The organism is Dactylosporangium siamense (assembly GCF_016862795.1).
GTDB lineage: Bacteria > Actinomycetota > Actinomycetes > Mycobacteriales > Micromonosporaceae > Dactylosporangium > Dactylosporangium siamense.
Genome location: NZ_BONQ01000073.1, coordinates 1 through 54,426 on the forward strand (window position 1 = coordinate 1; position 54,426 = coordinate 54,426).

55 protein-coding genes and 1 riboswitch are annotated in these 54,426 nt (G+C 70.2%); of the genes, 29 read left to right on the forward strand and 26 right to left on the reverse strand.

Annotation, left to right across the window (positions count from 1 at the left end; translation table 11 throughout):
- The first annotated feature begins 140 nt into the window (after window positions 1–140).
- Window positions 141–1,133, forward strand: a complete 993-nt coding sequence (locus Dsi01nite_RS23345) for a cobalamin B12-binding domain-containing protein (protein WP_203848366.1) — start codon at window positions 141–143, stop codon at window positions 1,131–1,133.
- An 8-nt stretch (window positions 1,134–1,141) separates the two neighbouring features.
- Here Dsi01nite_RS23345 and Dsi01nite_RS23350 read toward each other — a convergent pair whose 3' ends face one another.
- Complete coding sequence (locus Dsi01nite_RS23350) at window positions 1,142–1,534, reverse strand: ATP-binding protein (protein ID WP_203848367.1); 393 nt, start codon at window positions 1,532–1,534, stop codon at window positions 1,142–1,144.
- Window positions 1,535–1,667: 133 nt separating this feature from the next.
- Here Dsi01nite_RS23350 and Dsi01nite_RS23355 point away from each other — a divergent pair, with 133 nt between their 5' ends.
- The gene (locus Dsi01nite_RS23355; RefSeq protein WP_203848368.1) at window positions 1,668–2,048 is read left to right on the forward strand and encodes a TraR/DksA family transcriptional regulator; all 381 of its coding nucleotides are present in this window, start codon (window positions 1,668–1,670) and stop codon (window positions 2,046–2,048) included.
- A gap of 3 nt (window positions 2,049–2,051) precedes the next feature.
- Here the strand turns inward: Dsi01nite_RS23355 and Dsi01nite_RS23360 are convergent, their stop codons facing one another.
- Complete coding sequence (locus Dsi01nite_RS23360) at window positions 2,052–2,279, reverse strand: hypothetical protein (protein ID WP_203848369.1); 228 nt, start codon at window positions 2,277–2,279, stop codon at window positions 2,052–2,054.
- A gap of 88 nt (window positions 2,280–2,367) precedes the next feature.
- Here Dsi01nite_RS23360 and Dsi01nite_RS23365 point away from each other — a divergent pair, with 88 nt between their 5' ends.
- The 5 genes from Dsi01nite_RS23365 (at window position 2,368) to Dsi01nite_RS23385 (ending at window position 7,627) form a co-directional block, all read left to right on the forward strand.
- A complete protein-coding gene (locus Dsi01nite_RS23365; RefSeq protein WP_203848370.1) occupies window positions 2,368–5,022 on the forward strand; it encodes a hybrid sensor histidine kinase/response regulator in 2,655 nt (884 codons plus the stop codon).
- Window positions 5,019–5,396 carry a response regulator gene (locus Dsi01nite_RS23370; protein WP_203848371.1) on the forward strand — a complete coding sequence of 126 codons (378 nt, stop codon included), beginning with the start codon at window positions 5,019–5,021 and terminating at the stop codon, window positions 5,394–5,396. Before Dsi01nite_RS23365 ends, Dsi01nite_RS23370 begins: the two co-directional genes overlap by 4 nt.
- A 103-nt stretch (window positions 5,397–5,499) precedes the next feature.
- Window positions 5,500–7,134, forward strand: coding sequence for a sodium:solute symporter family protein (locus Dsi01nite_RS23375; RefSeq protein ID WP_203848372.1), 1,635 nt, complete (start codon window positions 5,500–5,502; stop codon window positions 7,132–7,134).
- Window positions 7,135–7,152: 18 nt separating this feature from the next.
- Window positions 7,153–7,434 carry a hypothetical protein gene (locus tag Dsi01nite_RS23380; RefSeq protein WP_203848373.1) on the forward strand — a complete coding sequence of 94 codons (282 nt, stop codon included), beginning with the start codon at window positions 7,153–7,155 and terminating at the stop codon, window positions 7,432–7,434.
- Window positions 7,435–7,477: 43 nt separating this feature from the next.
- Window positions 7,478–7,627, forward strand: coding sequence for a hypothetical protein (locus tag Dsi01nite_RS23385; protein WP_203848374.1), 150 nt, complete (start codon window positions 7,478–7,480; stop codon window positions 7,625–7,627).
- On the opposite strand, the gene Dsi01nite_RS23390 is transcribed toward Dsi01nite_RS23385, so the two are convergent.
- Complete coding sequence (locus tag Dsi01nite_RS23390; protein WP_203848375.1) at window positions 7,624–7,938, reverse strand: hypothetical protein; 315 nt, start codon at window positions 7,936–7,938, stop codon at window positions 7,624–7,626. The genes Dsi01nite_RS23385 and Dsi01nite_RS23390 overlap by 4 nt on opposite strands.
- A 3-nt stretch (window positions 7,939–7,941) precedes the next feature.
- Here Dsi01nite_RS23390 and Dsi01nite_RS23395 point away from each other — a divergent pair, with 3 nt between their 5' ends.
- Genes Dsi01nite_RS23395 through Dsi01nite_RS23405 form a run of 3 tightly spaced genes read left to right on the forward strand, consistent with a single transcriptional unit; the run spans window position 7,942 to window position 11,128 of the window.
- Window positions 7,942–8,949, forward strand: a complete 1,008-nt coding sequence (locus tag Dsi01nite_RS23395) for a hypothetical protein (RefSeq protein ID WP_203848376.1) — start codon at window positions 7,942–7,944, stop codon at window positions 8,947–8,949.
- A gap of 17 nt (window positions 8,950–8,966) precedes the next feature.
- Window positions 8,967–9,662, forward strand: a complete 696-nt coding sequence (locus Dsi01nite_RS23400) for a response regulator transcription factor (protein ID WP_203848377.1) — start codon at window positions 8,967–8,969, stop codon at window positions 9,660–9,662.
- Complete coding sequence (locus tag Dsi01nite_RS23405) at window positions 9,659–11,128, forward strand: sensor histidine kinase (protein ID WP_203848378.1); 1,470 nt, start codon at window positions 9,659–9,661, stop codon at window positions 11,126–11,128. The genes Dsi01nite_RS23400 and Dsi01nite_RS23405 overlap by 4 nt, the downstream gene beginning before the upstream one ends.
- Before the next feature lie 61 nt (window positions 11,129–11,189).
- Here Dsi01nite_RS23405 and Dsi01nite_RS23410 read toward each other — a convergent pair whose 3' ends face one another.
- Window positions 11,190–13,997, reverse strand: a complete 2,808-nt coding sequence (locus Dsi01nite_RS23410) for a carbohydrate-binding protein (protein ID WP_203848379.1) — start codon at window positions 13,995–13,997, stop codon at window positions 11,190–11,192.
- 259 nt (window positions 13,998–14,256) lie between these two features.
- On the opposite strand from Dsi01nite_RS23410, the gene Dsi01nite_RS23415 reads away from it, so the two are divergent.
- Complete coding sequence (locus Dsi01nite_RS23415) at window positions 14,257–14,739, forward strand: alpha/beta fold hydrolase (protein WP_203848380.1); 483 nt, start codon at window positions 14,257–14,259, stop codon at window positions 14,737–14,739.
- Here the strand turns inward: Dsi01nite_RS23415 and Dsi01nite_RS23420 are convergent.
- The 6 genes from Dsi01nite_RS23420 to Dsi01nite_RS23445 all read right to left on the reverse strand — a co-directional run bounded on the left by Dsi01nite_RS23420 (window position 14,727) and on the right by Dsi01nite_RS23445 (window position 19,202).
- A complete protein-coding gene (locus Dsi01nite_RS23420; RefSeq protein WP_203848381.1) occupies window positions 14,727–15,821 on the reverse strand; it encodes a WD40 repeat domain-containing protein in 1,095 nt (364 codons plus the stop codon). The genes Dsi01nite_RS23415 and Dsi01nite_RS23420 overlap by 13 nt on opposite strands.
- The gene (locus tag Dsi01nite_RS23425; protein ID WP_203848382.1) at window positions 15,818–16,327 is read right to left on the reverse strand and encodes a SigE family RNA polymerase sigma factor; all 510 of its coding nucleotides are present in this window, start codon (window positions 16,325–16,327) and stop codon (window positions 15,818–15,820) included. The genes Dsi01nite_RS23420 and Dsi01nite_RS23425 overlap by 4 nt, the downstream gene beginning before the upstream one ends.
- Before the next feature lie 12 nt (window positions 16,328–16,339).
- Window positions 16,340–17,251 (reverse strand): hypothetical protein, encoded by a 912-nt coding sequence (locus Dsi01nite_RS23430; RefSeq protein ID WP_203848383.1) that lies wholly within the window; start codon window positions 17,249–17,251, stop codon window positions 16,340–16,342.
- Between the two features lie 155 nt (window positions 17,252–17,406).
- Window positions 17,407–17,877 (reverse strand): Rieske (2Fe-2S) protein, encoded by a 471-nt coding sequence (locus Dsi01nite_RS23435; RefSeq protein WP_203848384.1) that lies wholly within the window; start codon window positions 17,875–17,877, stop codon window positions 17,407–17,409.
- A 16-nt stretch (window positions 17,878–17,893) separates the two neighbouring features.
- A complete protein-coding gene (locus Dsi01nite_RS23440) occupies window positions 17,894–18,472 on the reverse strand; it encodes a DUF6529 family protein (protein WP_239136118.1) in 579 nt (192 codons plus the stop codon).
- 16 nt (window positions 18,473–18,488) lie between these two features.
- Window positions 18,489–19,202 carry a hypothetical protein gene (locus Dsi01nite_RS23445; protein WP_203848385.1) on the reverse strand — a complete coding sequence of 238 codons (714 nt, stop codon included), beginning with the start codon at window positions 19,200–19,202 and terminating at the stop codon, window positions 18,489–18,491.
- Between the two features lie 144 nt (window positions 19,203–19,346).
- Between Dsi01nite_RS23445 and Dsi01nite_RS58725 the strand changes: the two genes are divergently transcribed.
- The 8 genes from Dsi01nite_RS58725 to Dsi01nite_RS23485 all read left to right on the forward strand — a co-directional run bounded on the left by Dsi01nite_RS58725 (window position 19,347) and on the right by Dsi01nite_RS23485 (window position 28,682).
- Window positions 19,347–21,254: an adenylate/guanylate cyclase domain-containing protein gene (locus Dsi01nite_RS58725; RefSeq protein ID WP_308442091.1), complete on the forward strand. Its 1,908-nt coding sequence runs from the start codon at window positions 19,347–19,349 to the stop codon at window positions 21,252–21,254.
- Window positions 21,251–21,907, forward strand: a complete 657-nt coding sequence (locus tag Dsi01nite_RS23455; RefSeq protein ID WP_203848386.1) for a Crp/Fnr family transcriptional regulator — start codon at window positions 21,251–21,253, stop codon at window positions 21,905–21,907. Before Dsi01nite_RS58725 ends, Dsi01nite_RS23455 begins: the two co-directional genes overlap by 4 nt.
- 300 nt (window positions 21,908–22,207) lie before the next feature.
- Window positions 22,208–24,451, forward strand: a complete 2,244-nt coding sequence (locus tag Dsi01nite_RS23460) for an immune inhibitor A domain-containing protein (protein WP_308442092.1) — start codon at window positions 22,208–22,210, stop codon at window positions 24,449–24,451.
- A gap of 51 nt (window positions 24,452–24,502) precedes the next feature.
- A complete protein-coding gene (locus tag Dsi01nite_RS23465) occupies window positions 24,503–24,934 on the forward strand; it encodes a hypothetical protein (protein ID WP_203848388.1) in 432 nt (143 codons plus the stop codon).
- 37 nt (window positions 24,935–24,971) lie between these two features.
- Window positions 24,972–25,493, forward strand: a complete 522-nt coding sequence (locus tag Dsi01nite_RS23470) for a peroxiredoxin (protein ID WP_203848389.1) — start codon at window positions 24,972–24,974, stop codon at window positions 25,491–25,493.
- Window positions 25,490–26,044, forward strand: a complete 555-nt coding sequence (locus tag Dsi01nite_RS23475; RefSeq protein WP_203848390.1) for a DsbA family protein — start codon at window positions 25,490–25,492, stop codon at window positions 26,042–26,044. Before Dsi01nite_RS23470 ends, Dsi01nite_RS23475 begins: the two co-directional genes overlap by 4 nt.
- A gap of 447 nt (window positions 26,045–26,491) precedes the next feature.
- Window positions 26,492–27,118 carry a GOLPH3/VPS74 family protein gene (locus tag Dsi01nite_RS23480; protein WP_203848391.1) on the forward strand — a complete coding sequence of 209 codons (627 nt, stop codon included), beginning with the start codon at window positions 26,492–26,494 and terminating at the stop codon, window positions 27,116–27,118.
- A 46-nt stretch (window positions 27,119–27,164) separates the two neighbouring features.
- Window positions 27,165–28,682: an APC family permease gene (locus tag Dsi01nite_RS23485; RefSeq protein WP_373318818.1), complete on the forward strand. Its 1,518-nt coding sequence runs from the start codon at window positions 27,165–27,167 to the stop codon at window positions 28,680–28,682.
- Between the two features lie 84 nt (window positions 28,683–28,766).
- Here the strand turns inward: Dsi01nite_RS23485 and Dsi01nite_RS23490 are convergent, their stop codons facing one another.
- The 3 genes from Dsi01nite_RS23490 to Dsi01nite_RS23500 form a co-directional block, all read right to left on the reverse strand.
- Complete coding sequence (locus Dsi01nite_RS23490) at window positions 28,767–28,961, reverse strand: hypothetical protein (protein WP_203848393.1); 195 nt, start codon at window positions 28,959–28,961, stop codon at window positions 28,767–28,769.
- Complete coding sequence (locus tag Dsi01nite_RS23495; protein WP_203848394.1) at window positions 28,958–30,040, reverse strand: LacI family DNA-binding transcriptional regulator; 1,083 nt, start codon at window positions 30,038–30,040, stop codon at window positions 28,958–28,960. Before Dsi01nite_RS23495 ends, Dsi01nite_RS23490 begins: the two co-directional genes overlap by 4 nt.
- A gap of 140 nt (window positions 30,041–30,180) precedes the next feature.
- Window positions 30,181–31,290 (reverse strand): MBL fold metallo-hydrolase, encoded by a 1,110-nt coding sequence (locus tag Dsi01nite_RS23500; RefSeq protein WP_203848395.1) that lies wholly within the window; start codon window positions 31,288–31,290, stop codon window positions 30,181–30,183.
- Between the two features lie 300 nt (window positions 31,291–31,590).
- Between Dsi01nite_RS23500 and Dsi01nite_RS23505 the strand changes: the two genes are divergently transcribed.
- Window positions 31,591–32,967, forward strand: a complete 1,377-nt coding sequence (locus tag Dsi01nite_RS23505) for a helix-hairpin-helix domain-containing protein (RefSeq protein WP_203848396.1) — start codon at window positions 31,591–31,593, stop codon at window positions 32,965–32,967.
- Window positions 32,967–34,019: an OmpA family protein gene (locus tag Dsi01nite_RS23510; protein ID WP_203848397.1), complete on the forward strand. Its 1,053-nt coding sequence runs from the start codon at window positions 32,967–32,969 to the stop codon at window positions 34,017–34,019. Before Dsi01nite_RS23505 ends, Dsi01nite_RS23510 begins: the two co-directional genes overlap by 1 nt.
- A 97-nt stretch (window positions 34,020–34,116) precedes the next feature.
- Here the strand turns inward: Dsi01nite_RS23510 and Dsi01nite_RS23515 are convergent, their stop codons facing one another.
- Window positions 34,117–35,718 (reverse strand): alpha/beta hydrolase, encoded by a 1,602-nt coding sequence (locus Dsi01nite_RS23515; protein ID WP_239136119.1) that lies wholly within the window; start codon window positions 35,716–35,718, stop codon window positions 34,117–34,119.
- 151 nt (window positions 35,719–35,869) lie between these two features.
- Here Dsi01nite_RS23515 and Dsi01nite_RS23520 point away from each other — a divergent pair, with 151 nt between their 5' ends.
- Both Dsi01nite_RS23520 and Dsi01nite_RS23525 read left to right on the forward strand, forming a co-directional pair.
- Window positions 35,870–36,667, forward strand: a complete 798-nt coding sequence (locus Dsi01nite_RS23520; protein ID WP_239136120.1) for an RNA ligase family protein — start codon at window positions 35,870–35,872, stop codon at window positions 36,665–36,667.
- Complete coding sequence (locus tag Dsi01nite_RS23525; RefSeq protein WP_203848398.1) at window positions 36,664–37,794, forward strand: AAA family ATPase; 1,131 nt, start codon at window positions 36,664–36,666, stop codon at window positions 37,792–37,794. Before Dsi01nite_RS23520 ends, Dsi01nite_RS23525 begins: the two co-directional genes overlap by 4 nt.
- On the opposite strand, the gene Dsi01nite_RS23530 is transcribed toward Dsi01nite_RS23525, so the two are convergent.
- The 3 genes from Dsi01nite_RS23530 to Dsi01nite_RS23540 form a co-directional block, all read right to left on the reverse strand.
- Window positions 37,784–38,527: a hypothetical protein gene (locus tag Dsi01nite_RS23530; protein ID WP_203848399.1), complete on the reverse strand. Its 744-nt coding sequence runs from the start codon at window positions 38,525–38,527 to the stop codon at window positions 37,784–37,786. The two genes, Dsi01nite_RS23525 and Dsi01nite_RS23530, sit on opposite strands and share 11 nt — an antisense overlap.
- 81 nt (window positions 38,528–38,608) lie before the next feature.
- Window positions 38,609–38,884: a hypothetical protein gene (locus tag Dsi01nite_RS23535; protein WP_203848400.1), complete on the reverse strand. Its 276-nt coding sequence runs from the start codon at window positions 38,882–38,884 to the stop codon at window positions 38,609–38,611.
- Window positions 38,885–38,913: 29 nt separating this feature from the next.
- Complete coding sequence (locus Dsi01nite_RS23540) at window positions 38,914–39,195, reverse strand: hypothetical protein (protein ID WP_203848401.1); 282 nt, start codon at window positions 39,193–39,195, stop codon at window positions 38,914–38,916.
- A gap of 145 nt (window positions 39,196–39,340) precedes the next feature.
- Here Dsi01nite_RS23540 and Dsi01nite_RS23545 point away from each other — a divergent pair, with 145 nt between their 5' ends.
- Window positions 39,341–40,378, forward strand: a complete 1,038-nt coding sequence (locus Dsi01nite_RS23545) for an App1 family protein phosphatidate phosphatase (RefSeq protein ID WP_203848402.1) — start codon at window positions 39,341–39,343, stop codon at window positions 40,376–40,378.
- On the opposite strand, the gene Dsi01nite_RS23550 is transcribed toward Dsi01nite_RS23545, so the two are convergent.
- Window positions 40,375–41,319 carry a DHH family phosphoesterase gene (locus tag Dsi01nite_RS23550; RefSeq protein WP_203848403.1) on the reverse strand — a complete coding sequence of 315 codons (945 nt, stop codon included), beginning with the start codon at window positions 41,317–41,319 and terminating at the stop codon, window positions 40,375–40,377. The genes Dsi01nite_RS23545 and Dsi01nite_RS23550 overlap by 4 nt on opposite strands.
- A 76-nt stretch (window positions 41,320–41,395) precedes the next feature.
- Window positions 41,396–42,412 (reverse strand): coiled-coil domain-containing protein, encoded by a 1,017-nt coding sequence (locus Dsi01nite_RS23555; protein WP_203848404.1) that lies wholly within the window; start codon window positions 42,410–42,412, stop codon window positions 41,396–41,398.
- A gap of 9 nt (window positions 42,413–42,421) precedes the next feature.
- Window positions 42,422–42,557, reverse strand: a riboswitch (cyclic di-AMP (ydaO/yuaA leader).
- Window positions 42,558–42,988: 431 nt separating this feature from the next.
- Here Dsi01nite_RS23555 and Dsi01nite_RS23560 point away from each other — a divergent pair.
- Window positions 42,989–44,101, forward strand: coding sequence for a glycoside hydrolase family 19 protein (locus Dsi01nite_RS23560; RefSeq protein WP_203848405.1), 1,113 nt, complete (start codon window positions 42,989–42,991; stop codon window positions 44,099–44,101).
- A 78-nt stretch (window positions 44,102–44,179) separates the two neighbouring features.
- On the opposite strand, the gene Dsi01nite_RS23565 is transcribed toward Dsi01nite_RS23560, so the two are convergent.
- The 3 genes from Dsi01nite_RS23565 to Dsi01nite_RS23575 form a co-directional block, all read right to left on the reverse strand.
- Window positions 44,180–45,463, reverse strand: coding sequence for a reverse transcriptase family protein (locus tag Dsi01nite_RS23565; protein WP_203848406.1), 1,284 nt, complete (start codon window positions 45,461–45,463; stop codon window positions 44,180–44,182).
- Between the two features lie 78 nt (window positions 45,464–45,541).
- Window positions 45,542–46,867: an NAD(P)/FAD-dependent oxidoreductase gene (locus Dsi01nite_RS23570; protein ID WP_203848407.1), complete on the reverse strand. Its 1,326-nt coding sequence runs from the start codon at window positions 46,865–46,867 to the stop codon at window positions 45,542–45,544.
- 96 nt (window positions 46,868–46,963) lie between these two features.
- The gene (locus Dsi01nite_RS23575) at window positions 46,964–47,470 is read right to left on the reverse strand and encodes a mycothiol transferase (RefSeq protein WP_203848408.1); all 507 of its coding nucleotides are present in this window, start codon (window positions 47,468–47,470) and stop codon (window positions 46,964–46,966) included.
- A 125-nt stretch (window positions 47,471–47,595) separates the two neighbouring features.
- Here Dsi01nite_RS23575 and Dsi01nite_RS23580 point away from each other — a divergent pair, with 125 nt between their 5' ends.
- Complete coding sequence (locus Dsi01nite_RS23580) at window positions 47,596–47,952, forward strand: hypothetical protein (protein WP_203848409.1); 357 nt, start codon at window positions 47,596–47,598, stop codon at window positions 47,950–47,952.
- A gap of 39 nt (window positions 47,953–47,991) precedes the next feature.
- On the opposite strand, the gene Dsi01nite_RS58390 is transcribed toward Dsi01nite_RS23580, so the two are convergent.
- On the reverse strand, window positions 47,992–48,846 hold the full coding sequence (locus tag Dsi01nite_RS58390; RefSeq protein ID WP_203848410.1) for a hypothetical protein: 855 nt from the start codon (window positions 48,844–48,846) through the stop codon (window positions 47,992–47,994).
- A 48-nt stretch (window positions 48,847–48,894) separates the two neighbouring features.
- Here Dsi01nite_RS58390 and Dsi01nite_RS23590 point away from each other — a divergent pair, with 48 nt between their 5' ends.
- On the forward strand, window positions 48,895–49,329 hold the full coding sequence (locus tag Dsi01nite_RS23590) for a GNAT family N-acetyltransferase (RefSeq protein WP_203848411.1): 435 nt from the start codon (window positions 48,895–48,897) through the stop codon (window positions 49,327–49,329).
- Window positions 49,330–49,413: 84 nt separating this feature from the next.
- Here the strand turns inward: Dsi01nite_RS23590 and Dsi01nite_RS23595 are convergent, their stop codons facing one another.
- The 3 genes from Dsi01nite_RS23595 to Dsi01nite_RS23605 form a co-directional block, all read right to left on the reverse strand.
- Window positions 49,414–50,106 carry a hypothetical protein gene (locus Dsi01nite_RS23595; RefSeq protein WP_203848412.1) on the reverse strand — a complete coding sequence of 231 codons (693 nt, stop codon included), beginning with the start codon at window positions 50,104–50,106 and terminating at the stop codon, window positions 49,414–49,416.
- Window positions 50,107–50,248: 142 nt separating this feature from the next.
- On the reverse strand, window positions 50,249–51,772 hold the full coding sequence (locus Dsi01nite_RS23600) for a type VII secretion protein EccE (RefSeq protein ID WP_203848413.1): 1,524 nt from the start codon (window positions 51,770–51,772) through the stop codon (window positions 50,249–50,251).
- Window positions 51,773–51,808: 36 nt separating this feature from the next.
- Window positions 51,809–53,476 carry a right-handed parallel beta-helix repeat-containing protein gene (locus Dsi01nite_RS23605; RefSeq protein ID WP_203848414.1) on the reverse strand — a complete coding sequence of 556 codons (1,668 nt, stop codon included), beginning with the start codon at window positions 53,474–53,476 and terminating at the stop codon, window positions 51,809–51,811.
- A 167-nt stretch (window positions 53,477–53,643) separates the two neighbouring features.
- Between Dsi01nite_RS23605 and Dsi01nite_RS23610 the strand changes: the two genes are divergently transcribed.
- Entirely contained in the window at window positions 53,644–53,961 is a 318-nt protein-coding gene (locus Dsi01nite_RS23610; RefSeq protein WP_203848415.1) for a WXG100 family type VII secretion target, read from the forward strand.
- Between the two features lie 30 nt (window positions 53,962–53,991).
- A complete protein-coding gene (locus Dsi01nite_RS23615) occupies window positions 53,992–54,297 on the forward strand; it encodes a WXG100 family type VII secretion target (RefSeq protein WP_203848416.1) in 306 nt (101 codons plus the stop codon).
- Window positions 54,298–54,426: the final 129 nt, after the last annotated feature.

Here is a 54,426-nt window from a genome sequence, read left to right on the forward strand (position 1 = left end):
CTCGGGCCGGTCATCTGGGGATCAGCAATGGGTCATGCGCCCGGAGCGGAGTGAGGACGTATGACCGGCCAGCGGAGCGTCTCGGGCCGGTCATCGGGGGTTCAGTGTTGGGGCAGGCGCCCGGAACGAAGTGAGGACGCATGACCGGGCTCGCCTTCTGGCCGTACTTCGACCTCCTCCAGCGCCGCGACGCGGCCGGTGCCGTGCAGTACGCGCTGGCCCTGGTCGACGGCGGCGCCGATCCCGTCGACGTCCTGCTCGACGTCGTCGCGCCGGCGCAGGAGCAGGTCGGGCTGCGCTGGGCGGAGGGCGCTTGGACGGTCGCGCACGAGCATGCCGCGACCGCGACCAGCGAGTCCGTCGCGATCGCGGTCGGCGCCCGGATCCCCGCCCCCGCCACGCCGGTCGGGCACGTGATCCTGGCCTGCGCGGAGCGCGAGTGGCACGGACTGCCGGCCCGCCTGGTCGGCTACGGCCTGCAGGCCGCCGGTTGGCGCACCACCTTCCTGGGCGCTTCGACGTCGCCGCTGCAGTTCGCCCGGTTTCTCGACGACGTCGACGCGGACGCGGTCGCGATCAGCTGCTCCGTCGCGGCGTCGCTACCGGCCGCCCGGCGCCTGATCGGCGCCGCCCGGGAGGCCGGCCTGCCGGTCCTGGTCGGCGGCGGCGCGTTCGGCCCGGACGACACCCGGGCCAGGGCGCTGGGCGCGTCCGGCTGGGCCGGGGACGCCCGCACCGCGGCGACCGTGCTCACCGGCCTCGTCGCCGCCGCGAGCGACCTGACCTGGACCGTTGACCGGGCCCGCCACGCCGGCGCCGACGAGCACGCGGAGATGGTGATCCGCTTCGCCGAGTTTCGCGCCGCCGCCCGCCGCCACTGGCTGGACGCCCCCGGCGACCCGGCCGACGAGGCAGGTCTGGCCCGCGACGCGGTCGACCACGCGCTGCACTCCCTGTCCGCGGCGCTGCTCACGGACGATCCCCGGCTCCTGCGCGAGGCGGACGACTGGCTCACCGCGCTGTTCGCCGCCCGGGGCGAGCCGGCCACCAGCGTGCCGTCGCTGTGGCGCTCCCTGCACCGGACCGTCGGCGAACCGCTCCCCGAGGCGGCGAGGCACCTCAAGGCGCTCTGAGGCGCTGGTCAGGCCAGCTCGGCCCAGACCACCTTGCCGGTCGGGAGGGGGCGGACACCCCAGGCGCGGGCCAGCCGCGACACGATGAACATGCCCCGGCCGGAGAGGCTGGTCTCGTTGTCGATCTCGGCGATCCGGGGCAGCGCGGTGCTGCCGTCGCCGACCTCGATGAGCACCGCGCCCTCGGTGCGGCGCAGGCGCAGGGCCGCCGGCGGGGTGCCATGGCGCAGGGCGTTGGCGACGAGCTCGTGGCCGACCATCACCGCGGACCTGGTGAGGTGGGTGAGGCCCCAGGCGGTCAGCGTGCGGGTGATGACGGCCCTGGCCTGCCGGACCGCACCGGCTGGCACCTCGACGGTGACCTCGGAGGTGTCGGGCTCGGCGGTGAACACGTATCCCATGGTGCCCGTTCGTGCCCTGGTTGAACAGTGACAGCACCGCCAGAGTCGGGGATGAGTCAGGTTTGCGCACCCTTCGTGGTGGGCAAACCGGAAGCCAATCGCACGCGACTCAGCACCACTTCAGGGGGCCAGGATGCTCGTTCAACCAGAAATGTCGGTTGCCGGTGGTGCGCAGCGCTTCGCGGACCTTCGTTCGGCGCTGAGCGCGCGGCACCAGGAACTCGCCGCCGAGCACGCCGATGCGGTTGCCGAGATGACCCTCGCGGGCGTGGTCGACGCCGGTGACGACGTCGCCGACCTGGGCACCAAGGCGTTCAGCCGGGATCAGGAGTTTGCGCTCGCGCTGTCGATCCGGGCCAGAATGGACCAGGTGGAGCGGGCGCTGGAGCGGCTCGACGAGGGCACCTACGGCCGGTGCGAGCGCTGCTCCGAGGACATCCCGGTCGCGCGGCTGACCGCGTTTCCGTCGGTCACGCTGTGCGTGCGCTGCAAGAGCCTCAGCGAGCGCCGCTAGCGCTCAGCGGGCGCCGCTCGCGCTCAACCGTTCGACAACGCCCAATGCCCGATGGGCGGCACTCTGCAGGTGCGGCAGGTAGTCCGCGGCCGCCGGGTTGTCGCCGAGGTCTTCGGCCAGGAACGCCACATAGTTGAGGATCGCGCCCAGAGCGTTGGAAAGGTCATGGGTGCCGTCGGCGACCTCCGCCCGGAGCAGGGCGAGCTCGTCGGCCGGTTCCGTCGCGCCCATCCGTCCCCCTGGCTAGAGTGAGTCCCGTCCAACTGTTACGGGGCGTAGTCGGATGATAACTCTAGTCACAGCACTGCTGGTAACCGCGGTGTTCCTGCGCGCGCTCGGGGGGTATCTCGCCACCCGGGATCCGATGCAACGGGCCATCACGCTGATCTTCCTGCCGCCGGTGGCGGTGTGCGTCAACGCGTTGGTGCGCCAGATCCTCGGCGCACCGCTCCCGACCGCGGTGAGCGCCAGCACGACCGCGCTGCTCATGCTGCAGCCGTACCTGACGCTGCGGCTCACCGCCCGGCTGCGGCACGTGCCGACCTGGCTCGACCGCACCCTGCTGATCTCGCTGGTGGCGAGCATCGTCGCCGTCGCCGCGGCGCCGCGCCCGCTGAACGTCGGCTACCTGCTGCTGGCCTCCGGCACGTTCACCGTGACCGAGGTGATCGCCGGCACCTACCTGCTGATCGGTGCGCAGCGGCGGTCCGGTGCGGCCAGGGCCAGGCTGCGCCTCGCCGCCGTGGCCACCTATGCGTTCGTGGCGATGATGTTGATGCTGTACACCGGCGCGGCGCTGTCGCCGAGCACCAGGAGCTGGCTCGCGCCGGCCGGGCGGGTCGTCGCGCTCGTGTCCGCGGTCGGCTACCTGATCGCGTTCATGCCGCCCGCCTGGCTGCGCCGGGTGATGTCGGCCACCGTCTGGTACGAAGCGACCGAAGACCTCCAGCGGCTGCCGTCGGCCGTCAGCACCGCCCAGGTGTGGCGCCGGTTCGTCCAGGTGGTGCACGAGACGACCGGCACCGACGCGGTCGTCCTGGTGCGCACGGCGCGCGGGGGCCGGTTGGAGCAGGTCGCGGCCGTCTGCCGGTCCGGTGCCAGCCTGCCGCACGACCCGATGCCGGAGCTGACGGACAAGGACCTCGCGCTGCTGCTCGCCGCCCGGCAACCGGTCACGGCCGGCTCGACCCGCCGGCCCGCACCGGCGCTCGCCACGTACTACGCGCAGGCGACCGGCGCCCGGCTCGTCACCGCGCTGGAGCTGTCCCTGTCCGCGGACGAGTGCGGCGCCGTGCTGCTGATGGACCGGTACCAGGCCCTGTTCACGACCGACGACCTGCGCCTGACGGCGGTGCTCGGCGGCCAGGCGCAGGCCCTCGCGGAGCGCAGCACGACCCTCGCCGAGCAGCGCCGGCTGAGCGAGCAGCTGGCCGAGTCCGTCGACGCGCTCACCCACGCCAGCCAGGCCAAGAGCGATTTCCTCGCCGGGATGAGCCACGAGCTGCGGACCCCGTTGAACGCGATCATCGGGTTCAGCGACCTGATGCGGGCCGAGCACCCCGACGGCGACCGGCGCACCGTGCCCGCCGACTGGGTCGACCACATCCACAACAGCGGCCGGCACCTGCTCGGCCTGATCAACGACATCCTCGACCTGGCCAAGGTCGAGGCGGGCCGGTTGGAGCTCAACCCGGAGCCGCTCGCCCTCGACGTCGCGGTCCATGAGGTGATCACCGGGCTGCGGCCGCTCACCGACCGCAAGGGCCTCGAGGTGGTGATCGACGTGCCGCAGGTGGCCGTCCGCGCCGACCCGCTGCGCTTCCGGCAGATCCTGGACAACCTGCTGTCCAACGCGATCAAGTTCACGCCCGAGGGTGGCCGGATCGCGTTGAGCGCCGCCGGCGAGGCCGGCGAGGTCGCGCTGTCCGTGGCGGACAGCGGGGTCGGTATCGCCGCGGAGGACCACGCCCGGGTGTTCGAGGAGTTCCAGCAGGTCGGCAGCGCCGCGCAGCGGCAGGCCGGCACCGGGCTGGGGCTCGCGCTGACCCGGCGGCTGGTCGAGGCGCACGGCGGCTCGATCGTCCTGCAGTCCGAGCTCGGCGAGGGCAGCCGGTTCACCGTGCGGCTGCCGGACGCGACCGCCGAGATGCCCGCCGCCGCGCCCACCGCACTCCCCGTGACGGGACCGGTCGGCGCCGCCCGCGGCCGGGTGCTGATCATCGACGACGACGCCCGCGCCGCCGAGCTGCTCATGACCTACCTCGCCGCGGCCGGCTACCAGGTGCGCGTCGCGCCGGGCGGGGAGGAGGGCCTGGCGGCCGCGCGGGCCTGGGTGCCCGACGCGATCCTGCTCGACGTCGTCATGCCCGGCCTCGACGGCTGGGACGTGATCCGGGAGCTGAAGCACGAGGATCCGCTGCGCGGGATCCCGGTCTTCTTCGCCACGATCATCGACGACCGGAAGGCCGGCATGTCGCTCGGCGCCACGGACTTCTTCGTCAAGCCCGTCGACCACGACCTGCTGCTGGCGCAGCTGGCCCGGCACGTCGTGCCGGCGGGCAACGACGCCGCCTCGGTGCTCGTGGTCGACCGCGACGACCAGACCCGGCGGGTGGTCGAGCAGCACCTCCGCGACGGCGGCATCGACGTGGTCGCCTGCGACGACGGGCCGGAGGGGCTGCGACTGTCCCGCGACCGCCGCTTCGACCTGATCATCTGCGACCTGCAGATGGCCGACGTCGACGGCTTCGCCCTGCTCGCCGGGCTGGAGGGCGACCCGGCGACCCGGGGGATCCCGGTGCTGGCGCTGACCGAGCCCGACCTGTCCGACGCCGACCGGGTCCGCCTGACCGGCAAGGTCATCGGCACCATGCCCCGCAGCGCCGCCGCGTCCGACGGCGTCCGCGAGTGGGTCGACCTGGCCGCGGTGGCCAGCACACTGTCCGACGCGCGGGGGAACGGGGCACAACAATGAGCAAGGTGCTGCTGGTGGAGGACGAGGAGCTCAACCGCGTCCTGGTCCGGGCGATCCTGGCCCGCGCCACCGACGACGTGATCCGCGAGGTCGAGCTGGTCGAGGCCGGCAGCCTGCAGCGGGCCCGGGACGCGCTCACGGAGAGCCCGGTCGACGTGATCCTCCTGGACGTGAACCTGCCCGACGGCAACGGGCTCAGCCTCGCCGCGGACCTCAGCACGCAGCCCGACCGGCCACAGGTCATCGCCCTGACCGCGAGCGTGCTGCCGCACGAACGGGCCGCCGCGATGAGCGCGGGGTGCGACGCCTTCCTCGACAAGCCGTACGGCGCCCAGGACCTATTGAAGATTCTCGCTAGGCATCTCGCCCTTTAGCTGCGTTTGAGCGTCACCTACCGGTGGGTAGGTGAGATGACGCTCACTCGTCGTCAAAGGGGAGGAACGGGTGCAGACTCTCGCCGAAGGTCTACGCCTACAGATGGACGCGCTGGACTACGTCCTCCTGTCGCTCTACTTCATCACCGTCCTGGGGGTGGGTCTCGCCGCCCGCCGGTCCATCAAGAACAGCGCCGACTTCTTCCTGTCCGGGCGCTCGCTGCCGGCCTGGGTCACCGGTCTCGCCTTCATCTCCGCCAACCTTGGCGCGCTGGAGATCCTGGGCATGGCCGCCAACGGTGCCAAGTACGGCATCATGACGGTCCACTACTACTGGATCGGCGCCGTGCCGGCCATGGTGTTCCTCGGCATCGTCATGATGCCCTTCTACTACGGGTCCAAGGTCAGAAGCGTCCCGGAGTACATGCGGCGCCGCTTCAACCGGCCCGCCCACCTGCTCAACGCGCTGTCGTTCGCGGTCGCCCAGGTCCTCATCGCCGGCGTGAACCTGTACGCCCTCGCGCTGATCATGCAGGCGCTGCTCGGCTGGCCGCTGTGGACCGCGATCGTGGTGGGGGCGGCGATCGTCCTGGCGTACATCACCCTCGGCGGTCTTTCCAGCGCCATCTACAACGAAGTCCTGCAGTTCTTCGTGATCATCGCCGGTCTGCTGCCGATCGCGATCATCGGCCTGGTCAAGGTCGGCGGGATCGACGGGCTGTTCGCCGCGGTCCGCGACACGAAGCTCGGCGAGGCCGGCCTGCACACCTGGGCCGACACCGGCGGCAGCGACAATCCGCTCGGCGCGCCCTGGTGGGGCATCGTGTTCGGCCTCGGGTTCGTGCTGTCGTTCGGCTACTGGACGACGAACTTCGCCGAGGTCCAGCGCGGTCTGTCGGCCCGCAACATGAGCGCCGCCCGCCGCACGCCGATCATCGCGGCCTACCCGAAGCTGGTCATCCCGTTCGTCACCGTCATCCCCGGCCTGGTCGCCCTGGTCACGGTCAAGGGGCTCGGCGCCGACAAGGGCGACCTGCAGTACAACAACGCGATCCCGCTGCTCATGCGCGAGTTCCTGCCCAACGGGGTGCTCGGCATCGCCGTGACCGGTCTGCTGGCGTCGTTCATGGCGGGCATGGCGGCCAACGTCTCCGGGTTCAACACCGTCTTCACGTACGACCTCTGGCAGGAGTACGTGAAGAAGGACCGGCCCGACGGCTATTACCTGCGCATCGGCCGCTGGATCACGGTCGTCGGCGTCATCATCGGCATCGGCACCGCGTTCATCGCCGCCGGCTACAGCAACATCATGGACTACATCCAGGCGCTGTTCTCGCTGTTCAACGCCCCGCTGTTCGGGGCGTTCATCATCGGCATGTTCTGGAAGCGGATGACCGCCTGGGCGGGCTTCTGGGGTCTGCTCAGCGGCACGCTCGCGGCGTTCATCGTCTACGCGGGCTACAAGTGGTGGGGCTGGTTCACGTTCGGCTCCGACCTCGACGAGTCGTTCTGGGGCGCCGGCATCGCGTTCGTGACGGTTGCGATCGTCTCCGTCGTCGTCACGCTCTTCACCACCAGCAAGACCGACGAGGAGCTCAGCGGTCTGGTGTACGGCATCGGCCGGCACGACCTGTCCGCCGATGCCGTCGCCGGTGACCAGGCCTGGTACCGCTCACCGCTCCTGCTCGGCGCCGGCGCGCTGATCCTGGCCTTCGCGTTCTACCTGCCGTTCCTGTAGTGGAGAGGGTGTCTGCACATGTCTGACCCGACGAAAGCGGAGACCGCCAGGGCGGCCCGGTTGTTCGACGTCCGTCGCGTGATCGGTGGGCTCTTCACCGTCTACGGCGTGATCGTCACGATCCTCGGCATCTTCGACTCGCCGGCGGAGATCGAGAAGGCCGCGGGGGTCCGGATCAACCTCTGGACCGGCCTGGGGATGCTCGCCCTCGGGCTGCTGTTCCTGCTCTGGCAGTGGTGGCGGCCGGCCGAACCGCCGACGCCGAGCGACATCCCGCCGGCGGACGAGATTCGGGAGTAACAGCCAGTACCGGGTTCCGACGCGGCGGTGCACACTGCGCGGCATGAAGATCGTGCTTGCCGACGCCGCGCCGGAACCCGGGTTCCTCGCCGGCACCGCCATCGTCGTCGCGCTCGTCTGCGTGGCGTTCGTCGCCGCCCTGACCGTGCTCATCGTCTGGCTGGTCCGCCGGACGAAGAACACCAGGTACTAGAGCACCAGCAGCCCGATGAGCACCGACGCGGCGTTCGCCCCGAGACTCGTCACCAGCAGCAGCGCCGGGTCGCGGCGGCAGGCCAGCAGCAGGACCGCCGCCTCGACGACCACGACCGCGGCCTCCGCACCCCAGAACCGTCCGGCGCTCGGACGAGGGGCGAGAAACCACCACAGGACCGGGTGGGTCAGCAGGTTGACCACGACCCCGAGCAGCACCGCCCGCCCGGGCTTCGCCAGGCGCAATGCCGAGAGCGCCAGTGCGTACAACGGCACCTCGACGGCGATGGTCAGCAGCAGCGCCGGGATCACCGCATGAAGGTAACGCTGCCGTTCCTGTTCGCGGCCGCCGCCGCACTGGCCGTCGCGCTCGGCGCGCCCCTCGCCACGACCGTGCTCGGGCTGATCGCGTTCGGGGTGCTGCACAACGTCCTGGAGTTGCGATACGTCACCGGGCGGTTCGCGCCGGTGCTGAACGGCCGGTTCCTGGCCGTCCTGCTCGGGCTGATCAGCGCGATCGTGCTCTGCCGGATCGCGGCGATGTTCGTCGGTCAGCCCGCCCGCAACGCCGAGATCCTGGTCGGCTACGCGGTCCTCGCCGCCGGATGTGCGCACGCATTGCGCGGCTGGCTTCTCGGGGTGGCGGGTTCGGTGCTGGCCGTCGCCGCCGGTGTTTCACTCTCCTGGCCCGGCTACCACTTCGTGGTCCTCGCGCACCTGCACAACGTGGTGCCGCTGTTCTTCCTGTGGGAGTGGGCCGCCGCGCTGCCGCCGGTGACCCGGCGCTGGTTCCGGTCGATCCAGGTCGGCTGGGTCTTCGTGGTGCCGGCCGCCATCCTGCTCGGCGCCTTCGACGTGTCCGGAGTGTCCGCGTCAACCGTGGCGGCCTTCGCCGGCGACCCCGCGAAGATCATGGCGCTCAGCGCGCCGCCCGCGTCCTCCGTGGCGGTCGGTGCCCGGTTCCTGGTGGTGTTCGCGTTCCTGCAGACCATGCACTACTTCGTGTGGGTCTGGTTTTTGCCGCGGTACGCCCCTGACGCCGCTCGGGCGTTCGAGGCACGGGTCCCGTGGCTGCGCGGATCCCGGGCCTGGGCCCTGGGTGCGGGCCTGGGCGCCGTGCTGGGGCTGCTCTTCGTCATCGACTACGCATCGGGGCGAGCGCTCTACAGTGCATTCGCCTCATATCACGCGTATCTGGAGTTTCCGGTGTTGCTGGCGATGCTGCTCGGAGCGGGTGCAGCGCGTTCACAGCTGGTTTTCAGGGAAACCGCAACCGGCGGTCAGCAAACGGCGGCAGTCTCGACGTTGACAGGGGAAATCTGACGAACTTGGAGTGAATCATGACGCGGCTGCTTGTGGTCGACGACGAGCCGGACATCGTCGAGCTGCTGTCCGCGAGCCTGAAGTATCACGGCTACGACGTGGCCAGCGCCACGAGCGGCCGGCAGGCGATGGAGGAGGCCCGCCGCTTCCGCCCCGACATGATCCTGCTCGACGTCATGATGCCCGAGCTCGACGGCTTCGAGGTGCTGCGCAAGCTGCGCGGCGAGGGCACCCGCGTGCCCGTGCTGTTCCTGACCGCCCGCGACGCCACCGAGGACAAGATCAAAGGCCTGACCCTCGGCGGCGACGACTACGTCACCAAGCCGTTCAGCCTCTCGGAGATCCTCGCCCGGATCCAGGCCGTGCTGCGCCGCGCCGCCGACCCGGCCGGCGGCGCCGCGGCCCCGTCGTCGCGGCTGACCTTCGCCGACATCGAGCTCGACGAGGACACCCACGAGGTGTTCAAGGCGGGCCAGGAGGTCCAGCTGTCGCCCACGGAGTTCAAGCTGCTGCGGTACTTCATGACCAACCCGGGCCGGGTGCTGTCCAAGGCGCAGATCCTCGACCACGTGTGGCAGTACGACTTCGGCGGCGACGCCGGCGTCGTCGAGTCCTACGTGTCCTACCTGCGCAAGAAGATCGACACGTCGGAGCCGCGCCTGCTGCAGACGCTGCGCGGGGTCGGCTACTCGCTGCGGTTGCCACGGACATGAGGGCCTGGCCGCTCCGCGTCAAGCTGGTCGCGCTCATGCTGGTGCTGCTGACCGCCGCGCTCGTCCTGACCGGCGGCATCAGCCTCTACAGCACCCGCGACTTCGCCATTCAGCGCGTCGACGACCAGCTGCGAAACAGCGCGGGCCCGGCGCTGAACGACTGCATCGGCAGCGGCTACGGCGACGGCCGCAACAAGGGCACCCCGGCGTTGCGCAGCGCCTACTGGGTCGGCTGCGAAAATGTCGATGGCACCATCGAGCAGGAGGTCTTCAAGGCCGGCCCGAACAACGCGCCTCAGGGCGCTCCGAAGCTACCGGCCACCACGATCACCGGCCTCGCCAGCGAGGGCGAAGTCACCCCCCGCGGGGAGATCCTGCTGACCGTCCCGTCCGCCGGTGGCGTCGGTCACGACTGGCGCGTGCTCGTGAAGCGGCAGTCCAGCGGCCCGGTCCAGGGCTGGGTCGTGGTCGGGTTCAGCCTTGACGAGGTCGACGACACCGTCAAGCAGCAGCTCTGGGTGACCGTCGGCGTCGGGGGCGGGGTGCTGCTGGTGCTCGCCGTGGTCGCCTACCTGCTGGTGCGCTCCAGCCTCCGGCCGCTCGTCGAGGTCGAGCAGACCGCCGAGGCCATCGCCGCCGGGGACCTGACGCGGCGCGTCCCGGAGGCGGATCCGCGGACCGAGGTCGGGGGGCTGTCGATGGCGCTCAACACGATGCTGGGGCAGATCGAGACGGCGTTCGAGGAGCGGCGGGCGTCGGAGGAGGCGGCCCTCGCGTCGGAGGAGCGGATGCGCCGGTTCGTCGCCGACGCCAGCCACGAGCTGCGCACCCCGCTGACCTCGATCCGCGGCTTCGCCGAACTGCACCGCCAGTCGGGCGGCGAGGACGAGAGCATCGGCCGGATCGAGCACCACGCCACCCGCATGGGCCTGCTCGTCGACGACCTGCTGCTGCTCGCCCGCATGGACCAGCAGCGCCCGCTGGAGAAGAAGCCCGTCGACCTGCTCGCCCTGGCCACCGACGCGCTGATCGACGCCAGGGTCACCGCTCACGATCACAAGCTGCGCCTGCGCACGCAGGGCGGGGACGACGACGACGTTGAGCCGGCGATCGTCCTGGGCGACGAGCCGCGGCTGCGGCAGGTCCTGCAGAACCTGATCGCCAACGCGATGATCCACACCCCGCCGGGCACCGAGGTCACCGTCTTCGTCGGCACCGAGGGCCGGGACGCCGTCCTCGAGGTCGCCGACAACGGTCCCGGCATGACCGCCGAGGATGCCGTCCTCGTCTTCGAGCGCTTCCACCGGCTCGAAAAAAGCCGGACCCGCGTCGTCAGCGGGTCCGGCTCGGGGCTGGGTCTGTCGATCGTGAGCGCCCTGGTGGCCGCGCACGGTGGCAAGGTAACCCTGCGCACCGCACCGGGAGAGGGTGCCGCCTTCCGCGTCACCCTCCCACTCGCCGTCTGACCCTTTTCAATGATCCGGAAGACCCTGTGCATAGGTACACAGGGTCTTCCGGATCACGGGACTACGGGTGCGTCCAGGTCTGGGCGCCCGTGCCGTTGCAGTCGTAGATCTGCAACTGGGTGCCGTTGGTGGTGGTCGAAGCGGGGATGTCCAGGCACTTGTTGGCCTGGGGGTTGCGGATCGCGTTGTTCGCCTCGATCACCCACTGCTGGGCGGCGGTGCCGTTGCAGGTGTAGAGCTGCACGAGCGTGCCGTTCGTGGTGCCGCTGGCCTTCACGTCGAGGCACTTGCCCAGGCCAGTGAGGGTGCCGTTGGCGTTGACCGTCCACTGCTGGGCGCCCGTGCCGTTGCAGTCGTAGATCTGGACCTTGGTGCCGTCGGCGGTCTGGCTCGCGTTGATGTCGGCGCACTTGCCGAGCGCCGTCAGCGGGCCGGTTCGGGCGCCGGGCGTGCCGATGCCTGGGCCGGTGAAGGTGTAGCTGTCCAGGTCCAGGATCGCCCCGGTGCCGCCGGTGAACACGATGTAGAGGTCGTGCGTCCCGTCGTCGGGCTTGGTGACGGCGCCGCTGACCTCGGCGTAGGTCTCCCAGCCGCCGGTGTTCGGCACGGTGAGGCGGGCGACCTCGGTGCCGGTGGGCGAGTCGTAGCGGAAGGAGACCGTGCCGCCGCCACCGCCGGAGGAGACCCGGGCCTTGACGCCGGTGATGTTCTTCAGCGACACGGCGTGGTGCCGGACGCTCTCACCGGACTGGATGTCGCCGAGCCGCTTGCCACCGTCGGCCGCCGCCGCCGTGATGACCTGCGGACCGGACAGCGACACGTAGTGCTCGGCCTGCCAGTACTTGGGCCACAGCGTGAACTCCGAGGAGCCGGTCAGCGGCGCCGAGCCCGAGGCGCCGTTGTCGGTGTAGGTGGCGCGCACGACGAAGAACAGCACCGAGTCGGGTCCGGCGTGCACCGGTCCGGTGTTGAAGGTGGCAGAGCAGCCGGTGCCGGCGCCCTCGTCGTGGGCGTGTTCCTGGTGGCCGAGGGCGACCGCGATCACGATCTTCGAGCAGTCGATCGGGCCGTCCTGCGGGTCGGTGGCCGAGGCCGTGACGGTGAAGTTGTCGTTCCAGTCGAACATGCCGCCGGCCGGGACGCCGGAGATCGTGACGGTCGGACGGTTGTTGCCGATGGTGATCGGGACCAGGGTGGTGCCGGTGTGTCCGGCCGGGTCGCGCACCGTCAGCCGGGCCTGCTTCGCGCCGTTGGTGGTGTACGTGTACGAAGGGTTGGCCGCCGTCGAGTCCGTCGTGCCGTTGTTGTCGAAGTCCCAGGCGTAGGTGATCGTGTCGCCGTCGGGGTCGCTGGAGCCCGCGCTGGAGAAGGTCACCGCGAGCGGCGCGAGGCCGTTGTCCTTGTTCACGGTGGCCTTGGCGATCGGTGACCGCCCGCCCTGGACGTAGTTGATTTTGTACAGGCCGGCGTCGGCGGCGCCCGAGAAGTAGCCGCTGCCGTATTCCAGCATGTACATCGAGCCGTCCGGGCCGAACTGCCAGTCGATCGGGTGGACGAACGGCGTGCCGGCGTTGACGGGCTCGATGCCACCCGAGACCGGGTTGCCCGTGGCCGGGTTGCCGTTGTCGAAGTTGACCATCTTCAGCCAGTTGCGGCAGTACTCGGAGATGATCCACTTGTTGTCGTAGTACTGCGGCCACTTCACCGACGAGTTGAGGTTGGGGTCGTAGTGGTACACCTCGGTGTGGTTCGGTGATCCACAGCCACCGGGGCTGTCCAGCTGCGGCCACTGCACGCTGCCGCCGTGCTGCTCCCAGACCAGCGCCGGCTTGGTCGGCGGGAGCTGCTGCAGGCCGGTGTTGCGGGGCGAGTTGTTGACCGGCCCGGTGCTGCCGCCGCACGGGAACCAGCCACGGGGTGCGTTGGCGGCGAAGTCCCAGTCGTTGTAGGCCACGTTCGGACCGCCGCAGTAGGGCCAGCCGTAGTTGCCCGGCCCGCTCGCCCGGTTGAACTCGTCGAAGGCCGCCGGCCCCCGGTTGGCGACCGTGGCACCGGCGTCGGGGCCGACCTCACCCCAGTAGAGGGTGTTGTTCGCCTTGGTGTCGACCCAGATCCGGTACGGGTTGCGGGTCCCCATGATGTAGATCTCGCCGCGGGTCTGCGCGCTCTGCGCGAAGAGGTTCCCGGACGGGATCGTGTAGGTGCCGTTGCTCTCCGGGTGGATCCGGTTGATCTTCCCGCGCAGGTCGTTGGTGTTGCCCGAGGAGCGCTGGGCGTCGTACTGCGGGTCGCGGTTGGTCCGCTCGTCGATCGGCGCCATGCCGGCCGAGTCGCCGCCGGAGTTGGTGTTGTCGCCGACCGCGAAGTACAGGTTGTTGTTCGAGTCCCAGGTCATCGACCCGGCCGAGTGGCAGCACAGGTTGCGCTCGGTGGGCCACTCGATGATCATGTCCTCGCTGGCGGGGTCGAGGACGTTGGTGGTGGCATTGAAGGTGAACCGGGAGATCCGGTTGACCAGCGGGGTCACCTTCGGTGAGTAGAAGATGAAGACCCAGCGGTTGGTGGCGAACTGCGGGTGCAGCGTGATGCCGATCAGGCCGTCCTCGAAGCGCGCGTCCAGCTGGAGCGTCAGCGCCACGGTCGTGGACTGGGTCGTGGGGTTGTACAGCCGGACCTGACCGCCGCCGGCGGTGGTGCCCCGGTTGATGTACATGACCTTGCCGTCAGGCAGGACGGCCAGCTCGATCGGCTCGCCCATGGTGAGCCCGCCGTCGAGCTTGACCTTCTCGAAGTCGCTGGCGGGCGGTGGGGCGGCGGCCGCTGGGGTGGGGGCGGCGGCCTCGACGGTCGCGAACGTCGCGACACTCACGAAACTCGATACGATCAGGGCCAGAGCTGAGGCACCGACGGTCCATCGTCGGCGGTGGGGGTGTTTCACCGGACCTCCTGTGAGCGGGCGGCTCGATGGACTCCCGCCGACTGGAGGACATCGATGTGTGCCAGACAGTAACGTCTTTCGCTCAAAAGCAACAGACTTTCCTCTATATCGACAAAAGTTGAGTGCCCTCGTGTTCACTCTTACGGGGGGTGCGAGCGGCGGCCGGGTGCCAGTTGGGTATGGAATGGGGGTGTTCGAGGACCGGATCGACCTGTGGGACGTGACCTTGCGTGTCCGCCGCGAGGGCAGCGGCCCGCCGGTGCTGCTGCTGCACGGCCACGCCGGCACGCTGGACGTCTGGGACGAGCTCGCCCCGGCGCTCGCCACCGGGCACACCGTGGTCCGGCCGGACCTGCGCGGCTACGGCGGCTCGGTGCGCACCACCGACGAGGCGTGGCCGGCCCTCGTGCACGAGATGGCCCTGGACTGCCTGGCCCTGATGCACTCGCTCGGCCACGACACCTTCGACGTCGTCGGCCAGGACCTCGGCGGGCACGTGGCGGCCCGGCTGGCGGCGGAGCACCCGACGAAGATCGACCGCCTGGTCGTCATCGACGCCGTCGCGCTGCCGCCGCCGGCCCGCCCGACCCTGGTGCTGTGGTCGGACGGGCCCCCGTTCACCGAGACGCTGATCGCCTTCCTGGCGGACGGCCGCGCGGCTCAGGCCCGGTAGAAGACGGGCGTGGCGGCGTCGTGCGCCGGCGCCGGGAAGGTGTGCACGACCTGCCACGCCTGGTCGAGCACCTTCACCTGGGTCGCGGTGACCACGATCGCGCCGTCCGCACGGAAGAAGACGTGCTCGACCTTGCCCAGCTGGGACAGGCGCTGCTTGGCCACCGTGTCGTAGACCAGCACCGTGGAGTACACGTGGCTGGGGTCGCTGTTCACGTTGCCGAGCGCGACGTAGCGGCCGTCGTCGGAGACCGCCTGGACCGAGGTCGGGCAGCCGGCGGTGCGTTCGCACTCGTCCTGGCCGGCGACGGACACCGTGCGCGGCGAGCCGCCGTCCACCTTCGTGACCTTGACGGCGTTCGGCTCGGTCGGGTGGACGTAGGCGATCGTCGTGCCGCCCGGCGAGTAGGCCAGGTATCCCGGCTTGTCGTGGAAAGGCCGGCTCGCGCCGGTCTTGGCGTCGTACCGGATGCCGGCCGCGATCAGCGCCGTGCCGTCCGGGGTCCAGACGACGGTGCTGCCACCGGACCAGTTGACGTCGCGGGCGATCGTCTTGCGGGCCCCGCCCGGGCTGACCACGACCAGGTCGCCGGGGGCGATCAGATCCCCGTTCGGCGACGTGTTGATCGCCAGGCGGGTCCCGTCCGGCGAGGGCGTCGCATACATGTCCTTGCCGGTGGCGGCGCCGAACGTGACCGTCTGCGGGGTCCCGTTGACATACCGGTGGAGCTCGATGGTCTTGCCGGCCTGCAACCGGGGCAGGAACGACAGGGCGCCCGGGATCGAGTCCACAGTGGACGGCGCCGTGACGAGTGGCGCGGACGGCGGGGTGGAGGATGGCGCGGACGGCGGGGTGACGGTGGCAGCCGGCACCACGTCCGGGCGGGTGTCGCCGGACTGGATCCGCAGCGCGGCCGCGCCGGTCGTCAGCGCCGCCACCACCGCGACCGCGGCGGCGGACGAGGCGATCATCCGGCGGTTCCGCAGGTGCCGCGAGGTGCGGTCCACCCGCTTCCGGAGGTCGGCGAGATCGGTGCCGGTCATCTCGCCGGCCAGGTCGTCGAACTGATCGTGCAGGTTCATCGGAACATCCCCTCCGTCGCCAGGTCCGGCAGTGCCTTGCGCAGCGCCGCCAGACCGCGGGACGTGTGGCTCTTCAGGGTGCCGACCCGGCAACCCAGCAGCTCGGCGGCGGCCGTCTCGCTGTAGTCCTCGAAGTAGCGCAGCACCAGGGCCGCGCGCTGTCGGGTCGGCAGGGTCAGCAGCGCCTGTCGCAGCGCCAGCCTGCTTGCCGCGTCTCCGGCCTGATCGCGGCCGTCGCGGCGCTCCGGCAGGTCGCCGGGGAGCGACTCCGTGACGCGCTTGCGGCGCCATCGGCTGACCTGCAGGTGATACATGACCTGTCGGGCGTATGCCTCGGGGTTGCCACCGTCGCGCAGCTTCCGCCAGCCCCGGTGCGTGCGGGCCAGGGCGTCCTGCACCAGGTCCTCGGCGAGGTGCCGGTCACCGGTCAGCAGGTATGCGGTGCGCAGCAGCGCCGGGGTCCGGGCCCGGTAGAAGGCCTCGAAGTCGTGCTCGTCCTGTTCCATCGCGGCGGAAACCTACGCGGCGTAGAAGAGCTGGCCGGCGCCGGGCGCCGGGAAGGTGCCGGTCTCGTGCCAGGTGGCGTCGAGCACGTGCAGCCCTTCGGCGTCGGCGACGATCGCGCCGCCCCCGGTGGGGAACCAGACGTGCTGGAGCCCGTTGCGCGTGCCGAGGTCGACGGGCCGGCCGGTCCGGGTGTCCACGACGAGCGTGGTCGAGGTGGTGCGGCCGGGGTCGGTGTCGCCGCGGCCCAGCGCGACGAAGTCGCCGCTGTCGGAGACCGCCTGCACGGCGGACGGGCAGGCGATGTCGCAGCCGGGCAACGCCGAGATGTCGACGCTGCGCGCCGCGCCGCCGGTGGGTCGCACCTCGATCGACGTCCCCGATCGGGTGTGCGCCAGTGCGCCGCCGTTCACGGAGTACACCAGGTAGTTGGCATGGCCGAGCCCGGCCGAAGCGTGCGACTTCCCGGAGACCTCGTAGCGGACGCCGTCGTGGATGACCGCCGTGCCGTCCGGGGTCCAGGTCGGCGCCACGCCGCCACCCCAGGGGACGTTGTCCGCGAGGACGTGCCGCCCGCCGTCGACGTCGACGACGACCAGGGAGCCGGGCTCGACCTTGCTGGCGTCGGGGGTGCTGATCAGGGCGAGGTGCTGCTCGTCGAACGACGGTCGCGCCAGCATGTCCTCGGGGTACCGGAGGCCGAACGTGACGGCCTTGCCGCCGCGCGCGAGGCTCATCGGCTTGCCGGTTTCGAACGTGAGCACCGACAGCTTCCCGGGAAACGGCGGCGGCGCCTTGTCCTTGGTCGTGGAGCTCGATCCCGCGCTGGGCGCGGTGCTCGGCGCGGGGGTCGGCTGCTGAGCCTGGCAGGCGGCGAGCCCGGTGGCGAAGGCGGCAGCGACGAGAGCACGGGCGATGCGGTGCATGACGGCAACGGTCCTTCCACGGAAGTCTTCCAGTGACCGCTATAAACGCCACCTCGCGCCGATCGGGTTACCTGAATCCGGAAGAACTTTTCCCGACAGCCAGCTGCCCAGGTCACGTCCGGGTGGACGCGCCTGGGCAGCTGACCCTGTGGGAGTCAAGCCTTGGCGATGGAGTCGCCGTTCACCTTGATGGCGACGGCCTTGAGCGCCTTGCTGGCCGGGCCGTTCGCGACCGAGCCGTCCGCGACCTTGAACTTGCTGCCGTGGCACGGGCAGTTGATGGTGCCGCCGGACACGTCTCCCACCACGCAGCCGGCGTGCGTGCACACCGCGGTGAAGCACTTGAACTGGCCCGCGGTCGGCTGGGTCACCACGATCTTCTGGTCTTCGAAGATCTTGCCGCCGCCGACGGGGATGTCGGAGGTCTTGGCGAAGCCGCCGCCGCCGGCGGCGGGCGCGCCGCCCCCGGTGGTCGCGGTCGTGGCGCCGCCGCCCGTGTTCTCGGCCGGGGCCGGGGCCCCGGCGTCGGTGCCGGTGTCGCCGTAGGCCGCGCAACCGGCCAGGGCCGCGGTCAGCCCGACCGCACCGGCGCCGGTCAGCAGGGTCCGTCGAGTCGTGTTGCTCATGGTCCTTCGATCCCTTTCAGAACTTGACGCCGGAGGTGGTGAAGAACCACAGCGCGGAGGTGACGAACAGGCCGGACAGTGCGGTGAAGACGAGGCCGCCGAACAGCGGCAGCGCCCAGCCGGGCACGCCCTTCTTGGCCAGGATCAGCATCTTCGCGGCGAAAGTACCGTAGAAGAAGCAGCCGAGCAGCGAGTGCAGGAGCACCCGGGTGTCGTAGTCGGCGAAGCCCAGGGCGTAGAGGCAGTGCAGGGCCACCGGGATCGACGCGATGAACGCCAGGCGCCCCGACCAGCGGTGCACCCCGCCGAGCCAGGACGCGTTGCGCAGCGGGATCTTGCCGTACATGACGAGCGCGGTGAACAGCTGCACGATCGCGAGCACGAAGGCGAGCGTGGCGAGCCACACCTTGACCGTCAGCGGGCTGGAGAAGCCCGCGACGTTCACCGCGAAGCCGGTCGGTTCGTGCAGCTTGCCGTAGACGCCGAGGGCGCCGGCGACGAAACAGGCGACCAGCACCGGCACGATGAGGGTCGCGGCCGTCTTCGGGTTGGTGGGCTGGATGACCGGAGCGGTCTGGGTCTCATCCGGGGACATGGTGACGGCTCTCCTCTCAGTAACCGGAGCTGGCGTTGGGGTTGCCCGCCTCGATCGGGACCTGCGTCCCGTCGACCGTGGCGGTCCTGCTGTTCACGTCGAAGGGCGGCGCCTCGGAGAACTCGCCGTTCTTGCGTTGGACGCCGACCTGCTTGCCGTCCGGCAGGACGACCCAGCTGGCGTCGAGCTTGCCGCGCAGCGACGCGGCCGAGCGGTACAGGCCCGACGGCGGGGCCGCCGTCTTGACCGTGAAGCCCCAGGACTTGGTGCCCGCGGTGACGTTGCCCTTGACCTGGCCGCCGCCGTAGGTGCCCGTCAGGCTTCCCGCGGTGCCCTTGAGGTCGATCTGACCGTTGGCCATGGTGCCGTTGAGCCACGCCTCGACCTTCTTGCCGTCGCAGACGTAGGCGATCGCCTTGCCGTTGTTGACGACGATGGCGAGCGACGCCGCCCCGCCGTCGACCGACCCGGCATAGGTGACCGTGCCCTGCTGGGCGGCGTTGCCGCTGCCGTCGCCGGCCGGCGCGCTGGACGCGGGGGCGGTGCTCGGCGGAGGGTCCGCCGCCGGTTGCGTGGAGGCCGGGGCGGCCGGCGCCGCGGCGGTCGCGGTCTGGTTCGCCGCCGCGTTGTTCCTCTCGACGTCGTTACTGAGATCGACGTTGAGCGTGTACAGAACGCCGGCAACTACAAGTCCGGCGCCGAGCGTGATGAGCGGTGCCTTGAACTTCATCGGTGACTCCCACAGGTGATCGCACCCATCAGGTGCTTCGCTGAATATGAGACCGAGGTTGGCGTACGGTGTCTGCGTCCAAAGACGCACAACGCAACTGCTGCAATGTCGCCAAAGTGACCAGCTCAGAGATTGGTGCGTTCGATGCCTCGTGCCGTGGTGTGGGCGACCCACCTCGCGTTGCCCCTCGCGGGTCTGTGGCTGCTGCTGACCCGGCCCGGCGCGGATCTGATCATGCAGCACCACCAGACCCACTTCTGGCTGGTCCTGATCGTCGCCGCGGTCAACATCGCGGTCGGGGTCGCGATGAGCGTCGCCGCGCGCCGCCGCCAGGACGGGCGGCTGTTCCTCGTCTCGCTGGTGTTCCTGGCCGGTGCCGGTTTCCTCTTCGCGCACGCGCTCGCCACGCCGAAGGTCCTCGTCGCGCACCCCAACGCCGGCTTCGACATGGCGATGGCGGTCGGCCTGATCATCGGTTCGGTGCTCGCGCTGGTGTCGTCAATGCGACTGCCGGCCGGCATCACGCGATGGCAGCTGGCCCTGCGCCCGCTGCTGGCGATCGTGCTGTTCGCGTGGGTCGTCCTGTCGGTGCTGGACCTGCCGCCGCTCAACCGGCAGACCCAGGTGCGCGACGTCGAGGGCCCGATGGTCTTCGCCTCCTACGCGGCGGTCGTGCTGTACCTGGTCGCCGCGGTGCGCTTCTACCTGCGGTACCGGCGTGCGCCCGGCGTGGTCCTGATGTCCGTGGTGACCGCGTTCGCGCTGCTCGCCGAGGCGATGCTGGCGGTGACCCTGGCCGACAAGTGGCGGCTGTCGTGGTGGGAGTGGCACCTGATCCTGACCGCCGCGTTCCTCTTCGTCGGGTACTCCGCCTACGTGCAGTACCGGCGCGAGGGCAGCGCGGCCGGCCTCTTCGACGGCATCGCGGTCGCCGAGACGACCCGGCGCATCCGGGCGCAGTACGAGACGGCGCTCGAGGAGCTCGTCACCGCGCTGCAGGAGTCGGAGGCCGGGGGCCGGCCCGAGCGGCTCGCGGCGCGGATGGCGGCGCGCTTCGGCCTCACCGAGAAGCAGGCGGAGGTCCTCGACCGGGCCGCCGCCGCGCTGCTCGCCGAGCGGGACCTGTCCGGCCGGCTCGGCGCCCTCGTCACCGTCGGCGAGCAGGCCCGTGTCGGCGCGGGCGAGGAGGAGTTCCTGCGCTCGGCGGTCGAGGCGGTCCGGCCGTCGTTCGGCGACGTCGAGATCGGCCTGGTCTCCGGCGGTGTTGTCGGCGTGACCGGAACCGACGTGCTGCCGCTCACCGTGAAGGGCAAGACCGCCGGGGGCGTGCGGATTCCCGCCACCGGCCGGCCCGAGCTGCGCGCGACCCTCGCCAACCAGCTGTCGATCGGCCTGGAGAACTCGCGGCTCTACGGCGAGCTGTCCACGCTCTTCCGCCAGTACATGTCACCGGACGTCGCGGCCGCCCTGCTCGCCGACCCGGACCAGGCGGCGCTCGGTGGGCAGCTGGTCGACGTGACGGCCCTCTTCGCCGACCTGCGCGGCTTCACGACCTTCTCCGAGGCGGTCGAGCCGGGCGAGATCGTCGAGATGCTCAACCGCTATCACGGGGTCGCGGTGCCCTGCATCCTCGACAACGGCGGCACGATCGTGCAGTTCGTCGGCGACGCGCTGCTGGCGTTGTTCAACGCCCCCGCCCGGCAGGACGACCACGAGACGCGGGCGGTCCGGGCCGCCCTGCAGATGCAGGACGCGGTCCGGGTGATCTCCGCCGGGCACCCCGGCTGGCCGCGCTTCCGGGTCGGCGCCAACACCGGCCCGGCACTGGTCGGCAACATCGGCAGCGAGCTGCTGCGCGGCTTCAACGCGATGGGCGACGCCGTCAACGTCGCGGCGCGGCTGCAGACGATCGCCGAGCCGGGTCAGGTCGTCATCGGCGGTGCCACCTTCGACGCGCTCCGCGAGGTGGTCGCGACCCCCCTCGGGGACCTCGAAGTGAAAGGTCGCCGACAGACAGTCCGGGCATATGTGGTGGAGACTTTGGCGTCGTGACCGAGTTCTACGAGCTTTTGAGCGCCGACGAGCAGGCCGCCATGGAGGCGGCCGGGCACCGCCGGCAGTGGAAGCGCGGCGCGGTCATCTACCGCGAGGCGAGCCGCTCCGAGTCGGTGATCATCCTCAAGGTCGGCCGGGTCAAGGTCTCCTCCGACACCGCCTCCGGCACCGAGGTGGTCCTCGCCGTGCGCGGGCCCGGCGCGCTGCTCGGCGAGTTCTCCGCCGTTGACGGCGGCCCGATGTCGGCGACCGTCACCGCGCTGGAGCCGGTGACCGCGCTCGCCGTGCCGACGCCGGAGTTCGAGCGCTACCTGCTGGGCCACGCCCGCGTCTCGATGCTGCTCATGCGGGAGGTGATCCGCCGGGTCCGGGACGCGGACCGCAAGCGGATCGAGTTCGGCGCCTACGACACCACCGGACGGGTCGCGGCGCGGCTCGTCGAGCTCGCGGAGCGCTTCGGCGAGCAGACGGACGAAGGGTTGCGGATCAGCCTGCCGCTGTCGCAGGACGAGCTCGCGGGCTGGACCGGGTCGTCCCGGGAGGCCGTCACGAAGGCGTTGCGCACGCTGCGTGAGGAGGGCTGGATCCAGACCGGTCGACTGCACGTGATCGTCCATGATCTCGCCGCATTGAGAGACCGCGCTCAATAGCTGGGTTCACCCTTGCCTCGACCCTTTCATGTATGCGCATACCCCGTTGTTGATCTTTACAGGTAACAAGGACCCCCTAGTCTCTCGCGACAGGTGCATCGAGGCATCGACATCATGCCTGGGTGCTTTCGCCCCACCAGGGAGGTACCTGTGCGTAAGTTGACCGTGGGACTTTTGAGTCTCACGCTTGCGTCGGGTATGGGGGTGTTCGTCGGTGGTGGTGCCGCATTCGCGGTGCCGGCAGCCGGGGGACCGTCCGTAGCCGACGCCGCGTCACCCTCCGACGAGCTGCCTAACCCGTTGGAGGAGAAGCGACGCGAATCCCGTGAGGTCGCGATTTCGCAGATCCTGAGCGGCCAGGCGACGCCGGAGAAGCGTGGATCCAGCACGGTCGTCAAGATCGGCCAGAAGGGCCAGACCGGTAAGGGTGGCGACACCAAGACCAAGAAGGCCCGCGTCGACCAGTACGTCGAGCTGAGCCGAGAGAAGACCGACAAGATCTTTGTCGTGCTCGCCGAGTTCGGCAACACGCGGCACCCGAGCTACCCGGACCAGGACACGTCCGCCGCGACTCCTGGCCCGACCACGTTCGACGGGCCGCTGCACAACGCGATCCCCGCCCCGGACCGGTCGGTCGACAACTCGACCGTCTGGGAGCAGGACTTCAGCCAGCAGTACTTCTACAACAAGTACTTCGCCACCGGTAGCGGTGCGGAGTCGCTGAAGACGTACTACGAGAAGCAGTCCTCGGGCCGCTACAGCGTCGAGGGTCTCGTCACCGACTGGGTCAAGGTCCCGTACAACGAGGCCCGGTACGGTCGCAGCAACGGCTACCCGTGCGCCAGCAACGTCTGCAGCAACACCTGGTACCTGATCCAGGACGCGATCACCGCGTGGGTCGCCGGCCAGCAGGCGCAGGGCAAGACCGACGCGCAGATCAAGGCCGCGCTGGCCTCCTACGACCAGTGGGACCGGTTCGACTACGACGGCGACGGCGACTTCAACGAGCCCGACGGCTACATCGACCACTTCCAGATCGTCCACTCCGGTGGCGACCAGGCCGATGGCGATCCGTACCAGGGTGAGGACGCGATCTGGAGCCACCGCTGGGCGGCGTTCCAGAACTTCACCAGCGGCCCCTCGTTCAACCAGATGGGCGGCACGCAGATCGGCACCACCGGTCTGTGGGTGCGTGACTACACGATCCAGCCCGAGAACGGCGGCCTGAGCGTGTTCGCGCACGAGTACGGCCACGACCTCGGTCTGCCGGACCACTACGACACCTCGGGCGCCGGCGGCAACGCCGAGAACCCGGTCAACTGGTGGACCATCATGGCGCAGAGCCGGGTCAGCAAGCCGGGCGACCAGAACATCGCCGACCGGGCCGCCGACCTCGGCGCCTGGGACAAGCTGCAGCTCGGCTGGCTCGACTACGAGATCGTCGTGGCGGGGCAGAACAAGACGCTGGAGCTCGGGCCGCACGAGTACAACAGCAACAAGGCCCAGGCCGTTGTCGTGGTCCTGCCGAAGAAGCAGATCGTGACCCAGCTCCCGGCTCCGCCGGAGGGCACCAAGTCATGGTGGAGCGGATCCGGCGACGACCTCAACAACTCGCTGGCCCGCACCGTCGCGATCCCCGCGGGCACGACGACGCTGAGCTTCAAGGCGGCGTGGGACATCGAGGACTGCGGCCCCGACGCGTGTGACTACGCCTACGTCGAGGTGGACGACGGCACCGGCTTCAAGTCGATCCCGGGCTCGATCACCACCGCGGCCGAGGGCAACGGCATCGACGGGACCAGCGCGGGCTTCGTGCCGGCGACGTTCGACCTGTCCGCCTACGCGGGCAAGACGGTCGGCCTGCGGTTCCACTACTTCACCGATGGTGCTGCCGGCGGCCAGGGCTTCTTCGCCGACGACATCAAGGTGACCAACGGCGCGACCACCGTCTTCGCCGACGGTGCCGAGGCCGGGGCCAACGGCTGGACCGCGGTCGGCTTCACCGCCGTGGGCAGCACGCTGACCACCGCGTTCGACAACTTCTACATCGCCTCGAACCGTCAGTACGTGTCCTGGGACCAGTACCTCAAGACCGGGCCGTACAACTTCGGCTTCCCGGCCAAGCCCGACCTGGTGGAGCACTTCCCGTACGAGCAGGGCCTCCTGGTGACCTACTGGGACACCTCCTACTCGGACAACAACACCAGCCAGCACCACGGCGGTGGCCTGATCCTGCCGGTCGACGCGCACCCTGACCTGATCTACAAGCTGGACGGCACCCCGTGGCGTCCGCGCATCCAGGGCTACGACGCGACGTTCGGCACGACCAAGGCCAGCTCGTTCACCCTGCACTACGGCCCGAACGCCACCCCGAGCTACATCCGGGGCCAGAACGGTGTCGCGACGTTCGACGACAGCAAGAACTACTACAGCGAGGACCCGGCCACCAGCACGTACTACGGTGTGAAGGTCCCCAACAACGGTGTGAAGATCAAGGTTGTGTCGACCAACGGCACCACCGTGAAGGTCAAGATCACCGGCTGAGCGGATAGTCGCTAGTTGGAACCAGGTACGGCGGGAGGAGGTCCAAGTGCTATGAACCGCACACTGGGCCTCCTCCTCGCCGTATCCCTGGTGCTGGGCGGATGCGCCGCCAGGTCCACTGACCAGGCCGCCGCTCCGTCGCCGTCCCCTTCGTCCACGCCCGCGCCGTCGCCCTCGGGGTCGAAGGCCGCGCCCAGCCCCGGCGCCTCGGTGCTCACCACCCTGCCGTCCGGGGTGCCGAAGACCACCGCACCGCACGAGCCGACCGACGACTTCTCCGTGCTCACCACCACCGGCCAGATCCGCCTCGATGGTGCCTGCGTCGAGCTGGTCACGGACAAGGTCGTGTGGCTGCTGATCGGCCCGCCCGCCGCCGGGCTCCGGGCCGGCCAGAAGGTCAAGGTCACCGGCCTGCCCGATCCCGGCTTCGAGTCGCAGTGCACCGGCAGCCCGTTCAAGGTCACCACGGTCACCCCGGCCTAGTGACCCGCCCTGCGGCGGCACGGCGAACCGTTGAGGTATGAGCGGTTCTGTATCCCAGTCGGTGCCCCCGACCGTCCTTCAGGCCGGACAGCGCGCGCCCGACTTCGAGTTGCCCGACGCGCCGGACCACCGGACCGGCACGACCCAGTTCCGTGGCCGCCCAGCGGTGCTCGCGTTCTATCCGGCCGACTGGAGCCCGGTCTGCGGCGACCAGATGGCGTTGTATCAGGCGGTCATGCCGGAGTTCGAGCGCTACAACGCCGGGGTGCTGGGCATCTCCGTGGACAACGTCTGGTCGCACCGGGCCTTCGCCGAGGACCGGGGGATCACGTTTCCGCTGCTGGCGGACTTCGAGCCCAAGGGCGAGGTGGCCCGGCAGTACGGCGTCTACGACGAGCAGAGCGGGGTCTGCCAGCGGGCCCTCTTCGTGCTCGACGGTGAGGGCATGGTGGCCTGGAGCCAGGTCGCGCCCTCCGGGATCAACCCGGGGGCCGACGGGATCCTCAACGCCCTCGACGGGCTGACCGGGATCGACAGCGGACGGCGGCCGGTGCTGTGACCACGACCCCGTTCCAGGTGACCGTGGCCCGGCTGGTGGTGCCGGTCGGGCCCGACGATCACACCCTGTCCGACGGTCAGGTGTCGCTGGTCGAATACGGCGACTACCAGTGCCCCTACTGCGGCATGGCCCACACGATCGTGCAGGACCTGCTGCGGCTGCGGCACGAGACGGTCCGGTACACCTACCGGCACTTCCCGCTCACCAACGTCCACCCCTACGCCGACCTGGCCGCGGAGGTCGCGGAGGCGGCGGCGGCCCGGGGGAAGTTCTGGCCGGTGCACAACTGGCTCTTCGAGCACCAGCGCAGCATCAACCCGCGCCAGCTGATGGTCGGGGTCGAGCGCCTGGGCCTGCCGTCGGAGGAGATCGCCGGCGAGGTCGGCGCGCATGTGCTGCTCGACCGGGTGCGCCGCGACTTCGTCGGTGGGGTCCGCAGCGGGGTCAACGGCACGCCGACGTTCTTCATCAACGGAATCCGCCACGACGGCGGCTACGCCCTCGAAGAGCTGCTCGAAGCGGTCGACGAGGCGGCCGAAGCGACTGTCTGACCTTTCGCGACGTGCGGCCGACTCTCATCACGCGCCGTGTGGGAGCCGGCCCGCACGCGTGTCCCCCGCCGGTTACCCAGCGCAATATCGACGGGTGACTTCTGTACCGCAATCATCAGCGGGTAATGCGCAACAATGCCCTCGACCGTACGGATCCGAATGTTACCCAGGGTACGAGGCGGTGACGTTTGGACCCGAATTAGGACTGATCACGCTCGGTAGCCTCTGCAGGCTGAGCCAGCCGTCAATATCACTTACCGGATGGCCGTTGATTCAAATCCTCATTACATAAGTTGCGTGGCCACGTCCAGCCGTGCATGCTTTCGCGTTGGGTCCGGGAGATCTTTCGGGACCAAACTGAGCTGAAGACGGAAGTGTGGTGACAGTGCGCGCCAGGCTGGGGTTCGTGGCGCCATTCACCCTGCCCTCTTCGAGGAGTGCGGGCGGATGCTGCTTGCCGATGACTTCTTCCTGATCGCGCACGACGACCGGGACGGTCGATCCCGCCTGTCGCAACGGGCGGTCGAACTCGGTCTCGCGGGCGCGATGCTCGGCGAGCTGGTCCTGGAGCAACGGATCGTCTGCGAGGGCGACCGGCTCCGGATCATCAGCCGGGAGCCTCCCTCGGACCCGTTGGCGCACACCAACCTCGCCACCATGATCGCTGAGACGCAGCACCGCGAGATCCGCACGTGGCTGCTCTTCCTCGGCCAGACCGCCGTCGACGCGGTCGGCCAGCGGCTCGCCCGCGTCGGGCTGGTCGAGCAGACCCAGGTGCGGCGGCTGCTGCGCAGCTCGACCCGCTGGGTGGCCACCGACATCAACCTGCCCGCCGGGCGGGTGGTGCGACTGCGCCGCCTGCTCACCGGTCACGAGCCGATGCGGGTCGCAGACACCACCCTGGCCGGTCTCGCCGACGCGACCGGGCTGTCCGGTCACGTCCTGTGGGACACCGACCAGAGCAGCGTCAGAAGACTTCAACAGGCGGTCAGCGCACTGCCGCCACCGCTGCGAGACCTGATCCTCCAGGTCGAGTCGGCGGTCGGCGACGCGGTCCTGTCGCAGCGCGGTTAGCGGACTTCCCTCTCCCCCTTCCCCCCTCAAAACCCCTGGAGGATCGATGTCCGCAACGTCGCATGCGCGACCGAGCGTGGTATCCCAGGCACTGGCCCGAGACCGTCTCGGCGTGCCGTCCGTCATCATGTTCGCCCTCACGGCGGCCGCCCCCCTCATGGTGGTCGGCGCCCTCGTCTCCTCGGCGTGGGGGTGGGTCGGCGTCACCGGCTTCCCCCTCGCCTTCGTGATCATCGCGGTCGTCCTGGCGCTGTTCAGCTTCGGCTACGTCGCCATGTCCCGGCACATCACCAACGCCGGCGCGTTCTACAGCTACATCTCCCAGGGCCTCGGCCGGCCGCTCGGCGTCGGTGGCTCGCTGGTCGCGCTGCTCGCCTACAACCTGCTGCAGATCGGCCTCTACGGCGCGTTCGGCTTCTTCGCCTCGGTCATCCTGGCGGAGAAGGCGGACCTGACCGTCGACTGGTGGATCCTGGCGCTCGCGCTCTGGCTCGTCGTCGCGGTCCTCGGCCTGCTGCGCGTCGACGTCAACAGCAAGGTCCTCATGGTCCTGCTCGGCGCCGAGCTCATCGCGGTGACGATCTTCGACTTCATCTTCCTCAGCAACCCCGCCGAGGGAGGCGTCAGCCTCGAGCCGTGGACCTGGGGCTCGCTGAAGGACGCGGCCGGCCCGGCGTTCGCCGTCGCCGTCACCGCGTTCGTCGGCTTCGAGGCCGCACCGGTCTTCGCCGAGGAGGCGCGCAGCAAGAACCGGACCGTCGCCCTCGCGACGTTCCTCGGCCTCGCCGTGATGGTCGTGTCCTACGCCGTCACCAGCTGGGCCGCCGCGGTCAGCATCGGCGTGGACGCCACCGTGCCGATGGCGCAGACCCCGGAGATCGCCCAGGCCGGTGGCCCCTTCTTCCCGACCCTCGCGGAGAAGGGCGGCGCCTGGGCCGCCGACCTCGGCCTCATCCTGCTGACCACCAGCATCGCGGCCGCGGCCCTGAGCTACCACAACACGACCGCGCGCTACGCGTTCGCGCTCGGCCGTGAGCGGGTCCTCCCGGCGTTCTTCGGCCGCACCCGGGCCCGCTCGGGCGCCCCGGCGGCGGGCTCGGTCTTCCAGACCCTGATCGCGCTCGCCGTGCTCGTGCTCTTCGCGGTCCAGGGCTGGGACCCGATGCTCAACCTGTTCTTCTGGCTGGGCACCTCCGGCGGCGTCGGCGTGCTGTTCCTGGTCTTCGCGACCTCGCTGTCGGTGATCTTCTACTTCGTGAAGGACACCCGCGGCGAAGGCGCCTGGGCCCGGCTCATCGCGCCGATCCTGTCGACGGTGGCGCTCGGATACATCATCTGGCTCGTCGTCGACAACTTCGGCGGCCTGCTCGGCTTCCAGCCCGGCACCGAGAACGCCGCGGTCTGGGCGTTCCCGGCGGCCTACGGCGCGGTCGCGGTCATCGGCATCGTCTGGGCCCTGATCCTGCGGGTCACCAACCGCCAGGACTACGACTCGATCGGTCTCGGCGCCCGCGCCAACACCGCCCGGGCCGACGCCCCGGACTACGCCTCGCAGCAGTCGTAGTTTCCTGCACGACTGTAGTTTCCCGCACGACGACGAAAGAGCCGGGGCGGACCGCCCCGGCTCTTTCTGTGCAGCTGGACCAAATTACCCGTAGGTGAGGGCCGGCGTGGGCTCGACTCGGTCGGCCGCGCGACGCAGCGTGCGAGCCGTGAAGTTGCGCATCTTGCCCATGGTCACCGACTCGCGGCGACGGTCGTCGATCACGGGGGCGTTGGGCATGGCCGAGTTCGCCTCCAGGCGGACGGCCTCCAGCGACATGATCAGGGCGATCGGGGTCATGACTTCTCCTTGGCAGTGTTGGGTCCGGTGGTCGACCTGACCACCAGGGATACGGGCAGCGTCAGGCGACGCAGCACCGGGTCTTCGGGCGGGTCGAGCAGCAGCTCGCCCGCGAGCCGCCCGCGCTCGACGCTGGGCTGGCGGATCGTGGTGAGCCCGGCGGCGTCCGCCTCCGGGATGTCGTCGAAGCCGGTGACCGAGACGTCCCGGCCGGCCTGCAGGCCCCGGACCCGCAGCGCGTCGAGCACGCCGAGGGCCAGGACATCGGAGGTGCAGAGGACCGCGGTCGCCCGGTCGAGCCGGTCGAGCGCGTGGGCCGCCGCCTCGGCGCCCTCCTCGCGCTGGTTGCCCGCCGCGTTGATCAGCACGACCCGCTCCCACGGCACACCCGCGGCCAGGAACGCGTCGCGGAAGCCGCGGACCCGCTCGCCGGTCACGTAGTAGCGCAGGTCGTCCGGGTCGGCGTGGACCTGTCCCGTCCTACCCCCGGACACGCCGTCGTCGACGATCCAGTGCGCCACCACCGCGATGTCGCGGTGGCCGAGGTTGACGATGTGCTCGCCCAGCCGCCGGGCCGCCGCGCGCTCGTCGATGCCGACGTAGCTCGCCTCCGGCCCGAACGCCTGCGGGTCCTCACCGATCACCACCGGCACGCCGCGGGAGCGGACGAGCTCCAGCGCCGAGTGCCAGTCGGGGACGCAGTAGAGGCAGAAGGCGTCGACGGCGGCGTTGCTGATGACGCGCCGGCCGGCCGCCTCGTCCTTGGGCAGGTTGAGCAGCAGCAGGGAGGTCTCCCTTGCCGAGGCCGCCTCCGCGAGTCCGCGCAGGTAGGCCACCGCATAGGGGTCGGTGAACGCCATCGACAGGTTGTCGGTCAGCAGCACACCGATCGCGTTGACCTTGCCGCTGCGCAGCGAGCGCGCCGTCGGGTTGGGACCCGAGTAGCCCAGCCGCTGCGCCGCCGAGAGGATCCTGGCGCGCAGCTCAGGAGAGAGCTGATCCGGTCGGCTGTATGCGTTGGACACCGTGCTGCGTGACACGCCGAGCTCGTCGGCGATGGTCTGCAACGTCGCCTTCATGATTCAGGCCCCTCCCTTCTCTGCATCGATCCAGAACCTTCTGTATCGATACAGTACGTCGGGAGGGTCGCATCCGCCAGTCATTTGTCGGGTCCTGGCGTGTGTGCCCTGACACGTGCCCTGACCTGGCTATTTAATCCTTACGCAATCGCGCGCCACCACGGTTCAACTGCCGGCAACGCGTCGATGTTGATCCGGTCACCTGGCCGGGGGATCGCCAGGGTGATGTCCCGCGCGGCGGCCTCGTCCAGCAACCGCTCGACCGGCTCCGACCACGCGTGCACCGCCAGGTTGAACGTGCACCAGTGCAGCGGGATCAGGACCCCGGCCCGCACGTCGAGGTGCGCGCTCGCCCCGTCCTCGGGCTTCATGTGGATGTCCGGCCAGGCGTCGCCATACGCGCCCACCTGGATGAGCGACACGTCGAACGGCCCATACTGCTCGCCGATCTCCTTGTAGCCGCCCCAGTAGCCGGAGTCGCCCGTGTAGAACAGGCTGCGCCGCTCGCCCTTGACCGCCCAGGACGCCCACAGGGTGCCGTCCCGGGTGAACCGGCGGCCGGAGAAGTGCCGGGCCGCCGTGGCGGTCAGCGTGACGTGCCTGACGTCCACCGACTCGTCCCAGTCCAGCTCGACGATCCGGTCCAACGGCACGCCCCAGCGCTCCAGGTGCGCCCCGACGCCGAGCGGCACGAGGAACGGTGCCTGCTGGCTCCTGGCGAGCGCCTTGATCGAGGCCAGGTCCAGGTGGTCGTAGTGGTCGTGCGAGATCACGATCGCGTCGATCCGCGGCAGCTCCTCGACGCCCAGTGGCATCGGGTGCAGGCGCTTCGGCCCGACGAACGACGTCGGCGAGCAGCGGTCGCTCCACACCGGGTCGAACAACACCCGCACGCCCTCGACCTCCGCGAGCGCCGTTGAGTGCCCCAGCCACGTGACGTGCAGGTCGCCGTCCTGCTTCGCCGGGAACGCCGGCTTCACCACCGGAATCACCCCCTTCGGCCGCCGCGGCTGCTGCCCGAAGATCAGCTCCTTGAAGGCCGCGCCCATCGCGCCGTCCGGCAGGATCTCCCGCGGCACCGGGTTGACGAACTTGCCCTCCCCGTATTGCGGGGACCGCCGCATCCGCTCCGCCCGCGCACCCGAGGCCACGGCGCCCAGCTGCGCCGGAAGGTCACGCAGCGCCCACGCCACCCCACCCGCCGCAGCCGCGATCGCCGCCAGGGTCAGGACCCGTGTCGTCTTGCCCATGCTCCGTCGACCTCCAGTTCACCCGCTTGTCGTGAGCTTCAGCACCAAGCTTTCCATCGGCACCGCATCCACGGTTGCACGGATTTTCCGCTGTTCCGGCCGTCACTGCCCGTCACATGGCCTCTCATCAGCGCAAATGCTTCCGAGGGTGGCGGGCCGCCCCGCCGACGCCGTGAGCGAACAGACAGAACCGGCAGGTCGTGCCGTCTTTCCGGCTCTGTTGCCAAGCATCGAGGTATGGAAGGCTGCCCGCAAACTTCCCCCTTTCACGCGTCGGTCACTTTCCCCCGGAGGCCCGTCGTGACCTGGTTCATCAACCAGTCACTGCTGTTCATCGTCATTGCGTTCCTACTCGGCCTGCTCGTCGGCTACCTCTGGTGGGGCCGTCAGGTGCGCCGGATTCGCTCCCAGGAAACCACCACCACTCCCGCGACCCCCCAATCACTCGTCGCCGCCGTGCCGGCCGAGCCGATCGCCGACCCCGAGCCGGTGGCCGAGCCGATCGCCGAGCCCGTTGCCGAGCCCGTTGCCGAGCCGGTGGCCGACTCCGAGCCGGTGGCTGAGCCTGTCGCCGACTCCGAGCCGGAGCCGGCGACGGTCACGGCTTCCGCGGCCGAGCCGTTGCCGGCCGAGCCCGCGGCGAGCGACCCGCTGGTCGAGGACCCGGCGCCCGTCGCGGTCGCCGAGGCCGAGCCGGTTGCCGAGGCCGAGCCGGTTGCCGAGGCCGAGCCGGTTGCCGAGGCCGAGCCGGTCGCGGAGGCCGTCCCTGCCGTCGAACCCGAACCTACCCCCGAACCCGAGCCCGTCGCCGAGGCCGAGCCGGCCGCTGTGGACAACTCGGTCGTTGTGGATGACGAACTGGTCGCGGACATCGAGTCCGCGTTCGCGGCGGCCCCGGTCGTCGAGGACGCGCCCAAGGCAGAGGACGACCTCGCCAGGATCGAGGGCATCGGCCCGAAGATCGCGGCGGCGCTGAAGGCGGCCGGGATCACCACGTTCGCCGCGCTTGCCGACGCCGAGCGGTCCACTCTGGAGGATGCGCTCGCCACCGCCAACCTGCGGTTCGCCCCGAGCATCGGCTCCTGGAGCCGGCAGGCCCGGCTGCTCGCCGACGGCAAGGAAGAAGAGTTCAAGGCGCTCACCGACTACCTGATCGCCGGCCGCGAGCCCACCGCGAAGAAGCCGGCCGAGCCGGTGGTCGAGGCCGAGCCGGTCGTGGCGCCCGAGCCGGTGGCCGAGGTCGAGCCGGTCGTCGAGGTCGAGCCGGTCGCTGAGATCGAGCCGGTCGTCGTCCCCGAGCCCGAGCCGGTCGTCGTCCCCGAGCCGGTCGCCGCCGCGGCGCCGGACGAGGCCGAGCCGGTCGTCGCGGCGGTGGCCGTGGACGACGGCCCGCCGGACAACCTGCAGCGGATCGAAGGGATCGGCCCGAAGATGTCGGCCGCGCTCCTCGCCGCCGGGATCCGCACGTACGTGAAGCTCGCCGACTCCGACGTCGACACGCTGCGCACCGCGATCGAGAACGCCAACCTGCACTTCGCGCCCAGCATCTTCACCTGGGCCCGGCAGGCGCGGCTGCTCGCCGACGGCAAGGAAGAGGAGTTCAAGGCGCTGACCGACTACCTGATCGCCGGTCGCGACCCCGCCGCGAAGCAGCCCGCCGCCGGCGGCGAAGCCTGATGGCGGCCACGACGACCACCCGGACCGTGCGGCACGAGCTGCGCAAGGTCAACCCGTGGGTGCCGATCGTGGTCGGTGTCGTGGGGCTGGCCGCGCTCGTCGGCGCCGCGGAGGTGCCGTTCCGGCACCATATCGAGGCGGTGCTGACGGACCACACGAAGGTCGCGCTGAGTAACGCCGGGATCGACGCCGAGGTGTCGTTCACCGGCCGCGACGGCACGGTCCGCGTGGACTCCGCCGACGAGAAGCAGAAGGCCGAGGAGGTCTCCGGCGGCGTCGAAGGCGTCCGGGTCGTCACGGTGATCGCGCCGCCGAAGGTCGAGGTGCCGCCGTCGCCGGTCGCGGTGAAGCTGCTCGTCGACGCCGGCAAGGTCACGCTGACCGGCACGGTGTCCGACGCGGCGGCCAAGTCCACGCTCGGCGACGCGGCGAAGACCGCGTTCGGCGCCGACAACGTCCTCGACGAGGTGACCGTCGATGCCAAGCGCAGCAGCGACGGCGTCAAGGTCGCGGCGCTGGCGCCGGTGCTCGCGGCGCTGGGCAAGGAGACCAAGGCCGGCGTCGTCGACCTGCAGGGCGGCACCGTGACGCTGACCGGCACGGTCGTGTCACAGCAGGTCAAGGACCAGGCGGAGGCGGCGGCCCGGGAGGTCACCGGCATCGTGCGCAACGACCTCGCGATCGGCGAGGCGAAGGCCGAGCAGGTGCAGACGCAGCTGGTGGCGCTGCCGACGGTCGAGTTCGAGAACAACAGCGCCACGCTGACCCCGCAGGGCCAGGCCGTCGTGGCGAACGTCGCGTCGATCCTCAAGGCCAACCCCAGCATCCGGATCAGCATCGAGGGGCACACCGACAGCACCGGCACCGAGGTGCGCAACCAGGCGCTGAGCGAGGCCCGCGCGAAGACGGTCCTCGACACCCTGGTCGCGCAGGGCATCGCGGCGGAGCGGATGAGCTCCAAGGGCTTCGGCGAGTCCCGCCCGAAGGTCCCCGACACCAGCGACGCGGCCAAAGCGATCAACCGCCGCGTCGAGTTCATCGTCCAGCAGTAAGAGCACAGGACAGCAGTAAGAGCACAGGACAGCAGAAAGAGCACAGGACAGCAGAAAGGGCGCGAGGGAAACCCCGCGCCCTTTCTGTCGAACAACCCTAGTGATGCACGGGGTACAGCGGCTCCCGCACCGTCACGCTGCTGTCCGCCCGCAGCGACTTCGCCTGCAGCGACGCCGCGGTCGGGTCGGGCTGCGGCAGCGCGTCACAGGTGGCGTCGGGCTTGTCGCCGGCCTTGCGCTTCGGCAGCTTGCCGGTCGCGAGGTAGTCGGCGATCGCGTTGTCCACGCACTCGTTGCCGTTGAGCGAGTTGGCGTGCGTGGTCTGGCCGACCTCCGCGAGGAGGGCGCCGTGCGGGAAGCGGCGACGGGCCTCGAGGCTGCCCTCGAACGGCGTGGCCGCGTCCAGCGTCGTGCCGACGAACAGCACGCTCTGGACCTTCGAGCCGTCGACCTTGACCGGCTTGGACACCTTGCCGGGCCAGAAGAGGCACGGCGCGTTGTACCAGGCGTTGTCCCAGGTCATGAACGGCGCCTTCAGGAACGTGCGCCAGTTGTCGCGCTCCCAGGTGCTCCAGCTCTGCGGCCACTGGGTGTCGGTGCACTGCACCGCGTTGTAGACCGCGAAGCCGTTGTCGTCGCCGGGCCCGACGTAGTTCTCGTACGCCGCGACGATCAGGTCGGTGTTCTTGTCGTTGGCCCAGCCGGCGAACGCCTCGGCCAGCTCCAGCCACGTCGACTGGTAGTAGCCGGCGTAGAGGAAGATGTCGGCGAACTCGTCCGGCCCGACGACGCCCCCGGCCGGGGCACTGCGCAGCTTGTTCTGCTCCGCGTACCAGCGCAGCTCCACCTGCTGGGCGGTCGTGCCCAGGTGGTAGACGCTGTCGTACTTGGCAAGCCAGCCGAACCAGATCTTCTCGTTGCGCTCGAAGTTCACGTCCTGGTCGAGGTTGGCCTGGTACCAGACCTTCCGCACGTCAACGTTGCCGTCGAGCACCATGCGGCGCACGCGAGAAGGGTGCAGCGTGCCGTAGACCTGGCCGAGGTACGTGCCGTAGGAGAAGCCGTAGAAGTTGATCTGGCTGGCGCCGAGCGACTTGCGGATCGACTCCATGTCGTTGACGGAGTCGACCGTGGTCATGTGGTCCAGCAGCGCGCCGCCGGCCTTACCGCAGGCCTTGGCGTAGTTCTTGGACCGGGTGAGCCAGGTCTGCTCGATGCTCTGGTTCCACGGGATGTACTCCGGACGCGGCCCGTTGAAGTAGTCGTTGTCGCACGACAGCGAGGGAACGCTGGAGCCGACGCCACGCGGGTCGAAGCCGATCCAGTCGTAGGCCTCGCCGGCACCGTTCGGGACGTATTCGCCCAGCACCGACAGGGTCAGGCCGGAGCCGCCGGGGCCGCCCGGGTTGACCAGCATGATGCCCTGGTAGTCCTTCGCGGCGACCTTGGCCTTGATCCGCGACACGGCGATCTGGATCTTCTTGCCGTTGGGCTTGGCGTAGTCGAGCGGGACGTCGAGCAGGCCGCACTCAGCGCCGCGGCGCTGCAGGCCGGGGCTCTCGCACTGCCCCCAGGTGATCTTCGCGGCGCCCGCCGATTCGGCCGCCGGCGCTGCCGAGGCACCACTTGCCGGCGCAACGGCCAGCACCGTGGCCGCCGCGGTGAAGAGGACGAGCCCCTTCACAGTCTTTCGTTCCACAGATCCTCCCAGAGCCGTCCAAAACACCTCATCGGGACGGCAGATTCGGGCAAAACAATGTCACGCTGATCGTTGAACGCCGGCCTGACGCGCGGAAGGCGTAGGACCCTTTCCTCCACCCGAGCAAAAACCACTGTGCTGGTTACGAGGGGTGGGCTACAACGGTCAGGTGCTGCGCAAGTATCCGAGAACGCCTCATCTGCAGGGCTCCCGCCTGCAGCCGGGCGACCATGACCTGGCCCAGGTCCCGTTCGCGCAGCTCGCCGGTGAGACGCGGGTCGCCGGGCGGGTGCTGGTCGTCGAGGAGAAGCTCGACGGCGCCAACTGCGCGGTCAGCTTCGACGCCGACGGTCAGCTGCTGCTGCAGTCCCGCGGCCACTACCTCACCGGCGGGCCGCGCGAGAAGCAGTTCGGGCTGTTGAAGGCGTGGGCGGCGACCGTGCGGTATCAGCTGCAACCCGTCCTGACCGACCGCTACGTCATGTACGGCGAGTGGCTGTACGCCAAGCACACCGTCTTCTACGACGCGCTGCCGCATCACTTCTGCGAGTTCGACGTCTACGACCGGGAGGCGGAGGAGTTCCTGTCCACCGACCGGCGCCGTGAGCTCCTCGAAGGGTTGCCGGTGAGCTCCGTGCCCGTCCTGTACACCGGCCGCATCGGCAAACTCACCGAGCTGACGGCATTCGTCGGGCCGTCGACCTGCCGGACGCCGGGATGGCGCGACGCGCTGCGGGAGGCCGCCGTCGCCGGTGGCGCGGACCCCGACCAGGTGGTCAAGGAGACCGACATGTCCGAGGACATGGAGGGGCTGTACCTGAAGCTCGAGTCCGCCGGCACGGTGCTCGGCCGCTACAAGTGGGTGCGGCCCAGCTTCCACACCGCGATCCTCGACTCCGGCAGTCACTGGCAGGACCGCCCGATCGTGGCCAACCGGGTGCGCGCGTGAGCGACTTCGAGCGGTTCTGCCCGGTGGGGCCGGCGTGGACGGTGCCATGGGAGGAGATCCACGCCGCGTTCGACTGGGTCCGCCGTCTGGATGGGGTGCAGCAGGACGCCGTGCACCACGCCGAGGGTGACGTCGCCACGCACACCCGGCTGGCGGCGGAGGCGCTTGCCGCGCTGCCGGCCTGGCGGGACCGGCCGGCCGACGAGCGGACCCGGCTCTTCGCGGCGGTCCTGCTGCACGACTCGGCCAAGCCGGACTGCACCCAGGTCGAAGAGGACGGCCGGATCACCGCCCACGGCCACTCCCGGCGCGGCGATCTCGTCGCCCGGCGGGTGTTGTGGGAGGCCGGCGTCCCGATCGCCTGGCGGGAGCACGTGGCCGCGCTGATCCGCCATCATCAGGTGCCGTTCTGGGCCCTGGAGCGTCCCAAGGGCGACCTCGACCGGATCATCCACCGGGTCAGCCTGCTGGCCCGCAACGACGACCTCGGGCTGCTCGCCACGGCCGACATCCTCGGGCGGCTCTGCGCCGACGCCACGGAGATGCTCGACAACGTCGCGCTGTTCCTGCAGTACGCCGACGACGACGGCTGCCTCGACCAGCCTCGGCGCTTCCCGTCGGACCACGCCAGGTTCAGCTATTTCCGGAACCCCGACCGGGTCGCGGACTACGCGGCGTACGACGACACCAAGGTCACCGTGACCGTCATGTCCGGGCTGCCGGGGGCGGGCAAGGATCACTGGATCGCCGCCAACCGGCCGGACGTGCCCGTCGTCAGCCTCGACGACTGGCGCGAGCGGCTGCGGGTCAAGCCCACCGACGACCAAGGCCCGGTGATCGCGGCCGCGACCGACCAGGCCAAGGTGCTGCTGCGGGCCGGCACCTCGTTCGTCTGGAACGCCACGAACCTGACCCGCCAGCTGCGGGCCCGCTGCATCGGCCTGGTCGCCGACTACGGCGGGAGGGTCGAGATCGTCAGCGTCGAGGCGCCGCCCGAGGTGATGCGGCGGCGCAACCGGGCCCGCCCGCGACCGGTGCCGGACGGGGTCGTCAACCGGATGGTCGGGCGCTGGGAGACGCCCGACCCGACGGAGGCGCACCGCGTCGACTGGGTCCTCAACGCCTGATCGCGCGGGTGGCGCTGGCGGCGGTGACGCGCTGCCGCTGCATCGCGAGGGCCTGCAGGGCCGAGGAGCGCACCAGCAGCTGCGGGTTGAGCGGCTCGTTGGCCGCGATCGCCTTGGCGTAGGGGCGGTTCTCCACCGACCAGCCGTCGTGCAGGTTGTATTCGACGGAGAAGCTGCGGTCCCGCGACTTCGCGTAGTCCAGCAGGATGCCGGGTCCGAGCGCCCTGGTGGCGACCTCACCGGCCATGTGCGGGATCGGCGAGAAGAAGAACGCGACCTTCGGGATCGGCTGGAAGAGGTCCACGTCGATCAGGTCGAAGATGCCGACCGGCTGATACATGCCGTGCGTGTCGTGGATGCACAGGCCGGCGCCGAGCTCGACCCGGCCGGTGTTGTCGATCTCCATGTGGCCGGCCGGCCCGCCCGGCGTGACGATGCCCGCGCCGTCGTTGCCGGCCACCGTCAGCACGCTGCCCAGCGGCGCCGGATAGTTGTGCGTCGGCACCACCTTCGTGCTCGGCGCCATGGTCGAGTGGCGGGCCGTGAACATCGAGTAGGTCTCCTGCCACGTGACCTCGAGATGGCGTTCGAGGTAGTGCACGGAGAGCCAGATGGTCGGGGCGCCGCTCGCCGAGGTGGCGATCGCGTGGAGGCCGAAAAGCGCGAAGTGGTGGTCGCGCAACTGCTCGATCGTGGCCTCGTTCATGTCGATCGTGAGTTTGTGCTGCTCCACGGCTGTCCTCCAAGGCTCTGCGGCGCGGTAGGACCTCAGTGTGGAGCGGTTGGGTTGCGCAATCCGGGCATTCCGTGAAATCTACTCACGAACTGCTTCGATGACCGCCCGAGCGGCCCGGTCAAGCTCGGCGGGGTCCGGCTCGAAGGCGGCGGCGATGTCCGGGTGGAGGCTCGACTTGGCGATCTCCAGCAACCGGGCGCCCACCTCGGCGGCCGACTCTCCGTGGTAGTCCTGCTCCACCAGCTCGGCGGCGCGCTGCAACGCCGAGCTCAGCTGGGCTTCGAGAGGCTCTTGAAGCTTCTGCGCCGCCGGGCTGAGCTGGGCGTCGTCGAGTGACACGTGAAGTTCCTGCATGACCGCGCGATACCCATGTGCCGCGCGTTTCAAGCGCTGCGCGCGAGCAGCCGGACCGACCGGGGCGCGTTGCGCCGCGCCGGGTAGGTCGAGCGGACCAGCGCGAGGGCCCACGCCATCCGCGCCACCGCCGTGTCCGGGTGGTCACCGAACTCGCCGGCGACCTGGGCCGCGCAGCCCTTGATGCCGATCCGCCGCAGCGTGGACGCCACCGCCGCCCGGATCTCGTCGCTCTTGGGAGCCTGTGAGCACTGCAGGTTGGAAACGAACAGCGCCTCGGCTCGCACCGCCTCGAATGTCGTGGTTGCCATCTCGCACCCCTTGGTGTGTGTTCCTGATAACACCAACGCTAGAAGCGTCCCAAGTGTTCGGGCTCACGGTTTCATGCCACCGTCGGGTAACTGTCACCCTGCGTGTGGTGGTGCGGTGACGTGGGGGCTGTGACAGGGTGAGCGCGTGTCGTTGACCCCATCAGGTCCGGTCCGGCTGCACCGCGCCGCCCGCATCGAGGACGCCTTCCACGATGTGCTGGAGCGCCGGCTCCGGCTGCGCGGGTGGAAGGTCGCCGTCACCCCCTACACCGGCTACGGCGGCCCGGGCTGGGTCCGTGTCCTCGGCCGGGTCCTGCTCGCCCGCCTGGACCCGAAGCCCGGCCGGCGCCTCAAGAAGCTGCGGGGCTGGCGGTCGTTCACCGCCGTGTCCGTGGCCAACGCGCCGGTGCGGATCACCGCCGGGGACCGCACCTGCGAGGTCCGTTGCGACCGGGGTGGCTTCATCGACACCGTCATCGAGGCCGACCTCGCGCCCGGCTGGGCCACGGTCACCCTGCAGAGCGAGGACAGCGCCCCGGTGGAGGCGCCGGTGCGGATCATCGACCCGACCGTGCGCTTCGGCATCGTCTCCGACGTCGACGACACCGTCATGGTCACGACCCTGCCCCGCCCGCTGCTGGCGGCGTGGAACACGTTCGTCCTGGACGAGCACGCGCGCGCTTCGGTCCCCGGGATGGCGGTGTTGTACGAGCGGCTGGTGAACGCCAACCCCGGCGCACCGGTCTTCTACCTGTCGACCGGCGCGTGGAACGTGGCCGCGACGCTGACCCGGTTCCTGTCGCGCCACCTGTACCCGGCCGGCCCGCTCCTGCTGACCGACTGGGGTCCGCAGCCCGACCGGTTCTTCCGCAGCGGGCAGGCGCACAAGCGGGCGACCCTCGCGCGGCTCGCCTCGGAGTTCCCGGACATCCGGTGGCTGCTCGTCGGCGACGACGGCCAGCACGACCCGGAGATCTACGCGGAGTTCGTCGCCGAGCATCCCGAGAGCGTGGCGGCCGTCGCGATCCGGCACCTCTCGCCGACCCAGGCGGTCCTCGCCGGCGGCTTCCCGACCACGGTGGAGAGCACCCGCCGGCTGCCGTCCTTCGCCTCGGACCGCTGGCTGCGCGCCCCGGACGGCGCCGGCCTGTGGCGGTTGTTGCGCGACACCGAGCTGCTCTAAGCGCTGATCGTCGCGGTGCGGGGCGCGCCGACCTTGGCGATGACGTCGGCCAGGACCTGCTCGGACTCGTCGTGCGGGACCTGGCACGTGCCGGCGGCCAGGTGACCACCGCCGCCGTACTCCAGCATCACGGAACCGATGTCGGTCGGTGACGTCCGGTCCAGGATCGACTTGCCCACCGCGAACACGGTGTTGAGCTTCTGCCTGCCCCAGATGACGTGGATCGAGACGCGCGCCTCGGGGAACAGCGCGTAGACCATGAACCGGTTCCCGGCGAAGATCACTTCCTCGTCCCGCAGATCGACGACGACCACGTCGCCCTCGAGGTGGCTGACCCGCCGCAACTGGTCGACGAAGAGCTCCTGCTGCTCGCGGAAGAGCTCGGCCCGCTCCGCCACGTCCGGCAGCGCCAGGATCTCCTCGACGTCCTGATGATCGATGCACGCGTCGATGAGCTGCATCATCAGCTGGTAGTTGGAGATCCGGAACTGCCGGAACCGGCCCAGCCCGGTGCGGCTGTCCATGAGGAAGTTCATCAGCGTCCAGCCGACCGGCTGCAGGATGTCCGCGATGTCGTACTGGGCCGAGTCGGCCTTGTCGACCGCTTCCATCAGCTCGTCCGACACGTTCGGGAAGCGCTCGGCGCCGCCGAAGTGGTCATAGATGACGCGGGCCGCCGACGGGGCCTCCGCGTCGATGATGTGGTTGTCCCGGTCGCCCGTGTTGCGCAGCGTCTCCGAGTGGTGATGGTCGAAGACCAGGTGGGCGCCGGGCGCGTAGGGCAGGTTCGTGAGGATGTCGTCCGGTCCGATGTCGACCGTGCCGTCCTGGACGTCCTTGGGGTGCACGAACGTGATGTCGCCGATGAGATCCAGGTGACGCAGCAGGACGGCGCACACCAGGCCGTCGAAGTCGCTGCGCGTCACGAGTCGGTGTTTCACTTCGGATCCCCTCACCCTGCGGCGGCCGGTCGACAGTTGCCCTATCGGCCGGCCGTCCGCGGATGTGAGGTTGTTCCTACAGCATCGACAGGTGCACGTGGTTCGTGTGGTCGCTGGAGGGATCCCCGCCGACACCGCTGTAGTGGTGCCAGCCGACCGCTGGTGTCCAGACCTGTTTGAACCAGATGACGTACATGACGCCCAGCCGGTCCGCGTTCTTCACGAAGTAGGTGGCCAGGTTGGCCCCGTAGACCTTGTCCTCGCCGGCGGCGACCCCGCCGAAGCCCTTCGCCGACTGCACCGAGAAGTCGCAGGCGCGGCCCTTCGGGTGCTCATACGGCCCGCTGGGCCGGTAGCACGACACGAACCGCTTGAACCCGGCCGCCTGCGCCTGCTGCATCGCGTGCAGCGTGCGCTGCGTGATGCAGCCGCTGGTGGTGGGGTCCTTGACCTTGCAGCCCTCCGACGACCAGCCACCGCTCGCGTTGCGCGGGGCGGGCTGCGCGAGCGGCAGGTTGGCGGAGACGAAGCCGTTGCTCGGGCCGCCCGCCTGGGACAGCCCCTTCTCGGCTTCCTTCTTCTTCGCGGCCATCACCGCGACCTGCTCCTGCTGCAGCTTGACCTCGGCCTCCAGCGCCGCCTTCTGGGCTGCCTGGTCCTTCTTCAGCTTGTTGAGGTCGCGCAGCAGGTTGTCGTTGTGGTGGGCGATCTCGTCGATCGAACCGGCCCGCTCCGCGAACCCGGTCGGGCTCCCCGAGTCCATCAGCGCGACGAACGTGGTGAGCGGCCCCGTCCGGTACGCCGCGACGGCGATCGCGGACACCTGATCGGTGACCTTCGCCAGCTCGGCCTCGGTCGCGGCGAGCTTGGCGGTCAGGTCGGCCTGGTTCTTGACCGAGGCGTCGAACTTGTCCTTGGCCTCGATCCACGCGCGGGTGCTCTCGTCGAGGACCTGCGCGAGGGACGCGTTGGAACCCTCGTCGCCGGTGTCGTCTCCCGGCTCGGCGGTGGCCGGTGCGGCGCTCAGTCCGCACAGGACGGCGGCCGTCATCAGGACGGCGAGAATCCGCCGACCGGGATGTCGTGATGACATCTGGCTCGTTGTTCCTTCCGTCGGCCGCCGACCGGGTTAGCTGACGGGTTCGGGACGGAACGATCCCTACCGCGGTTGCCCGCGGATTCACCCCAGTTACGGTTGGGTCCCCGATTCGCCGGTGTCGAGCCGGCAATTAGGCGGCAGTCGCGCCCGGCGCCGCGGGGGGCGGTGCCTGTCGGACGAGACCGACGGCCAGCCTACCCAGGGCGATTCGCCTGCGCAGCGCACCGATTGTGCGGGGCTGTGACGCACCTCTCGAAACCGAGCCGCCCCAGCAGGTAGCCTAAGCGTTCCCAAAGAAAAGACGTGACGCAAATCACGGAAACTATCTGACAGTTTGCGGAACCATCTCGCGCCCGTTGTGGTTCTACGCCACCCCTTGATCACGTGGCGTCACCCTGCTGGGGTCGCCGGCGCCCCGGCGACCTGCGGATACGGTGCTGCATCGCACGCCGCGCCAGCGAACGTTATGGAAACCGTAAAGATTGTTCATTAAATGATGTTGTTCACTCCGTTGGGGTGGTTCGGCTGGTCGGATGAGGGCCCCGGAACCAACTGAACGGAAGTGATCTGGTGTCCAGAGTGCGCCTGTTGGCGATGCTCGCCGCGACCGCCGTCGCCGGTGGTGTCGTCGCCGTCATCAACATGCTGCCGGCATCGGCGGCCACCTGCGCCGCCGCGTGGCAGTCGTCGGCGGTCTACACCGGGGGCGCCACCGTGTCCCGGAACGGCCACAACTTCCTCGCCAAGTGGTGGACGCAGAACGAGGCGCCGCCCGGGAACACCGGGGTCTGGCAGGACCAGGGCGTGTGCGGCGGGAGCACGCAGCCGCCGCCGCAGACCGGGTCAGCCGGCGGGTGCAGCTTCCCGGCCTGGGTGCAGGGGCGCAACTACGTCACCGGGGACGTCGTGAAGTTCACCGACGGCAAGTACTACGTCGCCGAGCACGACAACCCGGGGTACAGCCCGACGATCAGCACCTGGTACTGGGACCCGTACACCTGCAGCGGTGGCGGCACCACGCCGCCGCCGACCAACCCGACCACCAACCCGCCGCAGAACGGGGCGTTCGTGGTCAGCGAGGCGCAGTTCAACCAGATGTTCCCGAGCCGGAACCCGTTCTACACGTACAACGGGCTGGTCGCGGCGTTGAGCGCATACCCGGCGTTCGCGAAGACCGGCACGGACGCGCAGCGCAAGCAGGAGGCGGCGGCGTTCCTCGCCAACGTCAACCACGAGACCGGCGGGCTGGTGTACATCGTCGAGCAGAACACCGCCAACTACCCGCACTACTGCGACACGAGCCAGCCGTACGGGTGCCCCGCCGGGCAGGCCGCGTACTACGGGCGCGGGCCGATCCAGCTCAGCTGGAACTTCAACTACAAGGCCGCCGGTGACGCGCTCGGCATCGACCTGCTGCACAACCCGAACCTGGTGCAGACCGATCCGGCCGTCGCGATGAAGACCGCGCTCTGGTACTGGAACACGCAGAGCGGTCCGGGCACGATGACCCCGCACAACGCGATGGTCAACGGCGCCGGGTTCGGCGAGACGATCCGCAGCATCAACGGCAGCCTCGAGTGCGGCGGGCGCAACCCGGCGCAGGTGCAGAGCCGGGTGGCGGCGTACCAGCGGTTCGTCGGCATCCTCGGCGTCGGCGTCGGAGCGGGCAACCTGAGCTGCTGAAACCGCGAAGAAGCTGGAAGGGCGCCCCGGGGAGTGGGGCGCCCTTCTCTCTCGTTCTCTACAGCGCCGCCCTTCGCTCTACAGCGCCGCCCGCAGCAGGCGCTGGAGCCGGGCCGCCCGCGACGGGTGCCCGTGCGAGGCCCACGCGACCAGTCCGGTGAGATGGGCGGCGAAGTCGGGATGCCCGTCCCGGTTGGCCGCCTCCAGACCGTCCCGGGCGGCGTTGTGCAGCACGGCCCGCAGCCGGTCGTAGGAGGCGCGGGGCACCGCCGGGTGGGAGTTGACCACGAGCCCGGCGAGCTGCTGCCGGTCGCCCCGCCCGCGGACCCGGGTCTTCGCGGGGTTCACCCGGAAGCCCTCGTCGTGGGCGACGGCGGTCACCGCGGCGACGAGCCTGGACGCGGGTGGCCCGGAGAACGCCAGATCATCCGCGTAGCGGCTGTAGACCAGGCCGTACCGCGCCGCGAGCCCCGTCAGCCGCCGGTCCAGGCGGAACGCCACGAGGTTGGCCAGCGCCGGCGATGTCGGCGCGCCCTGCGGCAGGTGCGGCGTGCGGTGTTCGAGCCGCCCGGAGACGGTGTGCGGGGTCCGCGTCGTGCACAGCGCGGTCAGGGTGTGCGCGACCGGCTCCGGGTAGCCGGCGGTGCGGAACAGTCCGTAGATCCGTCCCGCGGTGACGCTGGTGAAGAACGCGCGCAGGTCCAGCCGTACCAACGCCGCCTGCCCGGTGTGCAGGGCCGCGAACGTGTGCACCGAGCGCCCCGGGACGAACCCGTGCGCGGCCGCGTGCACCGGCAATGGCCCGAGCAGGTCGTCCAGCACCCGGCGCTGGATCGCCTTGAGGCGTGATTTCGGTGCCTCGATGAGTCGTTCGCCGATCCAGGTGTACGAATAGTGCCGCACCTTGTGATCCGGGTGCTTCCGGTTGATCCCGCGACGGTCGGCGAACCAGTCCAGCTCGTCCGGGGTCAGGTCCAGGAACTCGGCGAGCGCCGCCAGGTCGTCGATGCGCGGCGAGTCCCACCGCTGCCGCACGGTGCGGGTGGCCGTCGCCCGCCGGACCCGGATCGGCTGGCGGGCCGGCGCGGTGATGAACCCGGCCAGCTCCCGGGGCCGGTCCGCGGGCGCCTCCCGGTAGGCGCGCAGGACGGCGGTGACGACCGGGCCGAGCCACCGCGGTCGCCGGCCCAGCACCTCATAGCCGGCGTCCAGCAGCGGCCCGCGCGCCCACTCGACGGTCAGGAACGCGTCGGCCAGCGCACCGGCGACGACACGGGCAGCGTGTCCCGACGAATCCCGGTCGTGCCTGCGCTGGGTCGCGCGAAGCGCGAGTGCGCGCCGGCGATGCGCTGCCGTGCTCAATCCTGCGTCCCCGGGGTTACCCCGGAGCGACCATCGCTGGTCTGCTCGGGACACGCTGCCACCGCGCCACGATAACCGCTACGGCAGGTGTTGCCGGTACTCCTGCAGCGCGCGCCGGGCAAAGACCTGCTGGAACGTGGCGACCCGCTCCGAGCGGCCGCGACCGATGAAGCTGACGAACCAGTGCAGCACCGCGGTCACCCGGTTCTTGAAGCCGACCAGGTAGAGCAGGTGCACGGCGAGCCACATGAGCCAGCCGATGACCCCGGAGAAGTGCAGTTTGCCCACGCTCGCCACCGCCGAGAAGCGGGAGATCGTCGCCATGCTGCCCTTGTCGAAGTACTTGAACGGCTGCCCGGTCGGCTGCCCTTCCAGGCGCTTCCTGATCTGCCCGGCGGCGTGCCGGCCGCTCTGGATCGCGACCTGCGCGACGCCCGGCAGCCGGTTGAGGGCCATCATGTCGCCGACCGCGAAGATCTCCGGGTGGCCGGGCACCGTGCAGTCCGGGTTGACCTCGAGCCGTCCGGCGCGGTCCGTGGACGTGCCCGTCGCCTTGGCCAGCTGGGTCGACAGCGACGGCGCGGCCACGCCCGCCGCCCAGATCTTCGTCATCGACTCGATGCGCTGGTGACCGTTGCGGGTCTCGACCTCGATGCCGGTCTCGTCGACGTCGACGACCTTGGTGCCGAGCTCGACCTCGACGCCCATCTTGTGCAGCTGGCGCAGCGCCTTCGTCGACAGGTGGTCGCCGAACGTCGACAGCACTGTGTCGAGCGCGTCGACCAGGATGATCCGCGCCTGCTTCGGGTCGATGTTGCGATACTGCCCGGGCAGGTGCCGGTGCGCCAGCTCGGCGATCTGCCCGGCCATCTCGACCCCGGTCGGGCCGGCGCCGACCACGACGAACGTCAGCCACCGCTCGATCGCGGCCGGATCGGTCTCCAGCTCGGCGAGCTCGAACGCGCCGAAGATCCGGCCGCGCAGCTCCAGCGCGTCGTCGATGCTCTTCATGCCCGGCGCGTGCTCGGCGAACCCGTCGTTGCCGAAGTAGGACTGCGACGCGCCCGCGGCGACGATCAGCGAGTCGTACTCCACCGTGTAGCTGGTGCCGGGCGCGACCGCGGTGACGGTCTTCGCCGCCGGATCGATCTCGGTGACGGTGCCCAGCAGCACCTTCGCGTTGTCCTGCCGCTTGAGGATCTCGCGGATCGGCGGTGCGATCTCGCCTTCGGACAGGATGCCCGTCGCCACCTGGTAGAGCAGCGGCTGGAACAGGTGGTAGGCGGTGCCGTTGATGAGGGTCACATCGACCGGCGCGTTCTTCAGCGCCTTGGTGGCGAACAGCCCACCGAAGCCGGCGCCCACGACCACGACGCGATGACGTCCCTGCCCACGCTCGTCCATCTACATCTCCCGATCAGGGGTGGATGGTGCAGATCAAGTACACCACCACTTCGGGCCGGTGACCGTGTGTCCTCCGTGACGTTTGTGCGGGTGCCGTCAGGGAATCAGGCCTCGCACGTACGCGGCCTGGCCGGCGTGCTGCGTGTCGTCGTTCAGGATGCTGATCAGCCGCACCCCGAGCGTCACCGGCGGGTCCCACCGCTCGTCGACGACCCGGTCCAGGTCCTGCTCCGCCAGCGTCGCGAGCCACTCGACGGTCCGCGCCGACACCGCTTCGAAGTACCCCATGAGCGCTTCCGGCCCGTCCGGCCGCACCGCCTGGACCTGCGCCGCGGTGTGCCCGTAACCGGTGTCGTCCGGGTCCGGCTCCAGCCCGAACCGCGACGCCCAGGCACCGCCGACCCACAGCTGCTCCGCGCCGTCGATCAGGTCCGTGACGTGCTCGTCCTGGACCCGCGTGAGGTGCCAGACCAGCCAGCCGACGGTGTTCGCGCCGGGTGCCGGCGCCCACCGCAGCTGCTCCGCGCTCAGCCCGTCGACCGCACCCTTGACGAGGTCGGGCAGCCGCCCGAAGCCCTCGACCAGCAGCTCGCTCACCCGCATGACGCACTTCCCTCCGTGGCACGTTTCCGGGATTTGACCTTCCCTGGATCTCCGTAGTGTTCAGCACATCGCAAGAGCGCACTGAACACCACATAAAACGCAGTATCAACAACAAGGGGAATGACATGAGCGAGTACGGCGAGTTCGAGACCGGCGAGCAGCACGAGGCGCTGGACCAGATCCACGAGGTCGACGCCAGCGAGCAGGACTACCAGTCGCAGTTCGGCGTGTACGAGCAGGACCACGCGTCGGCCGAGTCCACCAGCTTCGACCAGGGCCACCACGTCGAGTACACGGACCCGAACGGCGCGCACTACGAGGAGTCGGACTACACCTCCTACGACCACTCAGCCGCCGAGACCGACCACATCTTCGCCGCCGAGGGCTCCGAGTCCGCGTCGTCGAGCGAGTTCCACCAGCTCGACGCGCTGCAGGCGCGCTTCGACGCCGCGTTCGCCGAGGGCACCTACGCCTCGAACTGACGCTTTTCGCAAAAGGGGGTCCCGTCGCGGGGCCCCCTTTCAGAATTTGGTGGGGATGATCGCGGCGAGCGCGCTCACCACGAACGGACTGATGATCACCAGGCCGCTGCGCAGCTCGCCGAACGTCGTCTGGTCGATGCCGAGCAGCTTCTCCAGCTTGGCGCGCTCCTCGGCCTTGTCGACCAGGTCGCCCAGCGCGACATCGGTCAGCGGGAAGTGCCGGTCGACGAACAACGCGCACCGGCGGCGCAGGGTCGTGCTCGCCGGCACGTACATGACACCGACGACGAACGAGGCGACCGCGCCGGAGAACAGCACCGCCGCCTTCGGCAGCTCCGCGCCCCATCCGGTGGCCGCGCCGTTGACCAGCGTGACCAGCAGCACGAGGAAGCCGAGCTGGTTGAGCAACCGGCTCACCAGCCGCCGCAGGCTCAGCAGCGTGTTGAGCTGCTGCCCGGGCGACCCCTCGATCCTGCGCCGCGCCACCCGCTGCACCGCGCCGAGGGTGGCCGCCGACGGCAACGCCCCGCAGATCGCGATCGCCGACAGTGCCAGCCCGCGGCCCGTCAGCCCCTGCTCCCCGAGCACGTACGGCGTGGCGGCCACCAGCCCGACCGCCACCGCCACCGACGCGAGCACCAGGTGCAGCACGTGGAACAGCCGGATCCGGTGCACCGTGCCCAGGTCGCGCCACCGCGCGGCGCCGAACCCGAACGCCTCGCCGCTGGCCGCCCCGAGCACCGCGGCGAGGACCGCGAACAGCACCCACCGCGGCTCGTGCCCGTGCTGCGGACTCGTCCACGCGATCCACGTCCCGAGCACCGCGCCGAGCAGCATCGCCAGTAGCCGGAGCTCCCCGGTGATCGTCTCCTCGGCATCCTCCGTCACGGCCACGCCGCACAGCTTCTCATCGACACCCGGTGGTCGATAGGGTCGGTTCCCGTGATCACCGTCGCGAAGCTGGGCGCCGAGGACCGGGCCGCCTGGGAGATCCTGTTCACCGGGTACAACACCTTCTACGAGCGGGTGCTGCCGCCCGACCGGTTCGACCTCGCCTGGGACGCCTTCCTGGCCGACACCCGCATCCACGCCCTCGGGGCGAAGGTCGACGGGCAGCTGGTGGGCATCGCGCACTTCCTCATGCACGCCAGCACGACCACGGACGACGTCTGCTACCTGCAGGACCTCTTCACCGCCTCCGAGGCCCGCGGCAAGGGCGTGGCCGCGGCGCTGATCGCCGCGGTCGCCGACCGGGCCCGGGAGCGCAACTGCAACCGCGTCTACTGGTCCACCCACCACACCAACGCGACCGCTCGTCGCCTGTATGACCGGGTCGGCGTCAACCGCGGCTTCATCCTGTATCAGATCCCGCTCTGACAGCGGTGGCCCGCGCCGGTTCAGGCCCGCGCTGGTTCAGGCCAGGGTTGGTTCAGGCCAGGGTTGGTTCAGGTCCGGGTTGGTTCAGGCCGGCGCCGGGAAGCGGATCGGGGCGCCGATCGTGCGCAGCTCCAGCTCCGTAGGGTCGAGGGTCGCCCATCGCATCGTGCCCTGGCTGGCGATGGTCACCATCGGCCCGGAGATGCGCGACAGCCACGCCTCGGCCGGGGCGACGCCGAGGGCGGGTGCGGCGATCGCCGCCTCCGCGGTCGTGAGCGGCTGCATCAGCACCACGTCGGCGCTGCCGAGCAGCTCCGTGTCGACCTGCGTGAGCTCGTGCCGGACCACGACCGTCGTGCGCCAGTTGCATGACGTGGTGACCGAGGCCCAGTTGACCGCGCCGACGTCGAGAATGACGACCTCGGGCCGGGCTGCGGTCGCGGTCGGCGGTAGCGCCTCGCCCGGCGCGACATAGAGCAGGTGGTCCGGGCCGATGCCGGTGCGCTGGACGAGGGTGCTCCACTCGCGGGACCAGATCGTCTGCACGATGGCCCGGGCGCCGAGCGCGATGGTGCGCAGCACGAACAGTTGCGCGAAGGACAGTTGGCCCACGAGCACCACCCGGGTGGGGGTGGGGCGCAGCAACTGGAGCACGACCGGCGTCTTGTGCCGGTCGCGACCGATCACGAGACCACCGCCGCCTGCCGTCAGCGACCAGCCGGGGAGCGGGCCGGTGCCGGCGACGTGGGACGCCAGACTGCTCGAAGACCTCGTCACCGCTGCCACCTTCCGTTCATGAGCTGACCCGCTTCCGCTTTCCGCTCACGCGATGAAGCCGCTCTCCGCTCATGCGATGAGGCCGCTCTCCGCTCATGCGATGAAGCCGCTCTCCGCTCACGCGATGAAAGCCGCTTTCCGTTCATGCGATGAAGCCGCCGAACGGCACGGTGGCGATCAGGGCGGCCAGCTGCCGGCCGTCGAGGCGCTCCACCGCGCCGCCCGCCGTGCTGATCAGCGCGGCGAGCTTGTTGCCGCTCGCCGTGAGCCCGGCCTCGTCGGGCGCGGCGATGCGCACCACCAGCTCCAGCGGCACCTCGTCGACCGGGTTGGCCGGGTCGCGCAGCGCCGCGATCGACAACGTCACCGCGGTCGCCGGCAGCCCAAGCAGGATCTTGTCCATCGACCACGGCTTCGTGGGCCAGCGCGAGATCCGGTACGCGGTCTGCGGCGTCCGGCCCGACTCCCACCGCCACCAGGTCTCCTCGGCGACGGGACGGCCCTGCGGGCGGCCGTACTGGCCGGGGCGGTGCGCCAGGACCGACTCCAGCCGGGCCGCCAGCGCCGCAGCGGTCAGCAGCTCCTCCTCGCCGAGCAGCCGCGCGGTGATCTTGTCCTGGCGCAGCCGCCGCCGGGCCCGCTTGATCGCGTTGACCAGCGCCGGTCGCAGGTCGCTGTCGTGGAAGGCCTCGGGCGTGCGGCGCACCTGCACGGCCAGCCACACGCGGCGGCTCACGGGCACCAGCCCGCCGGCCAGCTGCAGGTAGGACTCCGCGGCCAGGCGGGCGCCGTCCAGCTGGCGCGGCGCCTCGACCTGGACGATCAGCTGCGCGCAGGTCGGCGGCAGGTCCGGCTCGCTCGACAGGAGCGACACCGGCGAGGGCAGCTCACTCCCGGTCGAGGCGAACAAGGTGTGGTCGCCGGGCTGCAGCTCCAGCACGGCGGTCATGCCCTTCGGGTGCGCGAGGGTCGCCACCGTCTCGTTGTCCACGGCGACCTCGCCGAACACGGCGGCCGGCTGGAGCGCGAGCACCATGGCGCGCCGCGGGTCGGCGCCGTCGGCGTGGGGGAGGCTGCGCCGCCGGGTGCGGTAGGACAGCTTCCAGCGCAGCCAGGTGTGCAGCCAGAACCCGCGCCACGGAAGCACGGCGGGCACCGCCACCGTGAGGGCCACCGCGCCGGTCACCACGATGATCACGGGAGAGCCGCTGAGCACGCTCAGGAGGACCGCAAGCGCGGCCACCTCGACGCACACGATCTGCCCGACGCCGAGCTTGCGCCGGACCAGGGCGGCCGGCGCGGTGGGCGGCGCGGCCGCCGGCGGGCGGGGCGGGGTGACCGGAGCGGTCGCGCGGATGCCGGTCCGGCCGGTCGTGGCCCGCTGCTGCGCGGTCGCGGCAGCCGCGGCCTGTGCACTGGCCGCGGCGTTGTGCAGTCCGTTGGTCGAGCCCTGCCGCTGCCCGGTGGCTGTCGTCGCGGACAGGGCGGCGGGGGACTGCCACGACGGGGCGCCGGTCGTCGGCGCGGTCGACGGTGGCCCGGTGACCGGCGCCGCGGCCGGACCGGTGGCGGTCCGCGGTTGCGGCACGCTCGGACCGCTCAGCCGCTGGGTGCTGTCGGTGGCCGGCTCGTTGCCTCCCGCAGGCATCGCGGACGGCGCGGTCATGGGCTCACCGCCCGGTTCGCAGCCATACGGTCCTCGCTATTCCCGCGCTTTGATGGCGATGCGGACATCTTCCACCGTGATCGTCCGCAGGTCATCCCTCGTCGGCATCCGGCCGATGGCACGCAACCGCTGCGCCTGCGCCTTGCGGACGCCTTCGAACAGCGTCCGCGCCTCGCGGGCGTTACCGAAGTTCGGGCCCCGGTCGACGGTCCTGAAGTGTTCCCGAAGGACCTCGTTGACCTGGTCGGAGAGCACGTAGGAGTCGGCGTCGGCGATGCGCTGCATGATGAGCCCGAGCTCGTCCGTGGAATAGCTGTCGAACTCGATGGTGCGGGCGAACCGCGACGCCAGACCGGCGTTGGCGGACAGGAAGTCCTCCATGTCGGCGGTGTAGCCGGCCGCGATCACCGCCACCTCGTCGCGGTGGTCCTCCATCAGCTTGACCAGCGTGTCGATGGACTCCTGACCGAAGTCCATCCCGGACCCGCCGGACCGGGAAAGGGTGTAGGCCTCATCGATGAAGAGCACGCCACCGAGCGCCTCGTCGAAGACGCCGGCCGTCTTTTCGGCGGTGTGGCCGATGTACTGACCGACGAGGTCACGCCGGGACACCTCCTTGAGGGTGTCCTTCGGCAGCACGCCCAGCGCATAGAGCAGCTTGCCGTAGATCCGGGCGACGGTCGTCTTGCCGGTGCCCGGCGCGCCGGCGAAGATCAGGTGTCGGCTGACGCTCGAGCTGCCCAGCCCGGCGAGCCGGCGCCACTCGGCGACCTGCATCTCGTCGATGAGGCTCTTCACCTCGGCCTTGACCTCCGCCAGGCCGACGAGACCGTCGAGGTCGGCCATGAGGGACTCGATCTGCCCCCGGCCGCCACCGGCACTGTCCGCCGCGCCGACACCGACCCGGGCCGCGTCGGCGGCCGCGATGACCTCGGTGGTCGCGCCGTCCTGGATGCGGATGCGGTCGTCCTCGACCCGGCAGCCGTCGATCATCCCGCCGCAGCCGGCCGCGACCGAGATGCCGTCGCCCTCGGTCTCCGCCACCGCCGTGCTGCGGATCGTCGGGCTGCTGCCCTGCGCGACCGAGATGCCCTCCTGGCCGGTGCGGCGCACCTCGCAGTTGACGATCGTCGGCTTGCCATACTGATAGATGTAAATGCCACGATTGCCGCAGTCGGAGACGACGGTGTCGGACACCGTCGTGTCGGCGCCGAGGCTGAAAATGATGCCGTCGCTGCCGATCTGCTCGATGGTGCAGCGCTGCACGGTGCCACCGGTGCCCTCGAGCAGCAGCCCGAACTGGGCGCTCCGGACGGTGCAGTCCTCCAGCGCGATGGTCGCGCCGGAGCCGGCCTGAAATGCGGCGCCGTATTCGCTGCCGAGCTCGCAGCCGCGCAGCGTGACCTGCCCGCCCACCGCGCCGACCGCAGGGCCGTAGCCGCCCCGGAGCGTCAGCTCGACCAGCGTCAGACTGCCGGACTGGACCGCCAGCAGCGGCTCGGAGGTGCCGACGCCGGTCAGTGTGACCGTGCCGGGACCCTCGGCGGCCGTGAGGGTGATGTCCCGGCCAGTGAAGATCACCGCCTCCCGATATTCACCGGGTGCGATCGAGATGACGCCGCCGGGGGACGAGCGGTCCAGCGCCTCCCGAATTGTCGGGTATGCGCCGGCGCGGTCCGCGGCGACGAGAAGGGTGCGTGCCATGGCTCCGAAGGGGTTGACGGGCGTGAACCTGACCCTACCGCAGAACCGCCACCGGTCGCGGCCCCCGACCGGCGCCTCAAGGATGCGTCAAGCGGCGCCGCGACTTGCACAGACAGCGTAGTTTTTCGATACGGTTACAGTTCCCAGCGAGGAGAACGGGGAGTGCCTTGGCCGAAAAAGTGAATGCCGTAACCAGCCAGCTGCTGGCTGCGGCAAAGGACGCCGATCAAACCGCAGAGAACATCACCGCGAGCCTGGCGCGGTTGATGGGGCAGCTCGACGAGCTGCCCGGAGGCTTCAAGGGTGCGGCCGCCAACATGTTCGAGTCGGCGAAGCTGACCATGAAGTCCAAGCTCGACGGCATCACCGATGCCCTGCACACTGTCTCGAACGGCATTCAGACGTCCAGCCACCAGTTCGAGTATGCCGACTCCGAGGCCGAAGCTGAGGTCTCCAAGATCATCGCGGCGCTCGGCGGCGCGTGAGCAGTCTGACTGAGACGGGAGGAGTCTGACATGGGTGACGGCTACGGCGGCATTACCTACGCTTACGGCACCATCGAGGCGGCCGCTGGCAACATCGACAGTTTCATCGGGTTCATGAATTCCGAGCTGGCCGACGTCGAGAGCAAGCTGCGGCCGCTCGAGACGGAGTGGACCTCGGACGCGCAGCAGGCCTACCTGGCCTGCAAGACCAAGTGGCGCAACAACGCGGATGAGATCATTCAGGTGCTGGGCCAGCTCAAGTCCGCGCTGAGCGCGGCATCGTCCAGCATGCAGCAGGCTGACCAGGCGGCCGCGAAGGCGTTCCCGGGAGCCTGAGCCCGAAATTCACAGCACATCGACGGTCCGGCGGCATGGTCGCTGGGCCGTCGGTCGTTGTGCGCTCATCCGTCCGGCCCAGCACGCGGCGCTTCGAGGCGGTCGCAGGTGGGCCGCTGGGCGCTGGGC

What these genes read in the sequence shown, in the direction of transcription:
- Dsi01nite_RS23405 (WP_203848378.1), top strand. Translation starts at nt 9,659, where the DNA reads ATGAGGGCCTGGCCGCTCCGCGTCAAGCTGGTCGCGCTCATGCTGGTG.
- Dsi01nite_RS23600 (WP_203848413.1), bottom strand. Translation starts at nt 51,772, where the DNA reads ATGACCGCGCCGTCCGCGATGCCTGCGGGAGGCAACGAGCCGGCCACC.
- Dsi01nite_RS23480 (WP_203848391.1), top strand. Translation starts at nt 26,492, where the DNA reads ATGCTGCTTGCCGATGACTTCTTCCTGATCGCGCACGACGACCGGGAC.
- Dsi01nite_RS23575 (WP_203848408.1), bottom strand. Translation starts at nt 47,470, where the DNA reads ATGCGGGTGAGCGAGCTGCTGGTCGAGGGCTTCGGGCGGCTGCCCGAC.
- Dsi01nite_RS23465 (WP_203848388.1), top strand. Translation starts at nt 24,503, where the DNA reads ATGAACCGCACACTGGGCCTCCTCCTCGCCGTATCCCTGGTGCTGGGC.
- Dsi01nite_RS23540 (WP_203848401.1), bottom strand. Translation starts at nt 39,195, where the DNA reads ATGGCAACCACGACATTCGAGGCGGTGCGAGCCGAGGCGCTGTTCGTT.
- Dsi01nite_RS23485 (WP_373318818.1), top strand. Translation starts at nt 27,165, where the DNA reads ATGTCCGCAACGTCGCATGCGCGACCGAGCGTGGTATCCCAGGCACTG.
- Dsi01nite_RS23510 (WP_203848397.1), top strand. Translation starts at nt 32,967, where the DNA reads ATGGCGGCCACGACGACCACCCGGACCGTGCGGCACGAGCTGCGCAAG.
- Dsi01nite_RS23360 (WP_203848369.1), bottom strand. Translation starts at nt 2,279, where the DNA reads ATGGGCGCGACGGAACCGGCCGACGAGCTCGCCCTGCTCCGGGCGGAG.
- Dsi01nite_RS23580 (WP_203848409.1), top strand. Translation starts at nt 47,596, where the DNA reads ATGAGCGAGTACGGCGAGTTCGAGACCGGCGAGCAGCACGAGGCGCTG.
- Dsi01nite_RS23385 (WP_203848374.1), top strand. Translation starts at nt 7,478, where the DNA reads ATGAAGATCGTGCTTGCCGACGCCGCGCCGGAACCCGGGTTCCTCGCC.
- Dsi01nite_RS23370 (WP_203848371.1), top strand. Translation starts at nt 5,019, where the DNA reads ATGAGCAAGGTGCTGCTGGTGGAGGACGAGGAGCTCAACCGCGTCCTG.
- Dsi01nite_RS23400 (WP_203848377.1), top strand. Translation starts at nt 8,967, where the DNA reads ATGACGCGGCTGCTTGTGGTCGACGACGAGCCGGACATCGTCGAGCTG.
- Dsi01nite_RS23615 (WP_203848416.1), top strand. Translation starts at nt 53,992, where the DNA reads ATGGGTGACGGCTACGGCGGCATTACCTACGCTTACGGCACCATCGAG.
- Dsi01nite_RS23570 (WP_203848407.1), bottom strand. Translation starts at nt 46,867, where the DNA reads ATGGACGAGCGTGGGCAGGGACGTCATCGCGTCGTGGTCGTGGGCGCC.
- Dsi01nite_RS23435 (WP_203848384.1), bottom strand. Translation starts at nt 17,877, where the DNA reads ATGAGCAACACGACTCGACGGACCCTGCTGACCGGCGCCGGTGCGGTC.
- Dsi01nite_RS23425 (WP_203848382.1), bottom strand. Translation starts at nt 16,327, where the DNA reads ATGGAACAGGACGAGCACGACTTCGAGGCCTTCTACCGGGCCCGGACC.
- Dsi01nite_RS23490 (WP_203848393.1), bottom strand. Translation starts at nt 28,961, where the DNA reads ATGACCCCGATCGCCCTGATCATGTCGCTGGAGGCCGTCCGCCTGGAG.
- Dsi01nite_RS23395 (WP_203848376.1), top strand. Translation starts at nt 7,942, where the DNA reads ATGAAGGTAACGCTGCCGTTCCTGTTCGCGGCCGCCGCCGCACTGGCC.
- Dsi01nite_RS23440 (WP_239136118.1), bottom strand. Translation starts at nt 18,472, where the DNA reads ATGTCCCCGGATGAGACCCAGACCGCTCCGGTCATCCAGCCCACCAAC.
- Dsi01nite_RS58725 (WP_308442091.1), top strand. Translation starts at nt 19,347, where the DNA reads ATGCCTCGTGCCGTGGTGTGGGCGACCCACCTCGCGTTGCCCCTCGCG.
- Dsi01nite_RS23500 (WP_203848395.1), bottom strand. Translation starts at nt 31,290, where the DNA reads ATGGGCAAGACGACACGGGTCCTGACCCTGGCGGCGATCGCGGCTGCG.
- Dsi01nite_RS23430 (WP_203848383.1), bottom strand. Translation starts at nt 17,251, where the DNA reads ATGCACCGCATCGCCCGTGCTCTCGTCGCTGCCGCCTTCGCCACCGGG.
- Dsi01nite_RS23535 (WP_203848400.1), bottom strand. Translation starts at nt 38,884, where the DNA reads ATGCAGGAACTTCACGTGTCACTCGACGACGCCCAGCTCAGCCCGGCG.
- Dsi01nite_RS23555 (WP_203848404.1), bottom strand. Translation starts at nt 42,412, where the DNA reads ATGTCATCACGACATCCCGGTCGGCGGATTCTCGCCGTCCTGATGACG.
- Dsi01nite_RS23470 (WP_203848389.1), top strand. Translation starts at nt 24,972, where the DNA reads ATGAGCGGTTCTGTATCCCAGTCGGTGCCCCCGACCGTCCTTCAGGCC.
- Dsi01nite_RS23495 (WP_203848394.1), bottom strand. Translation starts at nt 30,040, where the DNA reads ATGAAGGCGACGTTGCAGACCATCGCCGACGAGCTCGGCGTGTCACGC.
- Dsi01nite_RS23350 (WP_203848367.1), bottom strand. Translation starts at nt 1,534, where the DNA reads ATGGGATACGTGTTCACCGCCGAGCCCGACACCTCCGAGGTCACCGTC.
- Dsi01nite_RS23355 (WP_203848368.1), top strand. Translation starts at nt 1,668, where the DNA reads ATGCTCGTTCAACCAGAAATGTCGGTTGCCGGTGGTGCGCAGCGCTTC.
- Dsi01nite_RS23605 (WP_203848414.1), bottom strand. Translation starts at nt 53,476, where the DNA reads ATGGCACGCACCCTTCTCGTCGCCGCGGACCGCGCCGGCGCATACCCG.
- Dsi01nite_RS23445 (WP_203848385.1), bottom strand. Translation starts at nt 19,202, where the DNA reads ATGAAGTTCAAGGCACCGCTCATCACGCTCGGCGCCGGACTTGTAGTT.
- Dsi01nite_RS23345 (WP_203848366.1), top strand. Translation starts at nt 141, where the DNA reads ATGACCGGGCTCGCCTTCTGGCCGTACTTCGACCTCCTCCAGCGCCGC.
- Dsi01nite_RS23375 (WP_203848372.1), top strand. Translation starts at nt 5,500, where the DNA reads ATGGACGCGCTGGACTACGTCCTCCTGTCGCTCTACTTCATCACCGTC.
- Dsi01nite_RS23380 (WP_203848373.1), top strand. Translation starts at nt 7,153, where the DNA reads ATGTCTGACCCGACGAAAGCGGAGACCGCCAGGGCGGCCCGGTTGTTC.
- Dsi01nite_RS23420 (WP_203848381.1), bottom strand. Translation starts at nt 15,821, where the DNA reads ATGAACCTGCACGATCAGTTCGACGACCTGGCCGGCGAGATGACCGGC.